Annotated in this window: 47 protein-coding genes (1 of these 47 only partly in view); 22 read left to right on the forward strand and 25 right to left on the reverse strand. The window is 67.4% G+C overall.

The window, feature by feature from the left end:
• The 3 genes in view from AQZ52_RS07620 to purM are tightly spaced (at most 33 nt apart) and all read right to left on the reverse strand, a layout consistent with a single transcriptional unit that may run on beyond the window.
• Positions 1–122: the beginning of a hypothetical protein gene (locus AQZ52_RS07620; RefSeq protein ID WP_067908059.1), read on the reverse strand. The gene continues 1,027 nt to the left of window position 1, outside the view; only the first 122 of its 1,149 coding nucleotides appear in the window; its start codon is at positions 120–122; its stop codon lies beyond the left edge, outside the window.
• A 33-nt stretch (positions 123–155) separates the two neighbouring features.
• A complete protein-coding gene (purN, locus tag AQZ52_RS07625; protein ID WP_082697620.1) occupies positions 156–1,097 on the reverse strand; it encodes a phosphoribosylglycinamide formyltransferase in 942 nt (313 codons plus the stop codon).
• Positions 1,090–2,196 carry a phosphoribosylformylglycinamidine cyclo-ligase gene (gene purM, locus AQZ52_RS07630; protein WP_067908062.1) on the reverse strand — a complete coding sequence of 369 codons (1,107 nt, stop codon included), beginning with the start codon at positions 2,194–2,196 and terminating at the stop codon, positions 1,090–1,092. Before purM ends, purN begins: the two co-directional genes overlap by 8 nt.
• Positions 2,197–2,305: 109 nt before the next feature.
• Between purM and AQZ52_RS07635 the strand changes: the two genes are divergently transcribed.
• Genes AQZ52_RS07635 through AQZ52_RS07655 form a run of 5 tightly spaced genes read left to right on the forward strand, consistent with a single transcriptional unit; the run spans position 2,306 to position 5,669 of the window.
• Positions 2,306–3,589 (forward strand): heavy-metal-associated domain-containing protein, encoded by a 1,284-nt coding sequence (locus AQZ52_RS07635; protein ID WP_169793723.1) that lies wholly within the window; start codon positions 2,306–2,308, stop codon positions 3,587–3,589.
• Positions 3,590–3,602: 13 nt separating this feature from the next.
• A complete protein-coding gene (locus AQZ52_RS07640) occupies positions 3,603–4,229 on the forward strand; it encodes an HdaA/DnaA family protein (protein ID WP_067908064.1) in 627 nt (208 codons plus the stop codon).
• A 41-nt stretch (positions 4,230–4,270) separates the two neighbouring features.
• Positions 4,271–4,993: a serine O-acetyltransferase EpsC gene (gene epsC, locus AQZ52_RS07645; protein WP_067908067.1), complete on the forward strand. Its 723-nt coding sequence runs from the start codon at positions 4,271–4,273 to the stop codon at positions 4,991–4,993.
• Positions 4,994–4,995: 2 nt separating this feature from the next.
• Entirely contained in the window at positions 4,996–5,367 is a 372-nt protein-coding gene (locus AQZ52_RS07650) for a DUF2794 domain-containing protein (protein WP_420806444.1), read from the forward strand.
• On the forward strand, positions 5,364–5,669 hold the full coding sequence (locus AQZ52_RS07655) for a hypothetical protein (protein ID WP_067908069.1): 306 nt from the start codon (positions 5,364–5,366) through the stop codon (positions 5,667–5,669). The genes AQZ52_RS07650 and AQZ52_RS07655 overlap by 4 nt, the downstream gene beginning before the upstream one ends.
• A gap of 7 nt (positions 5,670–5,676) precedes the next feature.
• On the opposite strand, the gene AQZ52_RS07660 is transcribed toward AQZ52_RS07655, so the two are convergent.
• From AQZ52_RS07660 to AQZ52_RS07670, 3 genes are all read right to left on the reverse strand, one after another.
• Entirely contained in the window at positions 5,677–6,585 is a 909-nt protein-coding gene (locus AQZ52_RS07660) for an SDR family NAD(P)-dependent oxidoreductase (protein ID WP_067908072.1), read from the reverse strand.
• 82 nt (positions 6,586–6,667) lie between these two features.
• Entirely contained in the window at positions 6,668–7,771 is a 1,104-nt protein-coding gene (locus AQZ52_RS07665; RefSeq protein ID WP_067908075.1) for a branched-chain amino acid aminotransferase, read from the reverse strand.
• Positions 7,772–8,201: 430 nt separating this feature from the next.
• Positions 8,202–8,597, reverse strand: coding sequence for a hypothetical protein (locus AQZ52_RS07670; RefSeq protein ID WP_067908078.1), 396 nt, complete (start codon positions 8,595–8,597; stop codon positions 8,202–8,204).
• A 232-nt stretch (positions 8,598–8,829) separates the two neighbouring features.
• Here AQZ52_RS07670 and AQZ52_RS07675 point away from each other — a divergent pair, with 232 nt between their 5' ends.
• The 3 genes from AQZ52_RS07675 (at position 8,830) to AQZ52_RS07685 (ending at position 10,661) form a co-directional block, all read left to right on the forward strand.
• Positions 8,830–9,606 carry a TlyA family RNA methyltransferase gene (locus AQZ52_RS07675; protein WP_240481479.1) on the forward strand — a complete coding sequence of 259 codons (777 nt, stop codon included), beginning with the start codon at positions 8,830–8,832 and terminating at the stop codon, positions 9,604–9,606.
• A 160-nt stretch (positions 9,607–9,766) separates the two neighbouring features.
• Positions 9,767–10,315, forward strand: coding sequence for a TspO/MBR family protein (locus tag AQZ52_RS07680; RefSeq protein ID WP_067908081.1), 549 nt, complete (start codon positions 9,767–9,769; stop codon positions 10,313–10,315).
• 97 nt (positions 10,316–10,412) lie between these two features.
• A complete protein-coding gene (locus AQZ52_RS07685) occupies positions 10,413–10,661 on the forward strand; it encodes an accessory factor UbiK family protein (protein WP_067908084.1) in 249 nt (82 codons plus the stop codon).
• A 76-nt stretch (positions 10,662–10,737) separates the two neighbouring features.
• Here AQZ52_RS07685 and AQZ52_RS07690 read toward each other — a convergent pair whose 3' ends face one another.
• Positions 10,738–11,946, reverse strand: a complete 1,209-nt coding sequence (locus tag AQZ52_RS07690; RefSeq protein ID WP_067908087.1) for a trans-sulfuration enzyme family protein — start codon at positions 11,944–11,946, stop codon at positions 10,738–10,740.
• Between the two features lie 85 nt (positions 11,947–12,031).
• Here AQZ52_RS07690 and AQZ52_RS07695 point away from each other — a divergent pair, with 85 nt between their 5' ends.
• A complete protein-coding gene (locus AQZ52_RS07695; protein WP_067909662.1) occupies positions 12,032–13,357 on the forward strand; it encodes a phospholipid carrier-dependent glycosyltransferase in 1,326 nt (441 codons plus the stop codon).
• A 65-nt stretch (positions 13,358–13,422) separates the two neighbouring features.
• Here the strand turns inward: AQZ52_RS07695 and AQZ52_RS07700 are convergent, their stop codons facing one another.
• The 3 genes from AQZ52_RS07700 to recO are packed head-to-tail and all read right to left on the reverse strand — an operon-like array spanning position 13,423 to position 16,248.
• Positions 13,423–14,544, reverse strand: coding sequence for a glycosyltransferase (locus AQZ52_RS07700; RefSeq protein WP_067908090.1), 1,122 nt, complete (start codon positions 14,542–14,544; stop codon positions 13,423–13,425).
• A gap of 11 nt (positions 14,545–14,555) precedes the next feature.
• On the reverse strand, positions 14,556–15,611 hold the full coding sequence (gene leuB / locus AQZ52_RS07705) for a 3-isopropylmalate dehydrogenase (protein WP_067909665.1): 1,056 nt from the start codon (positions 15,609–15,611) through the stop codon (positions 14,556–14,558).
• A 22-nt stretch (positions 15,612–15,633) separates the two neighbouring features.
• Positions 15,634–16,248: a DNA repair protein RecO gene (gene recO / locus AQZ52_RS07710; RefSeq protein WP_067908093.1), complete on the reverse strand. Its 615-nt coding sequence runs from the start codon at positions 16,246–16,248 to the stop codon at positions 15,634–15,636.
• Positions 16,249–16,362: 114 nt separating this feature from the next.
• On the opposite strand from recO, the gene apaG reads away from it, so the two are divergent.
• The 3 genes from apaG (at position 16,363) to AQZ52_RS07725 (ending at position 19,730) form a co-directional block, all read left to right on the forward strand.
• Positions 16,363–16,761: a Co2+/Mg2+ efflux protein ApaG gene (gene apaG, locus AQZ52_RS07715; RefSeq protein ID WP_067908097.1), complete on the forward strand. Its 399-nt coding sequence runs from the start codon at positions 16,363–16,365 to the stop codon at positions 16,759–16,761.
• A 16-nt stretch (positions 16,762–16,777) separates the two neighbouring features.
• Positions 16,778–17,590, forward strand: a complete 813-nt coding sequence (locus AQZ52_RS07720; protein WP_067908100.1) for a LysR family transcriptional regulator — start codon at positions 16,778–16,780, stop codon at positions 17,588–17,590.
• A 127-nt stretch (positions 17,591–17,717) separates the two neighbouring features.
• Entirely contained in the window at positions 17,718–19,730 is a 2,013-nt protein-coding gene (locus AQZ52_RS07725) for a putative bifunctional diguanylate cyclase/phosphodiesterase (RefSeq protein WP_082697621.1), read from the forward strand.
• On the opposite strand, the gene AQZ52_RS07730 is transcribed toward AQZ52_RS07725, so the two are convergent.
• On the reverse strand, positions 19,710–20,993 hold the full coding sequence (locus AQZ52_RS07730) for a multidrug effflux MFS transporter (RefSeq protein WP_067908103.1): 1,284 nt from the start codon (positions 20,991–20,993) through the stop codon (positions 19,710–19,712). The genes AQZ52_RS07725 and AQZ52_RS07730 overlap by 21 nt on opposite strands.
• 78 nt (positions 20,994–21,071) lie before the next feature.
• On the opposite strand from AQZ52_RS07730, the gene dinB reads away from it, so the two are divergent.
• The gene (gene dinB / locus AQZ52_RS07735; protein ID WP_067908106.1) at positions 21,072–22,220 is read left to right on the forward strand and encodes a DNA polymerase IV; all 1,149 of its coding nucleotides are present in this window, start codon (positions 21,072–21,074) and stop codon (positions 22,218–22,220) included.
• Here dinB and AQZ52_RS07740 read toward each other — a convergent pair.
• The 3 genes from AQZ52_RS07740 to nhaA all read right to left on the reverse strand — a co-directional run bounded on the left by AQZ52_RS07740 (position 22,209) and on the right by nhaA (position 24,461).
• The gene (locus AQZ52_RS07740) at positions 22,209–22,706 is read right to left on the reverse strand and encodes an NUDIX hydrolase (RefSeq protein ID WP_082697622.1); all 498 of its coding nucleotides are present in this window, start codon (positions 22,704–22,706) and stop codon (positions 22,209–22,211) included. The two genes, dinB and AQZ52_RS07740, sit on opposite strands and share 12 nt — an antisense overlap.
• A gap of 12 nt (positions 22,707–22,718) precedes the next feature.
• Positions 22,719–23,174, reverse strand: a complete 456-nt coding sequence (locus tag AQZ52_RS07745; RefSeq protein WP_067908109.1) for a Dps family protein — start codon at positions 23,172–23,174, stop codon at positions 22,719–22,721.
• Positions 23,175–23,291: 117 nt separating this feature from the next.
• Positions 23,292–24,461: a Na+/H+ antiporter NhaA gene (gene nhaA, locus AQZ52_RS07750; protein ID WP_067908112.1), complete on the reverse strand. Its 1,170-nt coding sequence runs from the start codon at positions 24,459–24,461 to the stop codon at positions 23,292–23,294.
• A 100-nt stretch (positions 24,462–24,561) separates the two neighbouring features.
• Between nhaA and AQZ52_RS07755 the strand changes: the two genes are divergently transcribed.
• The 5 genes from AQZ52_RS07755 to AQZ52_RS07775 all read left to right on the forward strand — a co-directional run bounded on the left by AQZ52_RS07755 (position 24,562) and on the right by AQZ52_RS07775 (position 30,833).
• Positions 24,562–25,941, forward strand: a complete 1,380-nt coding sequence (locus AQZ52_RS07755; RefSeq protein ID WP_067908114.1) for a glycosyl transferase family protein — start codon at positions 24,562–24,564, stop codon at positions 25,939–25,941.
• 14 nt (positions 25,942–25,955) lie between these two features.
• Positions 25,956–27,233 carry a hypothetical protein gene (locus AQZ52_RS07760; RefSeq protein WP_067908115.1) on the forward strand — a complete coding sequence of 426 codons (1,278 nt, stop codon included), beginning with the start codon at positions 25,956–25,958 and terminating at the stop codon, positions 27,231–27,233.
• A 63-nt stretch (positions 27,234–27,296) separates the two neighbouring features.
• On the forward strand, positions 27,297–28,211 hold the full coding sequence (locus tag AQZ52_RS07765; RefSeq protein WP_067908119.1) for a sulfite exporter TauE/SafE family protein: 915 nt from the start codon (positions 27,297–27,299) through the stop codon (positions 28,209–28,211).
• Positions 28,208–28,969, forward strand: coding sequence for a TIGR02186 family protein (locus tag AQZ52_RS07770; protein ID WP_067908122.1), 762 nt, complete (start codon positions 28,208–28,210; stop codon positions 28,967–28,969). The genes AQZ52_RS07765 and AQZ52_RS07770 overlap by 4 nt, the downstream gene beginning before the upstream one ends.
• A 127-nt stretch (positions 28,970–29,096) precedes the next feature.
• A complete protein-coding gene (locus tag AQZ52_RS07775; protein WP_067908125.1) occupies positions 29,097–30,833 on the forward strand; it encodes an ATP-binding protein in 1,737 nt (578 codons plus the stop codon).
• A gap of 255 nt (positions 30,834–31,088) precedes the next feature.
• Here AQZ52_RS07775 and AQZ52_RS07780 read toward each other — a convergent pair whose 3' ends face one another.
• The 4 genes from AQZ52_RS07780 to AQZ52_RS07795 all read right to left on the reverse strand — a co-directional run bounded on the left by AQZ52_RS07780 (position 31,089) and on the right by AQZ52_RS07795 (position 35,507).
• Positions 31,089–32,657 carry a peroxidase family protein gene (locus AQZ52_RS07780; RefSeq protein ID WP_067908127.1) on the reverse strand — a complete coding sequence of 523 codons (1,569 nt, stop codon included), beginning with the start codon at positions 32,655–32,657 and terminating at the stop codon, positions 31,089–31,091.
• A 336-nt stretch (positions 32,658–32,993) separates the two neighbouring features.
• Positions 32,994–34,469, reverse strand: a complete 1,476-nt coding sequence (locus AQZ52_RS07785) for an MATE family efflux transporter (RefSeq protein ID WP_067908130.1) — start codon at positions 34,467–34,469, stop codon at positions 32,994–32,996.
• 4 nt (positions 34,470–34,473) lie between these two features.
• Positions 34,474–34,995, reverse strand: coding sequence for a YceD family protein (locus tag AQZ52_RS07790; protein ID WP_067908133.1), 522 nt, complete (start codon positions 34,993–34,995; stop codon positions 34,474–34,476).
• Positions 34,992–35,507, reverse strand: coding sequence for a ubiquinol-cytochrome C chaperone family protein (locus AQZ52_RS07795; protein WP_067908136.1), 516 nt, complete (start codon positions 35,505–35,507; stop codon positions 34,992–34,994). The genes AQZ52_RS07790 and AQZ52_RS07795 overlap by 4 nt, the downstream gene beginning before the upstream one ends.
• 219 nt (positions 35,508–35,726) lie before the next feature.
• On the opposite strand from AQZ52_RS07795, the gene AQZ52_RS07800 reads away from it, so the two are divergent.
• The 3 genes from AQZ52_RS07800 to hslU are packed head-to-tail and all read left to right on the forward strand — an operon-like array spanning position 35,727 to position 38,181.
• Entirely contained in the window at positions 35,727–36,215 is a 489-nt protein-coding gene (locus AQZ52_RS07800; RefSeq protein WP_082697728.1) for an outer membrane protein assembly factor BamE, read from the forward strand.
• Between the two features lie 50 nt (positions 36,216–36,265).
• The gene (gene hslV / locus AQZ52_RS07805) at positions 36,266–36,823 is read left to right on the forward strand and encodes an ATP-dependent protease subunit HslV (protein WP_067908142.1); all 558 of its coding nucleotides are present in this window, start codon (positions 36,266–36,268) and stop codon (positions 36,821–36,823) included.
• A gap of 56 nt (positions 36,824–36,879) precedes the next feature.
• A complete protein-coding gene (gene hslU, locus AQZ52_RS07810; protein ID WP_067908145.1) occupies positions 36,880–38,181 on the forward strand; it encodes an ATP-dependent protease ATPase subunit HslU in 1,302 nt (433 codons plus the stop codon).
• 9 nt (positions 38,182–38,190) lie between these two features.
• Here the strand turns inward: hslU and AQZ52_RS07815 are convergent, their stop codons facing one another.
• Complete coding sequence (locus AQZ52_RS07815; protein WP_067908149.1) at positions 38,191–39,561, reverse strand: peptide MFS transporter; 1,371 nt, start codon at positions 39,559–39,561, stop codon at positions 38,191–38,193.
• 179 nt (positions 39,562–39,740) lie between these two features.
• Here AQZ52_RS07815 and AQZ52_RS07820 point away from each other — a divergent pair, with 179 nt between their 5' ends.
• Positions 39,741–39,941: a DUF1737 domain-containing protein gene (locus AQZ52_RS07820; RefSeq protein ID WP_067909672.1), complete on the forward strand. Its 201-nt coding sequence runs from the start codon at positions 39,741–39,743 to the stop codon at positions 39,939–39,941.
• A 44-nt stretch (positions 39,942–39,985) separates the two neighbouring features.
• Here the strand turns inward: AQZ52_RS07820 and AQZ52_RS07825 are convergent, their stop codons facing one another.
• The 6 genes from AQZ52_RS07825 to AQZ52_RS18860 all read right to left on the reverse strand — a co-directional run.
• Positions 39,986–40,660: a hypothetical protein gene (locus AQZ52_RS07825; protein ID WP_067908151.1), complete on the reverse strand. Its 675-nt coding sequence runs from the start codon at positions 40,658–40,660 to the stop codon at positions 39,986–39,988.
• Positions 40,661–40,672: 12 nt separating this feature from the next.
• Positions 40,673–42,511 carry an ABCB family ABC transporter ATP-binding protein/permease gene (locus AQZ52_RS07830; protein WP_067909675.1) on the reverse strand — a complete coding sequence of 613 codons (1,839 nt, stop codon included), beginning with the start codon at positions 42,509–42,511 and terminating at the stop codon, positions 40,673–40,675.
• A 52-nt stretch (positions 42,512–42,563) separates the two neighbouring features.
• Positions 42,564–43,490, reverse strand: a complete 927-nt coding sequence (locus tag AQZ52_RS07835) for an aspartyl protease family protein (protein ID WP_156424810.1) — start codon at positions 43,488–43,490, stop codon at positions 42,564–42,566.
• A 56-nt stretch (positions 43,491–43,546) separates the two neighbouring features.
• Positions 43,547–45,070: an oligosaccharide flippase family protein gene (locus AQZ52_RS07840; protein ID WP_067908155.1), complete on the reverse strand. Its 1,524-nt coding sequence runs from the start codon at positions 45,068–45,070 to the stop codon at positions 43,547–43,549.
• Between the two features lie 2 nt (positions 45,071–45,072).
• Positions 45,073–46,137 (reverse strand): glycosyltransferase family 2 protein, encoded by a 1,065-nt coding sequence (locus tag AQZ52_RS07845; protein WP_067908157.1) that lies wholly within the window; start codon positions 46,135–46,137, stop codon positions 45,073–45,075.
• Positions 46,138–46,176: 39 nt separating this feature from the next.
• Positions 46,177–46,360 (reverse strand): hypothetical protein (locus tag AQZ52_RS18860; protein WP_205626422.1); only part of this gene is annotated, 184 nt, incomplete at its 5' end.

Below are 46,360 nucleotides of genomic sequence, written 5' to 3' on the forward strand. Positions count from 1 at the left end.
AAGGAAAAGCCGCGGCTGACGAGAAAGCCGGCGATGAAGATGCCGCCGCCCGCTTCGACAAACGATTGCAGCGCGGAGTGAAGGTAGAGCCGGTGCAGCGGAGAAAGCGGGGGTCGGGGCATGGGCGGCTCCGGCAGCAGGGGAGGCAGCTGCGATCAGAATTCCATCATTGCCGCAAGTCTGCGCGGCGCCACGGCCAGCCACGAGCGGCGCAGCCATTCGGCAATGTCGTCCCAGTCCACGTCGCCGAGGTCAAGACGAATACCTATCCACCCGTCGCCGAAATAGGCCGGGCGGAAGAAGCGTTCAGGATCCGATTCGATGAGCTGTTCCTGCTCGTCGGCCCCGCTGATCTTGACGAGGAGGGCGTTGCGCCCATCATGGTGGTGGTTGCTGGTGACGTAGGCGAACTTCTTGCCCTTGATGATGCCGAAGCAGGCCATACCGTGGCTCAGGCTTTCCTCCGCTTCGGGGAGTTGCATCGCCCGTTCGCGGACCCGCGCGGTGAGCCATTCGGGATCGGTTTCGCGCGTGACGAGTTCGGCGAGGCAGCGCGCGTAGAGCTGGTGCTCGGCGAAGAGGACGCGCGCGGCAAGCGTATCCGGCGTATCACCGGGCAGGATCGCGACGGGGATCTGGCCGAGGATGGGGCCTTCATCGAGATCGGCGGTGACGAGGTGGACGGTGCAGCCGGCGTGGCTGTCACCCGTCGCAATGGCGCGCTCGTGGGTGTGGAGGCCGGTGTATTTCGGCAGAAGCGAGGGGTGGATGTTGACCATCCGCCCTTCCCAGCGCCCCACGAATTCGCCCGTGAGGATGCGCATATAGCCGGCAAGCGCAATCCACCGCGCGCCGGCGCGGCGGACGGCGGCGTCCATCGCTGTGTCATGCTCGGCGCGGGGCAAGCCCTTGTGGGGGAGAACGAAGGTGGGGACGCCCTCCGCTTCGGCCAGTTTCAGGCCGCCCGCTTCGGGGTTGTTGGAGAGAACGAGGACGATCTCGAACGGGCAGGCGGCAAGGCGGCTGGCATAGAGCAGCGCGGCCATGTTGGTGCCGCTGCCGGAGATGAAGACGGCGACTTTGGCGCGGTCAGCCAATGTGGACGGCCTCCCATGCGGCGCGGGCGGACCACGCCTCCGCGCTGCCGAAGACGGTGCAGCCCTTTTCGCCGGCGACGATCTCGCCCACCGTGAAGGCGGTTTCGCCTGCTGCGGTGAGATCGGCGATCAGGCTTGCGGCTTCGTCTGCCGCCACGGCGAGGATCATGCCGACACCGCAGTTGAAGGTGCGGGCCATTTCCTCGGGCTCGATCTGGCCCTGCGCCTGCAGGAAGGCCATGAGGCGCGGCTGCTCCCAGGTGTCGGCATCGATGCGCGCGTGGAGGCCCCTCGGCAGGACGCGGGGCACGTTTTCAAGGAGGCCGCCGCCGGTGATGTGGGCCAGCGCGTGGATGCGGCCCGATCTGATGAAGGGCAGCAGGCTCTTCACATAGATGCGGGTGGGCTCGATCAGGTGGTCGATCAGCAGGCGCTCGTTGTCGAACAGGGCAGGGCGGTCGAGCTTCCAGCCCTTGTCGGCGGCGAGGCGGCGCACCAGCGAATAGCCGTTGGAGTGGACGCCCGAGGAGGCGAGGCCGATCAGCACATCGCCTTCCGCCACGCGGTCGCCCGTCAGCTGCTCGCCGCGCTCGACCGCGCCGACGCAGAAGCCCGCAAGGTCGTAGTCGCCGGGCGCGTACATGCCGGGCATTTCCGCCGTCTCGCCGCCGATCAGCGCGCAGCCGGCCATGCGGCAGCCTTCGGCGATGCCGGCAACGACCCGCTCGGCAACGCCCGTATCGAGCTTGCCGGTGGCGAAATAATCAAGGAAGAACAGGGGCTCGGCACCCTGAACGATGAGATCGTTGACGCACATGGCGACCAGATCGATGCCGATGGCGTCATGCCGGTCATGGTCGATGGCGAGCTTGACCTTGGTGCCGACGCCGTCGTTGCCGGCGACCAGCAGCGGGTCCTTGTAGCCGGCGGCCTTCAGATCGAAGAACGCGCCGAAACCGCCGAGTTCGGCGTCCGCGCCGGGGCGCGCTGTCATCCGCGCGAGCGGGCCGATCGCCTTGACCAGCGCGTTGCCGGCGGCGATGTCTACCCCCGCCTGGGCGTAGGAATAGGACTGCGAAGTTTCGTCGGTTGAAGTCATGGGCGAGGCGACTAGCGCTTTCCCGCTTGGATTTCCACTTGCCTTTGGGCAAAAGCGCGGCATTCGGAAAAGATGCAGCGCAAGGCCTGCGTTCCCAGATGGAGTTACCTTGGCCGCTCTGCGCCCGACCTTGCCCGACCTGACGTTCCTGCCGGATCTGAGCCGCAAGGCGCGCCTCGCGCTGCTTGCGGGGCTGGGCCTTGTGCTGGCCGGCGGCGGCGCGGCGATCTATGCGCAGATCGAGGGTGACCGCGGCATCCCGCCGATTGCCAGCAACGGCGATTTCGAAGTGAGCGGGATCGAGGTCAACACTACCGGCAAGACCGCCGAGGAAGCCCGCGCCAACGGCTGGAAGCAGGCGCAGCGGCTGGCGTGGGAGAAGCTGTGGAAGTCCAACGGGCTGGGCGGCGGAAATGCCCCGGCGCTGGATGATGGCACCATCGACGGCATGGTCTCGGCCGTGGTGGTGGGACAGGAGCAGATCGGCCCGCACCGTTATATCGCGACACTGGGGGTGATCTTCGACCGCGCGCGGACCAGCGGCTACCTGGGGATGCAGGGCCAGATCGCGCATTCCGCGCCGCTGCTGGTGATCCCGGTGCTGATCGAGGGCGGGGTGACCTCGGTGTTCGAGACGCGCACGCCCTGGCAGAAGGCCTGGGCGGAGTTCCGCACCGGATCGAGCGTGATCGACTATGTGCGCCCCAGCGGTGCGGGCGCGGATTCGCTGCTGCTGACGGCGGGGCAGATCAGCCGTCGCAGCCGCAACTGGTGGCGGCTGGTGCTCGATTCGTTTGGCGCATCGGATGTGATCATGCCGATCGCGAAGCTGGAGCGCAGCTGGCCCGGCGGGCCGGTGCGCGGCGTGTTCACCGCGCGGCGCGGACCGGACAACCTGTTCCTCGGCAGCTTTGAACTCACGGCGCCGAGCGAGGACAAGCTGCCCGCGATGCTGGCCGAGGCGATCCGCAGGCTCGACGGTCTTTATGCGGGCGCGCTGGCGGCGGGACAGCTGGCGCCTGATCCTTCGCTTTCGATGCGGCCCGATCTCGATCCCGCGCTGGTTGAGAGCATTGTCGCCAAGCTGGGGCCGGTGCCGACCGCGACGACCGCGGCGGCGGGGCCCGATGCCGCCGCGACAACGGCCGCGGTGCCGACCACAGTGGTCACCGTGCAGTTTGTGACGCCCGATGCGGCGGCGGTCGATGCGGGCATGGCTGCGGTGCGACGGGTCGATGGCGTGAAGGAAGCGGCCACGACCAGCCTGGCGATCGGTGGCACTTCGGTGATGCGGGTGACCTTTGCCGGCGATATCGACGCGTTGGCGGCGGCCTTGCGCGCGGGGGGCTGGCGCGTGACCCAAGGGGCCGGCGCGCTCAGCATCCGCAAGTAGGCAGCGTGCAGCGGTGAGCCAGATTGCCCTGCCTCTCGTGACGGCAGCCCATGCCGATGTCGTGCTGACGGGCCCGTCGCTGGAGCCCGTGCTGGCGCTCCTTGCGAGGGCGGCGGAGTGGCCTTATCGCGCCGCGGTGCTGACCGGGCCGCCGCGCTGCGGCAAGAGCCTGCTGGCGCGGTGGTTTGCCGCAAGCGGACTGGGCGATGTGCTGGACGATGCCGACAGCCTGCCTGAAGACGCGGTGTTTCACCGCTGGAACCGGGCGCAAGCAGATGGCCGGCCGCTCCTGATCGTTTCGAACAAGGCACCGGGCACATGGAAGGTCGCGCTGCCCGATCTCGCCTCACGGCTCGGTGCGGCGCTGATGATCGAGATCGGCGCGCCCGACGATGCCTTGCTGCGCGGGCTGGTCGAGGCGCATGCGGCGCGGCGCGGCCTTGCGCTGGGCGAACCGGTGCTGGCCTATATCCTGCCCCGGCTGGAGCGCAGCCATGCCGCGGCCGAGGCGCTGGTCGAAACAATCGACCGCTTGTCCCTTGAGCGCAAGGCTGCGATCACCATATCGCTGGCGCGCGATGCGCTGGCCGAACGGGTGCATGGGGTGCCCGAGGCCGAGCGGCAACCTAGGCTTCTCTAGGCGCGCTTGCCTTGGGGGCCCAATCGGGGGTATCTGCGCGCATGTTCGACCGCCTTGTCGCCTATCTGGACTCGATCCGCGCCCGTGACCCTGCGCCGCGCTCGCGTTGGGAAATCCTGCTCTATCCGGGGCTTCACGCGGTTGGTTTTCACCGCGTCGCGCACTGGCTGTTCGCGCGGCGGATGTTTTTCCTCGCGCGGTTCGTCAACCATCTGGCGCGCTTCCTGACCGCGATCGACATCCATCCGGGCGCGAAAATCGGGCGGCACCTGTTCATCGACCACGGCTTTACCGTGATCGGGGAAACAGCCGAGATCGGCGATAACGTGACGATCTACCAGTGCGTGACACTGGGCGGGACGAACCCGGCCAATGGCGTGCCCGGCAAGCGCCACCCGACGCTGAGCGACAATGCGATCATCGGTTCGGGCGCGCAGATTCTGGGCCCGATCACCGTGGGTCCGCGCGCGCGCGTGGGCGCCAATGCCGTGGTGACCGAGGACGTGCCCGAGGGCGCGACCATGGTCGGCCTCAAGGCGCGCTCGACGCTGGTTCCGGTCGAGACCTGGCTCAAGGACTTCATCCCCTATGGCACACCCTGCAAGGAGCCCTGCGAGCCGACAGGCGGCAGTCGGGTGGACGAGCTTGAGGCCGAAGTCGCGCTGCTGAAGGCGCAGGTCGCGGCGCTGCTCGAGCGGCAGGATGCAAGCACTGACGCGCCCGCGCCGGTCGATGGCGGCAACCGGCGCAGGAGCCGCAACTGAGCGTGCAGGGCGGAGCCGATGCGGGCGGTTTCGGCCCGGGTGTGCTGCCATTCCCGCAAGTCCGCACCGAGCCGCAAGTCGGTTTCGAGCGGCCCGAACTCATGCGGATACTCGATCTCTATGGCCGTATGGTCGCCGCCGGCGAATGGCGCGACTATGCGATGAGCTTCGGCAAGGATGCGGCGAGCTTTGCCGCGTTCCGGCGCACGGCAGAGCGCCCGACGGCGCGGATCGAGAAGCGCCCGGCGCTGCGGGCCAAGCAGGGCATGTGGACGCTCTATGGCGAGGCGGGCCAGGTGCTGAAGCGCGGGCACGAGCTGGCGGGGGTGCTTTCCGTGCTCGAGCGCAAGCTGCTGAAGATCGTCGAGGATTGAGGCGGTTTCTCGCGCTGGCTGGTTTGCTGGCGCTGACCGCTTGCGATGCCGCCCCTGCCGGACAGCACAAGGCCGCCGGCGGCACGCCGTTTCTGCGCGTGGTCTATCGCGATGGCGATGCCGAGATGGTGCTGATGGTGCCGGAAAAGGGCGGGCAGATCAGTGCGCGCGGTGATTGCGCGGCGCCGCTGCTGATCGATGCCCGTACGGGCGCGGTGCGCGTGCTGGACGAGGGCGAAGTGCAGGCGCGGCTCAAGACGATGCAGCTGGCGGGGGCAACGCGCGGCGCGTGCCCCCGCTAGCGAGACGTCAGCGCTTCATCGCAGCCTGAAGCTGGACGAGGATCGCCTGGCTCTGCTCGGCGCCCGACTGGGGCACGAAATCGCCGGTGCGGTCCGAAATCTGGTCCCAGTGCGCGGCGAAGTCTTCGACCGAGCGCGCATTGTGCGGGAGCAGGACAGGCTTGTTCATCGTGACCCACGCCGAGTGATAGGCGCCCGCACCCGCGCCGACGATGGCGTTGCTGGGGGCATCGTCCGAGACGAGGAAGAGCGCTGCGGGGACGACGTTTTCCGGGCCGAACAGCTTGAAGGCTTCCTCGGGGAAGATGTCCTCGGTCATGCGCGTGGCGGCGACGGGCGCCAGCGTGTTGACCTTGATGTTGTTCTTCGCGCCTTCGAGATAGAGCGTCTTGGTAAGGCCGGCGAGGCCGAGCTTGGCCGCGCCGTAGTTGGCCTGGCCGAAATTGCCGAACAGGCCGGTCGAGGAGGCGGTCATCAGGATGCGGCCGTAGTTCTGCTCGCGCATCAGATCCCAGCAGGCCTTGGTGGCGAAGGCCGAGCCGATGAGGTGGACCTTCACGACCATCTCGAAATCGGCCGGGTCCATCTTGGTGAAGCTCTTGTCGCGCAGGATGCCGGCATTGTTGATGAGGACGTGGACGCCGCCCCACTTTTCCTTGGCCTTGGCGACCATCTCGGCCATCTGCTCGAATTCCGTGACCGAGCCGCCGTTCGACATGGCTTCGCCGCCCGCGGCCTGGATTTCCTCGACGACCTTGAGCGCGGCGTCCGAATGGCCGGTGCCATCGCGCGCGCCGCCGAGATCGTTGACGACGACCTTCGCGCCGCGGCGGCCGAGTTCAAGCGCATATTCACGGCCGATGCCGCCACCCGCGCCCGTGACGATCGCGACCTTGTCCTTGAATGAAATGCTCATGGCAAAGCTCTCCCTCACGCCCTAACCGGGCGGTTAATTGTGCAGCCGATGCCATGGCGAATTGCCCTTGGCAACACCGGTATCAGGCGATGCGGTGGACCCAGCCGTGGGTATCGGCCGCTTCGCCGCGCTGGATCGCGACGAGGCGCTGGCGCAGTTTTTGCGTAAGCTGGCCGGGGCCACCGCTGCCGATCGTGAAGCTGTCGGCGCTGCTCGTGACCTTGCCGACCGGCGTGACCACCGCAGCGGTGCCGCAGGCGAAGGTTTCGGTGAGCTTGCCCGAGACCGCATCGGCCTGCCACTGGGCGAGCGAATAGCGTTCCTCGCGCACGGTGAGGCCTTCCTCGCGCGCCAGCCGGATCAGGCTTTCGCGGGTAATGCCAGGCAGGATCGTGCCGCCGAGCGGAGGCGTGACCATCGTGCCATCGGCGAACACGAAGAACAGGTTCATGCCGCCCAGTTCCTCGATCCACTGGCGCTCCACCGCATCGAGGAAGAGCACCTGATCATGCCCGCGCGCGAAGGCTTCGGCAGTGGGGACGAGGCTTGCCGCATAGTTGCCGCCGCACTTGGCCGCGCCGGTGCCGCCCGGCGCGGCGCGGCTGTAGTCGCTGACCCAGAGCGACACGGCGGGCGCGCCCGACTTGAAGTAGTTGCCGGCGGGGCTGGCGATGACGAGGAAGCGGTACTGCTTCGACGGGCGCACGCCGAGGAAGGCCTCGCTCGCGAACATGAAGGGGCGCAGATAGAGCGAGCCGCCCTCGACGGTGGGGAACCAGTCCTGGTCGGCCTTCACCAGTTCTTCGACGGCAGCCACGAACAGGCCTTCGGGCAGCGTGGGCATGGCAAGGCGCGTGGCCGAGGCGTTGAAGCGCGCGGCGTTGGCTTCTGGCCGGAACAGGGCGATGCCGCCATCGGCGAGGCGATAGGCCTTCAGCCCTTCGAAGATTTCCTGCGCGTAGTGAAGGACGGCGGCGGCGGGATCGAGCGGGATCGGGCCATAGGGCAGGACTTCGGCGCTGTGCCAGCCCTTGCTCTCGTCATAGCTCACCGAGACCATGTGATCGGAAAAGGCAGTGCCAAAGCCCGGGTTGGCGAGGATTTGCGCGCGCGCTTCGGCCGCCATCGGTGCGGGATGGGCCTGGTGGGCAAAGGCAAGCGGTGCGGCGGTAGCGGGCGTCGCCATCGGGGCGGTCCTTCGGGATTGTTGGTTCTTGCGACGCGCCGTGAACGATTATTGCGCAAATGGCAAGTCAATTGGAACAAATGTGAAGGGCCGCTTCCGGCAATCGGAAGCGGCCCTTCGCATGGTCAGCGGCCGGAAGTGCCGCCCACGGTGCCTTTATCGCTTGAACAAACTAGCGATAATGCTCCGCGATGCGCAATGCCGACCCCTCTGCTGAACCATGAGACATCGGATCACCTCCTTTCGCGCTGTTGAGCCAAGTGCCGCCTCGAAGAACGGCTCGACCGGAGGATTGCAGCCCTGTTCCGGCCTTGCTGCGAATGTGATTCATCCGGCCTCCAAGAACAAGACTTGCATTGATTTTTTTTGCCGTCAGAATTGGGACTTCGCGCCGCCGCCGTGGATAAGTTTTTTCCGCGCTCCGCACCGCTCAGCGGCAATCCTCGATCACCCGCCCCAGCTCGGACCAGACCGGCAGGACGAGCGTTTGCGCGCTGCCCATTTCCAGCATGAACCGGCCGCGGCTGAAGGCGATCGCATCGAGCAGCGGATCGCGGACGTTGAAGGCGATTTCGAAGGGGATCGCCGCGTTCTGAACCAGTCCGGGGGCCCCGACCGCCGCGGCGGTGAGCCGGCGCGAGGTGCTGCTGGTGGTGATTGTGGCCGGGACCGTGCCTGAACCGAACCCGGCGCGCTGGAGCACCACTGCCGGGCGGCTGCGATCGCAGCGCAGAACGGCGAGTGCGCCGGCACCGGCGGTGCCGAAGCGCGCCTCGCTGCCGGCGGCATCGGCGCTATAGGTCCAGCTTCCGGGCGTGGGCGGCAAATCACGCCAATTGGCCCCGGCAATGCGCGGGGCGGGCGGGGGCGGCGGGGCCGGTCGCGGTGCAGGGGCAGACGGCTGGGACGCGGTGGCGGTGGTGCTCCGGTGCGGTGCGGGGGAAGGCTGCGGCGGCGAGCCCGCGCAGCCGGCAAGCGCCCACGCACAGGCAAAGAGCAGAGCGGAAGCGCAGGCTGGGCAGTTGATCTTCATGCACCGGGTATGGAAGAGAGCGGCGGTGACCTCAAGCCGCTCCGCACCGCCATCGGGCAAATCGAAGATCCGCATCGACCAGCTGCTGGTCGAGCGCGGCCTGGCCGAGAGCCGGGCGCGCGCGCAGGCGTTGATTCTGGCCGGCCATGTCTATTCGGGCGAGACCAAGCTGCTGAAGGCGGGCCATGCGCTGGCCGCCGATGCCGCCATCGAGGTGCGCGGGCGCGATCACCCCTGGGTTTCGCGCGGGGGGATCAAGCTGGCCCATGCGCTGGCCCATTTCCGGCTCGATCCGGCGGGCGCGACGGCGATGGACATCGGCAGTTCGACCGGCGGCTTTACCGATGTGCTGCTGACCCATGGCGCGGCGCATGTCTTCGCGGTCGATTCGGGCACGAACCAGCTGGCCTGGAAGCTGCGGCAGGACCCGCGCGTGACGGTGCTGGAGCAGACCAGCGCGCGGATCCTGACGCCCGCGCAGATCGACCGGCCGGCGACATGGGTGGTGTGCGATGCGAGCTTCATCGCCTTGCGCAAGGTGCTGGAAGTGCCACTGGCGCTGGCGGCGCGGCCGACGCGGCTGGTCGCGCTGATCAAGCCGCAGTTCGAGGTGGGGCGCGGCGAAGTGGGCAAGGGCGGCGTGGTGCGCGATCCGGCGCTGCACGAACGCGTCTGCCGCGAGGTACAGGACTGGCTGGAAGGCGAGGGTTGGGCGGTTCAGGGCATCACGACAAGCCCGATCACCGGGCCCGAAGGCAATGTGGAGTTTCTGATTTCGGCGCTCCATGCGGGCGGCGGTTAGAGGCGGTTGATAGCGGCGGCTGGGCGCACCGTTGTCTCGCCCTGGGGCACCATGCGCTTGCAAAGATTGCCTAGCGCGCGCGGCCCCGCCAATATCCCCGCGCCGGCTTGGCAACGAATCGCTTTTTACCGGACGCCCGGCGCGGAGATTTCTCGAGCACATGCGTTATCTTGCCTCTCCTGCCCAGCTGCGCGCCAGCCTGCTGCGCTGGTCCCTGTTTACCGTGCCAGCCGTTCTGGGGCTCGGGTTCGTATCCAGCATCGTGGCGAATGCGGGGCCGCAGAACCCTTGGTTCGCCGCACTCGCAAAGCCTGCGCTTTATCCGCCGCCGGCAACCTTCGGGATTGTCTGGTCGCTGCTCTACGTGCTGATCGGGGTGGCGCTGGCGATGGTGGCTTCGGCCCGCGGCGCGCAGGGGCGGGGCGTGGCGGCGGCGGTCTTCGCGCTGCAGCTCGCGCTCAACCTGGCGTGGAGCCCGGTGTTCTTCGGCCTGCACCAGATGACGATCGCGCTGGGCATCATTGCCGCGATGATCCTGCTGATGCTGGCACTGATCCCGCTGTTCTGGCGGGTTCGGCCGCTGGCGGGGGCGCTGCTCCTGCCCTATATGGCGTGGATCTGCTTCGCCTCGGTGCTCAACTACCAGTTCCTCGCGCTCAACCCGATGGCTGATGGAGCGCAAGGATCGGAAGTGCGCGTGCAGATCTGATCCGCCGTCTTTGTGATTTTGCCCGGGAGCACGCCTTGCGCCGCGCGGCGTGAAGCGCCATTTGCGGGTGAGTGAATTCGTCCAGAAGGCCAGAGCCATGCAGTCCGAGAACCCGATGATCGCCGATTTCGTCAAGCTGCTGAACAGCGCCGCGGGCACGCTGGCGGGCATGGGCCGCGAGGCGGGCGAGACCGCGCGCGAGAAGCTGCGCGAGACCTTTGGCGGCATGGACTTCGTGAGCCGCGAGGAATTCGAGGTGGTCAAGGACATGGCCACCGCCGCGCGCGAGGAAGCCGAGGCGCTGAAGGCCCGGATCGAGGCGCTTGAGGCCAAGCTCGCGGGCTGAGGCCCGCATTCAGCCTATCGTCATTGCTTCGCTACGCTCGCATTGACGTAGGGTTGGTGTTCGCGGCCCGGTTGCCTTAAAGCCCCGCCGCCTTGAGCGCCTGATCGAGATCGTCGATCACGTCGTCAGGATCTTCCAGCCCCACGTTCAGCCGCAGCATCCCTTCACCAACCCCCATGTCGGCGCGGGTTTCGGGCCCCACTCCGTGGTGGGTGGTCGAGGCCGGGTGGCACATCAGCGAGCGCGAATCGCCGATGTTGTTGGAGATATCGACCAGCTCCAGCGCATCGAGCAGGGCGTGCGCCTGCGCGCGGCCACCGGGGACGTCGAGGCTCATGATCGAGCCGCCGGCCTGCATCTGCTTTTGCGCCAGCGCGAATTGCGGGTGGCTGGGGAGGAAGGGGTAGCGCACCGTGGGCAGGCGGCTTTCGATGAACTGCGCGACCTTCAGCGCGTTCTCGCTCTGGCGGCGTATGCGCAGATCGAGTGTTTCGAGGCCCTTGAGGACGACCCAAGCGTTGAACGGGGCGATATTGGGCCCGGTGTTGCGCTGGAAGGGGAGGAGCTTGCCGTCGATGAACTCTGCCGAGCCCGCGACCGCGCCGGCGAGGACGCGGCCCTGGCCGTCCATCATCTTGGTGGCCGAATAGGCGACGACATCCGCGCCGAAATCCATCGGGCGCTGGAGCGCGCTGGTGGCGAAGGCATTGTCGACCACGGTGGTGATGCCGTGCTGGCGGGCGAGCATGCAGACGAACTCGAGATCGACGAGGTCCATCGTCGGGTTCGCCGGGCTTTCGAAGAAGAAGACCTTGGTGTTCGGGCGGATCGCGGCTTCCCATGCGGCGTTGTCGCCCGCGTCGATCGTGGTGCCGCTGATGCCGAAGCGCGGGAGCAGGTTGTCGACCAGCCAGCGGCACGAGCCGAATGCGGCCTTGGCAGCGACGATGTGATCGCCGGCGGAAAGCTGGCAGAGGAGGGCCGTGGTCATCGCGGCCATGCCGCTGGCCTGCGCCCGGCAGGCCTCTGCCCCTTCGAGAAGGGCGATGCGCTCTTCCAGCATCTGCACCGTGGGGTTCTGCAGGCGCGAATAGGTCATGCCGTTGTCTTCGCCGGCAAAGCGCGCGGCGACCGTGGCGGCATCGTCGTAGGAATAGCCCGAGGTGAGGAAGAGGGCTTCGGAGGTCTCGCCCATTTCCGAACGCCAGGTGCCGCCGCGCACGGCCTGCGTTGCGGGGCGCCAGCGGGCGGTGATCGAGCGGTCCTGTCCAGTCGTGCGCTTCATGAGGCGGGCCTTAGATTCGCGAGGGGACGTGCGCAAGCTGGACCATTGCCCTACCGGCGCTTCGTGGCGTATGCGCGCGCCTTCCATGACGCTGCTTTCCCGCATCACCACCCCCTTCACGGGTCCGCGCCGCGCGCATGGCGATCCGCTGGTGTGGTGCGCGGCGATCACGCTCGCGTTTCTGGCGGTTGTGCTCAACCGGCTGGGCACGCCTTCGAAGATCGTGTTCGACGAAGTGCACTACCTGCCCGCAGCGCGGCGGCTGATCGCGCTGACCAGCCGGCTCAATCCCGAGCATCCGCTGCTGGGCAAGGAGTTCATCGCGCTGGGCATGCTGCTGTTTGGCGACGGGCCGTGGGGCTGGCGGCTGCCCAATGCGCTGCTGGGCACGCTGGGCTTCTTTGCCGCGACGCGGGCGATGTGGTGGGCGAGCCTCTCGCGGCCCGCCACACTGCTGTTTGCGCTGCTGCTGGCGACCAACTTCATCTGGTTCGTGCTGAGCCGGATCGCGATGCTCGACATGGCGATGGCGAGCATGATGGCGCTGGCGTTCTGGCAGGCGGCGCTGGCGTTCAGAAAGGGGAGCGAGGGGCGGAATGGCTCGCGGCTGCATCTGGCGCTCTGCGGGGTATTTCTGGGGCTCTCGCTGGGCGGCAAGTGGAACGGCGCGCCGATCCTGGCGCTGCCGGGGCTGCTGTTTGCGTGGGACCGCTGGTGGGCGCTGGCCGGGCGTCGGCGCGGTTTCCTGATCGCGCGGGATGCGGGACCGATCCCCGGCGTTTCGCTGCTGGAGGCGGCGGCATGGCTGGGCGTGGTGCCGCTGCTGGCCTATTTCGCGACCTTTGCGCCGGCGTTCTTCTACAAAGTGCAGCCGCTGACGCTGCGCGGGCTGATCCCGTGGCAGGCCTATATGCTGCAACTGCAGGACAGCGTGGTGAAGCCGCACCTCTACCAGAGCCGGTGGTGGCAGTGGGTGTTCAATCTGCGGCCGATCTGGTTCTTCTACGCACCGTGGGACGGGGCGCAGCGCGGGGTGCTGATGATCGGCAATCCCTTCACGATGCTGGCGGGCCTGCCCGCGCTGCTGCTGTGCCTGTGGGCCGGGCTGCGGCGCGGCGACCGGCTGCGCGGGGCGGTGGTGGTGCTCTATGTCGCCAGCCTGATCTTCTGGGCGATCAATGGCAAGCCGGTGCAGTTCTATTACCACTACGCGCTGGCGAGCGTGTTCCTGATGGCAGCGCTGGCGCTGGTGCTGGCGGGCTGGTGGGAAAAGGGGCGGCGCTGGCCGGGGGCGCTGACGGTGGTGCTATCCGGGATGCTGTTCGTGGGGTTCTACCCGATCCTTTCCGCAGGCGCGCTGCCGGGGAAGAATTCGTATCGGGATTATACGTGGCTGGATAGCTGGCGGTAAACAGCAGGGAAAAATAGGGACAGTCCCCAAGAAATAGGGGGACTGTCGCTATTTTTCCCTGCTGTTCAATACTTGCCCCAGACGAACTTGCTCGAAAGCGCGAAGTTCCACACCGAGCCGAGGATGATCCCGCCGACGACGGCGAGCAGTTCGTGGACGCCAGTCGATTTGAGCACGGCCGCCGACCCCACATTGGTGAGCAGGCCGAGCGAGCAGGTCAGCGCAAACTGCGCCCAGCCCTTGAGCAGCGGGCCGAAGCCGCGCAGGCGCTTGTCGGAATACGTCAATTCGTTGTTGAGCACGAAATTGAAGCTCATCGCGACGGTGGCGGCGAGCGTATTGGCCAGCACGAAATATTCGTTGCCCGAAAGCATCGTGGCGGCCGTGTTGTGGCCGAGCAGGATCTTGATCAGCTTGAGCGCGACCACCTGGACGATGACTCCGAGCGCGCCGACCGTGCCGAACAGGGCAAACCGCGTTGGCAGGATGCGTCCGAGCCATTTGTCGTAGAGCCCGACGAGGAATTCGAAAACCACGGTCTGATCGAGCTTGCTTTCGCCTTCGGTGCGGGCCGCGAAGTTCAGCGGGAATTCCTTGACCCGCAGCGGTGCATCGACCGTGGCGAGAATATCGAGCAGGATCTTGAAGCCCACGCCCGAAAGGCGGTGCGCATCGGCGCGCAGGGTTTCGGCGCGCAGCATGAAGTAGCCGCTCATCGGATCGGAGAGCTGCACGCCGGTGACGCGGCGGGCGATGCGGTTGGCAAGGCCCGAGGCCTTCACGCGGTCGGGCCGGCCCCAGGCATCGGTGCTGGCCCCTTCGGCGAAGCGCGAGGCATAGGCGACATCGAACTCGCCGCTCTCCACCGCTTCGTACATGCCGGGGAGCAGCGCGGGATCGTGCTGGTGATCGGCATCCATCACCGCAACGATCGGCGCGGCGGTGGCGCACATGCCCTCGATCGCGGCAGAGGCCAGGCCGCGGCGGCCAATGCGCTCGATCACGCGGACGCGCGGATCATCGCGGCCGATGCGGCGCGCCTCCTCGGCGGTGCCGTCCGGGCTGTTGTCATCGACGAAGATGGCTTCCCAGGACAGGCCCCGGAGCGCGGCGTCGAGCCGCTCGATCATGGGCGCGATGTTCTTGCGCTCGTTGAATGTGGGCAGGATTACGGCGAGTTGCAACATGGAGCGCGCGCTTACAGCCTTGCGAGGACCGCGTCACCAATTTCCGTCGTCCCCGCGCTTCCGCCGAGATCGCGCCCGAGGACGCCATCGGCAAGGGTGCGTGCAACGGCGGCCTCGATGCGGTCCGCCGCATCGGCGAGACCGAGCGAATGGCGCAGCAGCATGGCGGCCGAGAGGATCGTCGCCATCGGGTTCGCCAGACCCTTGCCGGCGATATCGGGCGCGGAGCCGTGAATCGGTTCATAGAGGCCGAATGTACCGTGCGCGGTCTGGCGCGCGCCGAGCGATGCGGAGGCGAGCAGGCCGATCGAGCCGACGCACATGCTGGCAAGATCGGAGAGGATATCGCCGAAGAGATTGCCGGTGACGACGACATCGAACTGGCCGGGGCTCTTCACCAGCTGCATCGCGGCGTTGTCGACGTACATGTGTTCGAGCGCGACGTCCGGGTATTCCCTGGCGACTTCGATCACCACGTCGCGCCAGAGCTGCGAGGTTTCGAGGACATTGGCCTTGTCGACCGAGCAGAGCCGCTTGCTGCGGCCCTGCGCCGCGCGGAAGCCGGCATGGGCGATGCGGCGGACTTCGCTCTCGTTGTAGGACATCATGTCCCAGCCCTCGCGCTCCCCCGAAGCGGTGGTGCGGAAGCCCTTTTCGCCGAAATAGACATCGCCATTGAGTTCGCGCACGATCAGCAGATCGATCGCGCCGGCGACCTCGGGCCGCAGTGCGGAGTGGCTTTCGAGCCCGGCGAAGACTTTGGCAGGGCGGAGATTGGCAAACAGGGTCAGGGCCTTGCGCAGACCGAGGATCGCCTGTTCGGGGCGCAGGTGGCGCTCCAGCGCATCGCAGGCGGGATCACCGACCGCGCCGAACAGCACGCCGTCCGAGGCTTCGGCCAGCGCCAGCGTTGCGGGCGGCAGCGGGTGGCCGGTGGCGTGATAGGCCGCGCCGCCGACAAGGGCTTCCTCGCGCTCGATACCGAGGTCCAGCGCATCGAGAACCCTGAGCGCTTCGCGCGTGACTTCGGGGCCGATGCCGTCACCCGGCAGAACTGCAATCTTCATCAAGCTCATCCTCGGAAGAAATCTACGCCGCGCCGCCGTCGATCCGCTTGAATCGTTCGATCAGGATGGCGCGCGCCGCCATACCATCGCGGCGCGGATCGGCAAGCAGGTGCTTTGCAAGCGAAAGGCCCTGCCGTTCGAGCCGGGCCAGCAGGCTTTCCCAAGGCTCGTCTGCAGGCGGGGGCTGGGCATGGCCATAGCCGACTTCCTGAATCAGCAGGGCCTCGTAGGCGGCGACGGCGCGGGCCCAGCCGCGCGCGGAGGGGGCATGGCAGATCGCATCGAGCACGGCCTCGAGCGCGCCGTGGATGGCGGGGAAAGGCTGGCCTTCAGGCAGGGCGCGCGCGGTGAGCGTGGTGACCCAGCCAATGCCCGCGCTCGCCAGCGGTTCGCCAAGCCAGGGGCCGCGGCTGGTGACAAGCTCAAGCCTGGCCGAGGGCAGCTGGCTCATGGTGCGCGCGGAAAGTTCGGCGGCGACGCAATTTCCGGGAATGAGCACGGGCCTCAGCGTGCGGCCGCGCGCGCCGGCTACGTAGCCGGCGACAAGGCCGTGGTCCGCGGTCAGCAGGCGCACGACCGCGCCGTGCTCGCCGTGGGCGCGCGCGGCGCAGAGAATGGCAGGGGCCCTTATGAGCATTGGCGGATCAGCATGGCACGGCATCCGTGTGGAGATTGCCACAGGTTGCAGCAAGCCGTTGAACGGATGAATCCCCCGTTGGAACCGGCGGCAATCTGGGCTAGCTTGTATCACATGAAACAGCTCTTCCAGCATGCTGCCGTGACGGAGGGAGTGACAGTGCGCGTCGCTGTCAATTTCCTGCCCGAACAGTCGCGCATCGATGCCGGCAAATGGTTCTGGGTCTATCATATCCGGATCGAAAACGGCTCAGATCAACCGATCCATCTGCTGACGCGGCACTGGCGCATCACGGACGGTCGGGGCATGGTCAACTACGTCGATGGCGATGGGGTGGTGGGCGAACAGCCGCTGCTCGCGCCGGGGGCATCGCACGACTATGTGTCCGGCTGCCCGCTGGGCACGCCGCACGGCAGCATGGAAGGCCACTACACGATGCAGCGGGCCGATGGCTCGCTGATCGAGGTGGCGATCCCGTTCTTCCCGCTCGCCGCGCCCGCGACGGCCAACTGAGCCTGCGGCTTTCGACATGAAGCGGACCCATCTGCCGCTCAACGGCCTGCGCGTGCTCGATGCGGCGGCACGGCACCTGTCCTTCACGCGCGCGGCGGATGAGCTGGCGGTGACGCCGGCCGCTGTTGGCCAGCAGATCCGCGCGCTGGAGGACCTGCTCGGCGTGGTGCTGTTTCGCCGGACGACCAAGGGCCTTGTCCTCACCGACGAGGCGGCGGCGGGGCTTGATGCCATCCGCGAGGGTTTCCTGCGCTTCGAGGAAGGCGTGCAGGCGATGCAGGCCGGGCAATCGAGCCATGTCTACACCGTGGCCTGCCCGCGCGACTTCTTCGCGGCGTGGCTCTCGCCGCGGCTCGCGGCGTTTCGGCTGGCCAATCCCGGCCTCAGGTTTGCGCTGGTCGGCAATGACGGGGATCTTGATTTTACCGAGGCAAATCTCAACCTTGCAGTGCGCTGGGCGGAGGGGCCGGGCGATCTGGAAGGAATCGCGCTGGGCGAGCCGCTGATGCAGGTCGTCGCGGCGCCCGGTGCGGGTGCGGATGCACCGTGGATCGCCTGGCCGGGCGATCCCGCGCCCGAGACCGAGGGCCGCGAGACGCAGTTTTCGGTGGGTGACGGCGGCACCGCGATCAGCGCGGCGGCCGCAGGCCTCGGCAAGGCACGCGTGCCGCTGATGCTGGCACAAGGCGCGATCGCGGCGGGCAAGGTTGCCGCGCTGGGCGAGCCCGATCGCTGCCGCCGTGCCTACTGGCTTGTCGCGCCTCTGCCGCAATGGCGCCAGAAGAAGGTCAAGGCGCTGGTCGCGGCGCTTTCGAAGGCTGCCGAATAACCCCGGCAAGCCAAGGCCATTGCCCGGAAATTTTGGGTTCGATTCGGGTATGAATTTCTGGCGATTTGTCGGTATTTGCCCGTCCGGATTGAGAAGGCGTTAACTCCCGAGGCCGTAAACTGCCGAAATGGCAAGTGGCGGTTCTTCACCGGGTCTGCGCGAAAGCGCAAGGCGCTGGCTGCGCGGCAGTCTCCGCAGCCTGCATTGCTATGGCCGTCACTGGCGGCAGCGCCATGGGGACGCCTTCACGCTGGCCTATGCCCGCAGCGTTTCGCACCGCGCGCCGCTGCTCTACCTCGCGGTGATCTTCAACACCCTGCTGGTGGCGTGGTCTTTCCATACGCGCGCGCCGGTGGCGATGCTCGCAGTGGCCCCGGTGATCATGGTCCTTGCTGCCAGCCGCGCGGTCTACTGGATGCCCAAGCGGGTTGCCGGTCGCCCGGTGGAACAGCTGCGGCTGGACATCGATGCCATGCAGCGCCTTGGCGGCTGGGGGGCGCTGGTGTTCGTGGCGTGGTCGCTGGGGCTCTATCCCTACGGTGATCCGGGGCAGCGCGAACTGCTGCACTTCGTGATCGCGGTAACCATGTTCGCCGCGATCCTGGGCATGGCGCACGCGCCCGAAACGGCGATCCGGCTGGCGCTGGCCTTCACGCTGCCATGGAGCCTGTTTGTCCTTGCCAGCGGGCACGACGATGCGATGGCGATCTCGCTCGCGCAGGTCTTCGTGACGGCGATCCTGCTGACGATGACCCAGGTCCAGCACCGCGATTTCGTGCGGCTGGAGCTTTCGCGCCAGTTACTGGCGCGACGAGAACGGCAGACTGCCGAACTGGCCAGCGCGCATTACCGGCAGGCGACGGTCGACCACCTGACCGGCGGACGCAACCGCCGCGCCATTCTTGCCTGCCTCGAGGAGCATATGACCGGGCCGGACGATCTCGTGCGGCCCTGGCTGGCTTTGTGCGATCTCGACGGCTTCAAGCATGTGAACGATACCTATGGCCATGCCGCAGGCGATCACGTGCTGCGCACCGTGAACGAGCGTATCGGCAGCGCGGAGCAGGTGCTGGCGCATGGCCGGCTTGGCGGGGATGAATTCGCCATCCTGTTCGACGGCGCGCTTGGCACCGATGCGGTCGTCGCCGTCGCGCAGGGGATTTCCGCGGCCATTCGCGAGCCGATCCGGTTCAACGGGGCCACGCTGCGGCTCTATGGTTCGATCGGGCTTTACCGCGCCGAGGGTGGCTCGGCCTCGACCTGCCTCGAACGCGCCGATGCGGCGCTCTACAAGGCCAAGGAACTGGGCGACGGCGCAATCGTCGCGTTCGGGCCGGATGACGAAGTGGCGCTGCAGCGGCGCATCACAGTGATGCGCCAGTTCAACGATTGCGCGCTCGAGGACTCGCTGCGGCTGCTCTACCAGCCGATCTTCGATTGCCGCGACGGGCGCATTGTCGGCCTGGAGGCGCTGGCGCGCTGGTCGCCCGACGGGGTGGAATGGCAGGCGCCGGGCGAGTTCCTCGCGATTGCCGATGCGACGGGACGCACGGGCGAACTGACCCGGCTGGTGCTCGCCCGCACGCTGGCCGAATGCCGGCCATGGGAAACCGGTCTCGAAGTTTCGATCAACCTTGCCGCACGCGATGTGGTGCGCGACGGCCTCGCGGAAACGATGGCGCGGATCGTCAAGGACGCGGGCGGCAACCCGGCGTCGGTCATGCTCGAGGTGACCGAGCGCGCGCTACAGCAGGATCCGAAGCGGGCCGCAGCCCAGCTCATCGCCTTCCGCGAGGCGGGCTTCCGCATCGCGCTCGACGATTTCGGCGCGGGCTGGTCGAGCCTCTCGCAGCTGCGCGATCTGCCGCTCGACCGCATCAAGCTCGACCGCGAACTCGTGGGAGCGCTCGCTACCGATCCCGGCGCACGCGCGGTGACGGGCATGATCGTGGCGCTGGCCTGGCAGCTGGGCATCGGCTGCTCGATCGAGGGCGTGGAAAGCGCGGCGCAGGCCGAGGCGGCGCGGGCACTCGGCATCAACCTCATGCAGGGCTACCACTTCGGCCGGCCCGAACCGGCAGCCGCCGCGCTGCGCGTCTACGCGGGGCTTGCCGTGCCTTTAGCAGTGGGTATCGGGTAGCAACACTTCGCGCAGGGCGCCGCGCGGATTGATGCGGCGGAACAGGTGGCCATGCTCGCTCCATAGCACTAGCACGAGCGCGCTGAGACCGCAGCCGAGGAAGGCCAGCGCGAGGGGCCGCGCCGTACCATCGTAGGCCAGACCGAAGAGCATGCCGAGGCCCGAGCCGATCACCATGCGCAGGAACGCCTGCACCGAGCTGGCCGCGCCCGCCATATGCGCGAAAGGCTGGAGCGCGATTGAGCTGAAGTTCGCGCCGATGAAGCCGACCATGCAGATATTGAGCGCGATCACGGGCATGAATTCGAGCAGCGTCTCGCCCGGGCGCGAGGCGTTCCAGACCTGCAGCGCGCTCAAGGCTATCGAGATGAGCACCGCGGCGTGGCTGACCCGGCGGGCGCCGAAGCGTTCGACGATGCGCGAGTTGAAGAAGCTGGCAAAGGCCATGCACAGTGCGGTTGCGCCGAAGATCAGCGGAAAATAGGCGCCCGCGCCGAAATGCTCGCCCACCAGCTGCTGCGCGCAGTTCACATAGCCGAACAGCGCGCTGAGGATGAGGCCGCCGCCCACGACATAGCCGAACGAGGCGCGGTTGGAGGCGGCGGTGACCATGTTGGTGGCGATGGCGCGCGGCTGGATCGGCTGGCGGTTGGCCGGATCGAGCGTTTCCTCCAGCCGCAGCCAGACCCACAGGCCGACCACGAGGCCCATCACGGCCAGCAGCGCGAAAATCCAGCGCCAGCCCGCGACCATCAGCACGGCAAGCCCGATGCTGGGCGCGACCATCGGCACGAGCATGAAGATCACGGTGATCGTCGACATCTGCCGCGCCATCGCGTCGCCGCCGTGCCGGTCACGGATGATGGCGCTGGGGAGCACCGAAAGCCCCGCGCTGCCGAGCGCCTGGGCGGCGCGCAAGGCGAGCAGTGTGTTGAATTCGGTGACAAGCGCGCAGCCGAGCGAAAACACGATGTAGAGCGCGAGGCTGCACAGCAGCACCGGACGGCGGCCGTAGCGGTCTGCCAGCGAGCCGGGCACGAGCGCGCCGAGCCCCGCGGCGAGCAGGAACACGCCGACGATCAGTTGCCGCCGGTTGGGATCGCTGATCGCAAGTTCCTGCGCTATGCCGGCGAGCGCGGGCAGCATGGCATCGATGGCGAGCGCTTGCAGCGCCATCGACATGGCCATCAGCACGACGAATTCGCGCGGCCCCATGCGGGGCGCGCCGGCCGTGCCGGTGGGTGTGGATGGGAGTGTTGCCATGTGTTCAGCCTATAGGCACGTCGGCGCCTTGTTCCCAGCGCTTTATGCTGCACTGCGAAAAGGGGTAGTGTGACCGCGATGTCTGCAGCAGCGCCCCACGAACCGCCACCTGACAGGGATGACGAGGAGACCGCCAGCGCCTTGCGCAAGGTGATCCATATCGACATGGACGCCTTCTTCGCGAGCGTGGAACAGCGCGACAATCCGGCGCTGCGGGGCAAGCCCGTGGCCGTGGGTGGCTCTTCCGCGCGGGGCGTTGTTGCAGCGGCCAGCTATGAGGCGCGGGTGTTCGGGGTGCGTTCGGCGATGCCTTCCGTGCGCGCGGCGCGGCTGTGCCCCGAACTCATCTTTTGCCCGCCGCGCTTCGAGGTCTACAAGGCGGTCTCGCGGCAGATCCGGCAGATATTCCTGCACTTCACCCCGCACGTCGAGCCGCTCTCGCTCGACGAGGCCTACCTCGACGTGACCGACGACTTGCGCGGCATCGGTTCGGCGACGCGGATTGCCGAGCTGATCCGGGCGCGGATCAAGGCCGAGACGGGGCTGACCGCGAGCGCGGGGGTTTCCTACAACAAGTTCCTCGCCAAGATCGCGAGCGACCAGAACAAGCCCGATGGCCTGTGCGTGATCCGCCCGGGCGAAGGCGCGGCCTTCGTGGCGACGCTGCCGGTGAAGCGCTTTCACGGCGTAGGCCCGCGCGGGGCGGAAAAGATGGCGGCGCTGGGCATCGCGACGGGTGCCGATCTGGCGCAGCGCGACCTTGCCTTCCTGCGCCAGCATTTCGGGAGCCAGGCCGATTACCTCTACCGCGCGGCGCGGGGGATCGACTTGCGCCGGGTGCGCGCGGACCGGCCGCGCAAGTCGGTCGGCGGCGAGCGCACCTTCGAGCGCGACATCGGCAGCGGGCCGGCGCTGCGTGAAGTGCTGGAGCGGATCATTGCGCTGGTGTGGGAGCGCGTCGAGCGCAGCGGCGCGCGGGGACGGACAGTGACGCTCAAGCTCAAGGACACCGGCTTTCGCACGATCACGCGGGCGAAGTCATTACCGGGTCCGGTGGCGGACGAGGCGCAGTTTGCCGAGGCCGCGCGCGCGCTGCTCGAAGGCCTGCTGCCCTTGCCCGAGCCGGTGCGGCTGATGGGCCTCACCCTCTCGGCGTTGGAGGGGGAAGGGAGCGCACCGGTGCCGACGGGCGCCGATCCGGCAGGGCAGGGGACCCTACCGTTCTGACGCGCCGCACTGCGTCTGCTTGCGGTGCCACAGTTCCAGCGCCACGTGGACGACCGCGCCGGTCTGCGGCGGCAGGGCATCTGGCGCGAAGAAGGCGGCTGCCGCGATTTCGCGCCCGTCCGCGCGGGGCTCGCCCCGGGTTTGCCCGGCGACGAGTTCGATCCGGTTGATCCACCCACCCGGCATCCGGCGCAGATCCGCGCTGAACCAGACCCCGGCGGTGAGTGGACAGCCGGTTTCCTCCAGCAATTCGCGCGCGGCGGTATCGACCGGATCTTCGCCCCGCGTCAGACCGCCGCCGGGGAGCAGCCAACGCTCCGGCTGGTGATAGCTGTGGCGCACGAGCAGCACGCGCCCCGCAGGATCGAACGCGAGGACCCCGCAGCCGCGCACCTCGCGCCGCAACAGGCCCCAGACCCGCAGCCGGATCGGTTGGGCGAGCCGCAGCAGGGCCCGGTGCAGCGGAGGCGGCAGCCGCGACAGCACGCGCCAGGCCGATCAGCCGAGGATCGAGCTCAGGAACCACACCCGCTGCTGGGCCTGGTCGGTCCAGTCGTCGGCCATGCCTTCGGTGGCGTTGTCGCCCGCTTCGGTGGCGGCGGCTTTGGCGGCCCGGATGCGCGCGACGAGCGCGGCGTTGTCGTCGCGCAGCGCGGCGACCATGGCCATGGCGTCTACGCCTTCGCGATCATCGTCGGCAATCACGCTGCGGCCGGCAATGGCGCCGATCGAGGTGAGGGTGTTGCCGCCGTTCTTGCGCACACGCTCGGCGATCACGTCGGTGAGCGCGAAGAGTTCGGTGGCCTGCGTATCGAACAGCAGGTGCAGATCGTGGAACTGCGGGCCCTTGACGTGCCAGTGGTAGTTCTTGGTCTTGATATAGAGCGCGAAGTAATCCGCGAGCAGGCCATTGAGCGTATCGATCAGGGCTTTCGTGGCGTTGTCACCGGGCATGGCTGGTTCCTTCGTGGCGGGTGTAACGTGATGCCCTTTCTACACCCGTTGCTCCGCGATGGCTCACGCAAGTTTCGGGTCAGGGTGATCGCCTCGCTTGATCAATCGCCGCCTCGATCATTCCGAGGGGCGCGGGGCAATGCGCAGCACGGCGGCGCCGGCCAGGGCGGAAACCAGCGAGCCTGCAAGCACGCCGAGCTTGGCATCCTCGACCAACTGCGGTGCGGCGGCGAAGGCGAGCGCACCGATAAACAGGCTCATGGTGAAACCGATGCCGCACAGGAGCGCCATGCCCCAGAGGTGGAGCAGGCCGGCCCCGGCCGGGCGCGCAGCAATGCCCAGCCGCTCGCAGCCGAAGATGGCGAGCATGATGCCCGCCTGTTTGCCCAGGATAAGCCCGAGCGCGATCCCGAGCGGCAGGGGGGCAAGCGGATTGCCGGTGCCGAGTTCGACCCCGGCGTTGGCCAGGCCGAAAAGCGGCACGATGACGAAGCCGCTGACCCCGACGAGCGCGTGTTCAAGCCGCAGCAGCGGGCTGTTCCCCTGCGAATCAAGCGCGACCGGGATGGTGAAGGCGGCCAGCACGCCGGCCACCGTGGCGTGGATGCCCGAGTGCAGCACGGCGAACCACAGCGCGGCGGCAAGAACCAGATAGGGCGGCAGCGCGCGAGCACCGAATCGGTTCAATGCGACCATGGCGGCAAACAGGGCGATTGCCAGCACGAGCCAGCCCGGTTCGAGCGATTCGGTGTAGAAAAGCGCGATCACCGCAATGGCACCTATATCATCGACCACCGCAACGGTGAGCAGGAACAGGCGCACCGCTGGCGGCACCCGGCTGCCGAGGAGCGCGAGCACACCGAGGGCAAAGGCGATGTCGGTCGCGGCGGGAATCGCCCAGCCTCCCCGCAATTCGGAGTGGCCGTGAGTAACGGTGATATAGACCAGCGCCGGCATCGCCATGCCGGCCAGCGCGGCGATCATCGGGAGGTGGCGGCGCGCGCTGTCCGAGAGCGCACCCATCACGAATTCGCGTTTTATTTCAAGGCCTACAACGAGGAAGAAGACAGCCATCAGGCCATCGTTGATCCACGCGTGGAGGGTCTCGAGCCGGCCCACCGGCGTCCACGGCAAGGCATGGAGGAAGAGGTCGTGCCAGGCATGGCCGAACGGCGAATTGGCGAGCGCCAGCGCCGCCCCGGCACAGGCCATGAGGACCAGCCCGGGGGCTGCCTCGCTTGCCGCCAGCTTGCTGCGAAGGCCGCCGAACCCAAGGTTTCTCGCCATTCTCGAACCAATCCTTTGGTCTGGTATCGTTGCAACAATAGGTAATCAGGCGTAATTCAATCCGTGGGGATAGTGCCACTTTTGGCGCGAGGGCAAGTAGATGACGCCGTTTCACACGGCATTGGAGTGGCTCGGCCGTGCCGAGCATGAGCTCCTCCTCTTCGCCGCGATATGGTTCGCGGTGGGCTCCCTCGATGAACTTGGCATCGACCTGCTCTGGCTCTGGTTGCGGCTGACTGGCCGGGTGCGCACCGGCGTTGCCCCCGCCGACAGCGATGCGCCCTTGCGCGGCGTTGCAGCCGTGCTGGTGCCGGCCTGGCAGGAAGCCGCGGTGGTGGGCGCGATGCTCACCCACACGCTCAAGGCCTGGCCCCAGTCGGACCTGCGCATCTATGCCGGCTGCTATCGCAACGACACGGCAACTTTGACCGCGATGCTGGCCGCGGCCCACGATCCGCGGCTGCGGATCGTGGTGCACGATTGCGCCGGCCCGACGACCAAGGCCGATTGTCTGAACCGGCTCTACGCGGCGCTGATCGAGGACGAGACGCGCGGCGGTTTTCGTGCCCGCAGCGTGATCCTGCACGATGCGGAGGACATGGTGCATCCGGCCGCGCTCGCGCTGCTCGACCGCGGGCTTGATGAGGCCGATTTCGTGCAGCTGCCGGTGCGGCCCGAACCCCAGGCGGGCTCGCGCTGGATTGCCGGGCACTACTGCGACGAATTCGCCGAATCGCACGGCAAGGCCATGGTGGTGCGCGACTGGCTGAGGGTCGGGCTGCCCTCTGCCGGAGTCGGCTGCGCCTTTTCGCGCGCCTCGCTGGAAGCCATCGCGGCGCAGCGCGGCGCAGCCGCGCCGTTTGCCGCCGAGTGCCTGACCGAGGATTACGAGTGCGGCCTGCTGGTTGGCCAGATCGGCGGTTCGGCCCGGTTCGTGCGTATGCGCGATGCACAAGGGCGGTTGGTCGCGACGCGCGAGTTCTTTCCGGCAGGTCTCGGCTCCTCGGTGCGGCAGAAGACGCGCTGGATGCACGGCATCGCGTTTCAGGGATGGGACCGCCTCGGCTGGGATGCGCGCCCGCTCGAGTTGTGGATGCGGCTGCGCGATCGGCGTGCCCCGCTGACCGCGATCGTGCTGGCCTCCGCCTATCTGCTGCTGATCATTTCCCCGCTGCTGTTCATCGCCAGCGAACTGGGGGCCTATCACCCGCAGCCGATCGATCCGCTGCTGCGGCTGCTGCTGGTGATCAATTTTGCGGCGCTCGGGTGGCGCTGCCTGCTGCGCGCGGCGTTCACGGCGCACGAGTATTCGCTGAGCGAAGGGATCATGGCGGTGCTGCGGATGCCGCTGGCCAACGTGATCGCGATCATGGCTGGCCGCCGCGCGCTCTCGGCCTATCTCGCCTCGCTCCACAGCGGACGGGTGAACTGGGACCACACTGTCCACCTGAGCCACCCCGCGCTCGTCGCAGTCCGCTGATCCCGGTCTCCGCCATGATCCCGCACGCAAGCGCGACCGAGTGCGGCAGGAGGCCTCCGCCCGGCCAACCGGTCATCGCGCTGGTGATGATCCTCGCGGCGTGGATCGCCGTGCGGGCGACGATCATCGGTCTGGAGCCGCAGGGCCGGCCGGCGGCTGCAGTGCTGCCCCGGGTGGTGGCGCAGGTGCCGCCGCAGCGCACGGCTCCCGCGCATGGCGCGCACCCTGCCGTGCGCAAGGAGGCACCGGCAGGGCCGCACGACCACAGCGCCGGGATCGCAACGCTGGCGGTTCCCTATCTGCCGCGCCGCAGCGGGAGCGGCCAGGGACGGACAGGGCCCAGGGTTCTGCTGGCGGACTACCTCGCGCCCGTGGAGAGCCTGCTGGCCTTGCCTCCGGATCGCTGGGGCGGGCAGGCCGCGGCGGCGCATTCGCCCTGGGCTGCGTATTTGCAAGGCGCACCGCATCAGCCGGAAGAGGCTGGGCCCGCTGCTTTCGCGCCGCCGCGCCCGGCCTATCGTGCGGACCCGCCGCCGCGGGAAGCTGTCGCACCGCTTGCCAGCGAAAGCGCGCAGGCACAGGCCCGGCCCCGCCAGGCCGAACAGCCCCGCTGGAGCAATCAGACGCGCTGGTCCGCCGATGGCTGGCTGTTTCTGCGTGGCGGCGATCTTGCGCCCGCGTTGGCGAGCGGCGCGGCGTCCTATGGCGGCAGCCAGGCCGGCGCGGTGCTTCGCTATGCGCTGGCACCGAGCGGCGCGTGGCGCCCGCAAGCCTACCTCAGGGCCTCTGGCGCGGTCGGCGGCCGTGTCCGCGAGAACGAGGCCGCAGTGGGGTTGGCAGTGCGGCCGCTGCGGGCGCTGCCGCTGGCGCTGATGGGCGAGGCGCGGCTGCAGGATCAGGGCGGGCCCGCGCGTCCACGGCCGGTTGTCATGGCGGTGACCGAACTGCCACCGCTGCGCATGCCCTTTTCGGCGCAAGCAGAAGCCTATGGCCAGGCCGGTTGGGCCGGCGGTCGCGATGCGACCGCGTTCTATGATCTCGCGATCACCGTGCAGCGTCGTGTGATCGCGCCGCTACCGGGCCTGCAGCTGAACGCGGGGGGCGGCGCGTGGAGCGGGGGGCAGCGCGGTGCTGCGCGGCTCGACGTGGGGCCGAGGATCGAACTGCGCAGCCAACTGGGGCCGGCCGCGCGCCGGATCGGCGTTCGGGTGGGGGTCGACTGGCGCTTTCGCGTGGCGGGCCGGGCCGAGCCGGGTTCGGGCCCGGCGCTGACGGTGGCTGCGGGATTCTGATGGGCAAAAACCCGCGCGCGAGCGTTCCCAAGTGCGGCGGGAGCGGCTAGCCTCACGGGCAGGATGGATGTCTATCTCCCCATCGCGAATCTTTCGGTCAACGGCCTCGTCATCGTCCTGCTGGGAGGGCTGACGGGGCTGCTTTCTGGCATGTTCGGGGTCGGCGGCGGGTTTCTGACCACGCCGCTGCTCATCTTCTACGGCGTGCCGCCGACCGTGGCGGCGGCGTCGGCGGCCAGCCAGGTTACCGGTGCCAGCGTTTCGGGGGCCTTCGCCCACGCCCGGCGCGGCGGGATCGACTATCAGATGGGCGCAGTGCTGGTGGCGGGCGGCGTTATCGGGACCGGGCTCGGCGCACTGCTGTTCCGCCTGCTGCAGGCGCTTGGCCAGATCGATACGGTGATCAACATCCTCTATGTGCTGATGCTGGGCGGGATCGGCGGGTTGATGGCGCATGAAAGCCTCGGCGCGCTCAGGGCCGAACGCAGCGGCAAGCCGCAGCCGCCCCGCAAGCGCCGGCACCATCCGCTCGTCGCCAGCCTGCCGCTACGCTGGCGGTTCTATCGCTCCGGCCTCTACATCTCCCCGCTCGCGCCGCTGCTGCTGGGCGTGTTCACGGGCGTGCTGACGATGCTGATGGGCATCGGCGGCGGCTTCATCCTCGTGCCGGCGATGCTCTACATCCTCGGCATGGGGGCAGGCGTGGTGGTGGGCACGTCGCTGTTCCAGATCCTGTTCGTGACGATGGCGACGACGATGATGCACGCGCTGACCACGCGGGCGGTCGACATCGTGCTGGCGGTGCTGCTGCTGATAGGATCGGTGACAGGTGCGCAGGTGGGCGCGCAGTTCGCGCAGAAGGCCAAGCCCGAGCATCTCCGGCTGATCCTGGCGGTGATCGTGCTGGGGGTGGCGATCCGCATGGCGCTGGGGCTCGGCTACCGTCCGGACGAGATCTTCACGGTGATCGTGCAATGAGAGCCGGTCGCCTGATTGCCCTGCTGCTGGCGCTGTTCCTTTGCGCGGGCGCGCGCGATCCGATTCTCGTGCCGGAAATCTCGCAGCACGAGATCCAGGTGCGGCAGGGCTTCACGGGGGCCGACCTCCTCCTGTTCGGCGCGATCCTGACCCCGGAGGGTGCGCGCGCGGCGGGCGACTATGACATCGTCGTCCTGCTCGAGGGGCCGGTCCGCTCGATCGTGGTGCGCGAGAAGCGCAAGGTGGCAGGCATCTGGGTCAATGCCGACAGCACCGAATTCCGCTCGGCACCGAGCTTCTACGCGCTCGCCTCGTCGCGCCCGATCGCCAGCCTTGTGGATGCCAAGACGGCCGCGATCTACGAGATGGGCCTCAAGTGGCTTCAGCTATCGCCGGTGGGGGTGATCGATCCGGCTGGCCAGAAGCGCTTTTCCGAAGGGCTCGTCGATCTCATGCGGCGGCAGGGTCTCTATCAGGAGAACGAGAACGCGGTGAAGATCAGCGGGCAGGTGCTCTACCAGGCCCGCATCGCGCTGCCTTCGAGCGTGCAGACCGGGACCTACACCGCCGAAACATTTGCCGTGCGCGACGGGCGGGTGGTCGCCTCCGCCCTCTCGCGCGTGACGGTGCGCAAGGAAGGCTTCGAGCGGGTGGTGGCGGACAACGCCCAGCGCAATGGTTTCTTCTATGGCCTGTTTGCCGTGATTGTCTCGATCTCGATGGGCTGGATCGCGGGCCGGCTGTTTGCTCTGGTATGATCGGGAGCGAAGCGCGGTGCGCAAGCGGCCGGCGAACAATATCCCAGCCGCATGATTAGCCAGTTTTTAACCGTCGAAGGTTAGGTCCTACCTACGCGAAGCCGTTGCAGGCGGGGATCAGGTGTCAATGAGCGATATGAGCATCAATGGCCTCGAGAGTGCCGGCCGGGCGACGTCCGCCGACCTCGCGGCCGACGGTGCGCGACCGGCCGTGCCGACCGACACCCGCGCCGCGCCGCGCGGGGCACCGGCGGACAATTCGCGCCGCCCCATCGGCTATGTCCTCGATGTGTCCGGCTCGGGCAGCTCGATCGCGCTCGATCTCGGCCGGCTCGAGGAATGCATGGCCGATGCCGACCCGTCGATCTCGCTCGCGGGCCAGGTCGGCAGCCAGCTCAAGATCCGCGTCGGCAACGGGTGGCTGCTCGCCAGCGTGCGCACCCAGCGGCAGGACATGACCGCGGGCCACGACGGCGTGATCATCGCGCAGGTCGACTTCCTCGGCGAAGGCGACGAGGAGCGCCTGACCGGCAAGATCTATGGCTTCCGCCGCGGTGTGACGCGCTATCCGGTGCCGGGTTCGCCGATCTATCCCGCGACCAGCACCGATCTTCGCCAGATCTACGCCAGCGACGGGCGCACCAACGTGACCATCGGCACGGTGTTCCCGACCCGCGACATCCGCGCTGGGCTCTATGTCGACGCGCTGCTGGGCAAGCATTTCGCGCTGCTGGGTTCGACCGGTACCGGCAAATCGACCAGCGCAGCGCTTATTCTGCACCGCATCTGCGAGCTGGCGCCCGAGGGTCACATCGTGATGATCGACCCGCACGGCGAATATATGCAGGCCTTCCGCAACACCGGCCAGCTGCTCGACGTCTCGAACCTCAACATGCCCTACTGGCTGATGAACTTCGAGGAACACTGCGAGGTGTTTCTCACCTCGACCGGCACCGACCGCCAGATCGACGCGGACATTCTGGGCAAGTGCCTGCTCCAGGCCCGGCACAAGAACCGGCTGGCCGAACAGATCGGCAAGATCACCGTCGATTCGCCGATCCCCTATCTGCTTTCCGAGCTGCTCAACATCCTCAACAACGAGATGGGCAAGCTCGACAAGGGCCACACCTCGGTGCCCTATCAGCGCATCAAGACCAAGATCGAGGAACTGCGCAGCGATCCGCGCTACCAGTTCATGTTCTCCGGCATGCTGGTGGGCGATACGATGGCCGAATTCATCGGCCGCGTGTTCCGCCTGCCCTCGCACGGCAAGCCGATCTCGATCATCGACGTCTCGGGCGTGCCTTCCGAAATCACCTCGACCGTGGTCGCGGTGCTTTCGCGCCTCGTGTTCGACTATGCGATCTGGTCGCGCGACGAGGAAACGCGACCGATTCTGCTGGTCTGCGAGGAAGCGCACCGCTACGTGCCGGCCGAGCGCAATTCGGATGGCTCGTCGGTCGGCCGCATCCTCTCACGCATCGCCAAGGAAGGCCGCAAGTACGGCGTTTCGCTGGGCCTTATCACGCAGCGTCCCTCCGACCTTGCCGAAGGCGTGCTGAGCCAGTGCGGCACGATCATCGCGATGCGCCTCAACAACGAACGCGACCAGGCCTTCGTGAAGGCGGCGATGCCCGAAGGCGCGCGCGGCTTTCTTGATTCGATTCCCGCCCTGCGCAACCGCGAATGCATCATTTGCGGCGAAGGCGTCTCGATCCCGATCCGCGTTTCGTTCGATGAACTGGCGCAGGGCCTGCGCCCGGCCTCGGCCGACCCGTCGTTCTCCGAACTGTGGGGCCGGACCGGCGGCGAGGAAATGGCCGTGGAGCGCACCGTGCAGCGCTGGCGCGCGCAATCGCGGTAAGGGCGGGGCTGGCGAGTCCCGATCCGGCACAAGTTGACACAGTTGACACGGTCCTGGGCTGAAATGCGCAGGCCCCCAATCCAGGCTTCATTTTCGCCCGACGCGGCAGAGCCTTGCCGGTTTCACCCAGTCCGAAGAGCTGTTGAAACGCATACCGCAGCGCGGCGCTGTAGGACAGCACGGCTCGGCGCACAGCCCTTGCGTGCGAAGCAGCCGGGATGACACGGTTGCCATGGCAACCCGGCTCCGCTTCGATCAAAGAGCGGCCTTGATCAGTTCCCGCACACCAAACACGCCTGCCTCGGTCAAAGCGGGCATCGGTGTCCAGCGCGGATCCTGTGCGAGGAACGAGCTGCTGTCAGCCAGCAGGATGCCGACCATCGTTTCAGCCACGATGCGGCCGCCGACTTCGCCCAGCAGGCGGGCCGTCTGCTGCTTCACACCCTCCGTCGTCTCGATCGTGATCTGCTTCTCGATCGTTTCGGCGAGGACATAGGTCCAGAGCGGACAGTTGCCGACAAAGGCGCCTTTGAAGTCCGCATGATCGATGGGGACGAGCGTGTCGGCGGGATCCCCCGTGAACTTACCGATCAGGATATCGCTGTCGGCAAGCGGCTTGATGCCCATCGCCTTCGCAACGGCCTGCCCGCTCGGCAAACGCATGCGCCAACCCCGTTCAAGATTGCGCAGGGCGAGCGCGCTGGGATCGGCGGCAATGTCGGGAGGCAGGTTGCCAAGCGGGTTCACCAGGGACGTATCGATCTTGTAGGCGCGCTGTGTGCGCTTCTTGGTGTTCGGATTGTTCTGGTCCGCCGCGTCGCCCCAGCCCAGCGGCTCGAGATCGACGAACAGACGCCAATCGATGGCATGATTTTTTGGAAGGGCGCGGAAACCCCGCAAGGTACCGGGTTCCGCGCTGCCGGCAAAGATCGGGAAGGGGGCATCGAGATCGAGGTTGAGCTGATATTCGGGCCTCACCATCGAGTGGCCGAAGCGATAGGCGGCTGCTGCGAACTCGAGCGGCATGTAGGCCTCGTCGCGCGCTTTGTAGAAGCGCAGCCTCGGCGGATCGCGCACCACATCCGTACCCGCCTTGATGTGGGGGAGCACCTCGGCAAGAACATCGGCATCGATGAGCGTTGGCAGGAAATCGTTTAGAATGATCCATTGGTAATGGAAGCGGACCTCGCGCTGGGCGGCGGCGAAGTCACCGCCGAGCGTGTCGACCATCTTGTTGTGAAACTTCAGGAACAAGCCCTGAAGCTGTGACACGATGGTATTTTCGTCATTGCGTGGATCACCGATGATCGCGCGATGCTGGGCACCAGGCGTGTGCGGAACGCTTCGTGGCAGATCATGCGGATCGGTGTTGGTGCCAGTCGGGTTCAGAGGCTTGCCGAGTATGAAGTGCTTCCCATCTTCAAACAGATAGGGCTGATCGTCAGGCCCGCGCCCATAGACATTGTCGAGATCGAACCGGGGTGTGCGATAATCGACGAGAGCATCGGGATCGTTCTGCTTCTGAAGCGAACTCGCCGGGTCGAATGTCAGGTCGTGATCGATGAATTGGCCGAGATATGTATAGACTGCCGATATGCCGCTTTCTTCCGGATCGGGGCCGTTCTTGGAATCCTCATGAATCGCGAGCATTTTGGCGGCAAGCACCTTGAGTGCGGCTTCGCTTTGAATATCGTCCGTACCGAAATCGGCCGGTGGCAGGGCCCGGAACATCCGGCCGAACGGTCCGCCAAACAGAAGTGATCCGCGCGACAATTCAGCGCCGCGCACGCCGCCATGAAAACGACTTGACGAATTTACTGACATGATGGTTCTCCGCTTGTAAAATCGGCGCAACCCCACGTCGCTCAAGCACTATCTACGCCAGCCGAGTCGACACTATATTTTATCCTATGCTCCAGAGGGCGTCGAGTTTTCCCAGATGTATTTTTTGGCCAAATTGGAAATTATCGGAACTAATCTCTATTATATGACAACAATTATCCGAATGTGTTGCGACAAGGTAATTGGATTTGTCATACTTGGCATGATCTCTGCAAAAGATGGTGACCATGGCGTTTTTCCGGATCGGGAACACGCGTGGTGGCGCCTTCGCGGCGAGACCACAGGGCACAAGCCGGGTTCGAGGCTCCGCAGCGCGCCCTAGAGCGCCGGCGCCATCCGCCCGTCGCACTCTCCGTCGGCGTGGGTTTCCTCGCTGCATTCGTCCTGATCGACCACGCGGGCCTTCTGGCGCCAGCCGGGGCGGCGGTAGGCCATGGTTGCCATGAGGACGGCGGCGGCAGAGCCGACGGGGAAGGACAGCCAGATCGCATCGGGGCCAAGGGCGGGGTAGGCCGCTGCATAGAAGCCGAGGCGGACGGGGTACATCGCGATGCCGAGGACGATGATCGGGGCGAGGACGACCCCGCCCGCCCGCATCGTGCCGAAGAGCACGATGGTCATGCCGAAGAGGACGTAGCTCCAGCTCGCGAGGAACTGGATGTGGCGCGCCGCATCGACCGAGGGGCTGGTGGGGCCGAGGAACAGGCTGAGCACCGGGCGGTCGAACGCGAGGAGGAGGAGCGTGAGCGTGCCGGTGATGGTGATGTTGAGGATGAGGCCCGCGCGGGTAATCTTGCCGAGGCGGTCTGCCAGCCCCGCGCCGATGGTCTGCGCGGCCATGGCGCTGAGCGCGGCGGAAATCGCCATCGCGGGCATCTGGAGGTAGGTCCACACTTGCAGCGAGGCGCCATAGGCGGCGCTGATCATCGCGCCTTCCTGGTTGACGAGGCCGATCATGATAAGGCCCGAGGCGGAGATCATGAGCATCTGCGCGCCCATCGGCAGGCCCTTGACGAGGATGTAGCGCAGCTCTGCCGGGTGCGGGATGAGATAGGCAAGCTCGCGCCTGCGCAGCCGCAGCGGCAGATTGCGCGCGTAGACGTAGAGGACGAGGCCGATCATCGAGACATAGGCAGCGATGGCGGTGGCCACTGCGGACCCGGCGATGCCGAGCGGCGGGATCGGGCCCAGCCCCGCGATCAGCAGCGGATTGAGCGCGATATCGAGCACGACCGAGACGACCATGAACCGCAGCGAGGTCTGCGCGTCCCCGGCGCCGCGCAGGCCCATGCCGACGATGACGGTGATCGTGGAAGCCGGCATCGCGACGAAGATCAGGCGCAGGTAGGTGAGCGCGTAGCCGAAGATTTCGGGCGGGGTGCGCATCGCGTGCAGAAGATGCGGGGTCAGCACCCAGCCGAGCGGGGCGAGCACGAGGCTGAGCCCCACGCACAGGCCTATGGCGGTGCCGAAGGTGCGGCGCGCCGCATCGACCTGCCCCGCACCGAAGGCCTGCCCGACCTTGACCGTGGCGGCCATGCCGAAGCCGAACACGGCGGCGAAGACAAGGAACATCACGACGTTGGCATTGGCCGTGGCAGCGAGGGCGGAATCGCCCAGCAGCCGGCCTACCCATACCGAATTGACCGAGCCGTTGAGCGCCTGAAGAATGTTCGAGGCGAGCGTGGGCGCGGAAAAGATCAGCAGGGTGGAAAGGATCGGGCCTTTGGTGAGGTCGCGGTGGCCCTGGCCCTTGCTGCTGTGGGAGCCGCGCTGGGGGCCGCGCTCTGTCATGGGGTCAGTCCTGTTTTTTCAAGGCGGCGAGCGCGGCGAAGGGCCCGGTGAGGGCTTCGCCGTCGAGGCCATGTTCGGCGCGGAAAGCGTCGGCGTTCGGGCCTTCCGCGAAGGGATCGATGGCGAGCGCGAGGGTCTGGGCGAGGGCCTCGCCCAGATCGAAGGCGGTGCCTTCGTATTCGATCTCGTCAAGGTCGTCGGCGGTGAGCTCGAGTTCCTCGTCCGGCGTGATCGCACCGATGGGGGGCACGAAGCGCATGTGGACGGGCTCGTCGATATGCACCGGGAAGTCTTCGGCCGAGACGCGGCAGGCCTGGATCACATCGGCGACGAGGCGGCCGGTGGCGGTCACGCGTTCGCCTTCGCGCACCAGCTGGATGGTGGCCTGCATCGCGGGAATGGCGGTGATCCCGAAGCGGCCCGCAAGGCGGCGGCGCGCAGCCTCATCGGGCACGAGGACAAGCGGGATATCGGTGATCTGGCGCAGGTCGACCGGGTAGGCGTATTCGGGCGCGGGCACGCTCATCGCCCGATTTCTCCCGCCAGCACGCGGAAGCCCGGGACGAGCGCGAGGCCTGCAGCGAAGGCGCGGGCGCGCTGGGCCACCAACAGCGGATCGGCCCCGGATTGCAGCGTGACATTGCGGCGCACCGCCTCGGCCATCGCTGCTTCGCCTTCGGCAAGGCCGGTGCGGTAGGCGCCGAGGCGTCCGCCGAGCGTGCCCATGAGCTTGCCGATATGCTTGCCGACGACGACATCGCCGACGCCCTGTTCGCGCAGCTGGCCGTCCATGTCTTCGACGAATAGCTCGGTCAGGCGGGCGGAGGGGCCGATCAGCGCTTCCTCGTGCTCCATGCGCAGCATGACGAGGCTGAGCACCAGCGTGATCATGTCGAACCGGCCGGCCAGCGTATCCGCCACGCCGCACGTCCGGTACCATTCCGGCTCGCGTGCAATGGCGACCGTGCGGTGCCACAGCTCGCGCACGCTATCGCGATCATCGTGGCGGGCACCGAACAATCGGGCGAGGAACGACATGGGTGTGGTTGTCCTTCTTGGCAGGCCGGGCGGTTCAGGGCGGGGAAAGCGCCCGTGCGCCATTGCAGTAACGCGCCGTGCACCGTAAGGCACGTGGCGATAAGCGGCGATATAGGGTGCGCGGGCCAATTGGCAAACGCCCCGATCGGGCACGGCGCCGGCAAAGCGAAGACTTCGGAGTGACAGATGCGTGAGTATGGCCGGATCAAGGGTCTCCGGATGAAGCAACTGGGAGCGGCATCGGCGCTGACGCTGCTGGCGCTCATGGCCGGCGGCTGCGCCAGCATCAAGGATCACCGCGGCTATCTGATCGATCCGGCGCTGACGGGTTCGGTGCAGCCGGGCATCGACAACCGCACATCGGTGGAGCGCGCGCTGGGCCAGCCGACCTTCAAGAGCGAGTTCGGCAAACAGATCTGGTACTACGTCTCGATCGACACGCGCCAGCGCCCGTTCAAGCGCCCCGAGGCCAAAGCGCAGAACGTGCTGATGGTGAGCTTCGACCAAAAGGGCAATGTTGCCAGCGTGGAGCGGCGCGGCATGGAAAAGGTCGTCGCGCTGAATCCCGACAGCCACAAGACCCCGACGCTGGGCCGCACGCGCAGCTTCTTCGAGGACCTGTTCGGCAATATCGGTTCGGTCGGCGCGGTGCCGGGCGGGCAGGGCCCGGGCGGCGGACCGGCTGGTTCGGGTCCGAACGGGAGCTGAGGGTTCCGGCTGACGCTTGAACCCATCTTCGTGCGCCCCATATCGGGTGCATGAACGACAGACTTTCAGCCCACGGGCTCGTGCAGTGGCACGGCACCACGATCATCGGCGTCAAGAAAAACGGCCGCACCGTCATCGCCGGTGACGGGCAGGTTTCCATGGGCAACACCGTGATGAAACCCAATGCGCGCAAGGTGCGGCGCATTGGCGAGGGCAAGGTGATTGCCGGTTTTGCCGGCGCGACCGCCGATGCCTTTACCCTGTTCGAGCGGCTGGAGCGCAAGCTGGAGCAGCATCGGGGCCAGCTGATGCGCGCTGCGGTGGAGCTCGCCAAGGACTGGCGGACCGACAAGTATCTGCGCAATCTCGAAGCCCTGATGATCGTCGCGGACGCCGAGACGATGCTGATCCTGACGGGCAACGGCGATGTGCTGGAGCCGGAGGGCGGAATCGCCGCGATCGGTTCGGGCGGCAACTATGCGCTGGCGGCGGCGCGGGCGCTCGACCCATACGAGGACGATGCCGAAAAGATCGCCCGCCGCGCGATGCAGGTGGCGGCGGAAGTCTGCGTCTTCACCAATGACCGCGTGACGCTGGAAGAAATCTGAGCGCCGCTGACCCACCCCCGACCCCTCCCGCAAGCGGGAGTGGAGTGAGAGATTCCATGACCGATACCCTTACCCCCAAGGCCATTGTCGCCGCGCTGGACGCGCATATTGTCGGCCAGGCCGATGCCAAGCGTGCGGTGGCCGTGGCCCTGCGCAACCGCTGGCGGCGGCAGCGTCTGCCCGCCGAGCTGCGCGACGAGGTGAGCCCCAAGAACATCCTGATGATCGGGCCGACGGGCTGCGGCAAGACCGAGATCAGCCGGCGGCTGGCGAAGCTGGCGGATGCGCCGTTCGTGAAGGTCGAGGCGACCAAGTTCACCGAGGTCGGCTATGTCGGCCGCGATGTGGAGCAGATCGCGCGCGATCTGGTGGAAGAAGCGGTGCGGCTGGAAAAGGAGCGCCGCCGCGAGGCGGTGCGCGAGGCGGCAAGCAAGGCGGCGATGGACCGGCTGCTGAAGGCGCTGGTGGGCGACGGCGCGAGCGAGGCGACGCGCGAGAGCTTCCGCCAGCGGATCACCGAAGGTTCGATGAACGACGTCGAGGTCGAGATCGAGGTGGAGGACGCGCCCGCCAAGTCCATGGAGATTCCGGGGATGCAGGGCGGGATCGGCATGATCAACCTCTCCGAGATGATGGGCAAGGCCTTCGGTCAGAAGCCGCTGAAGCGGCGCAAGCTGCGCGTGGCCGATGCGTGGGACAAGCTGGTCGATGAAGAGGCCGAGAAGCGCATGGATCAGGACGATGTCGCGCGTGCGGCGCTGATCAGTGCCGAGACCAACGGCATCGTGTTCATCGACGAGATCGACAAGATCGCGGTGAGCGACGTGCGCGGCGGTTCGGTGAGCCGCGAGGGCGTGCAGCGCGATCTGCTGCCCTTGATCGAGGGTACCACGGTGGCCACGAAGTATGGCCCGATGAAGACCGACCACGTGCTGTTCATCGCCTCGGGCGCGTTCCATGTGGCCAAGCCCAGTGACATGCTGCCCGAATTGCAGGGGCGCCTGCCGATCCGGGTGGAGCTGGCGGCGCTTTCGGAGGATGACTTCGTGCACATCCTCAGCTCGACGCGGGCCAATCTGGTGGAGCAGTACCGTGCGCTGCTGGCGACCGAAGAAGTGACGGTGGACTTCACCGAGGATGCGATCCGCGCGGTGGCGAAGACGGCGGCGCAAGTGAACGAGACGGTCGAGAACATCGGCGCGCGGCGGCTGCAGACGGTGATGGAGAAGCTGCTGGAAGAGGTGAGCTTCGAGGCCGAGGACCGGCGCGGTACGACGGTGACCGTGGACGCGGCCTATGTCAGCGAGCGTCTGGCGGGGCTGGCGGGGAACGCGGATCTTTCGAAGTATATTCTCTAGGGCCCAACCCTAGCCCTCATCCTGCGCGAGCAGGCGGTTGAGGACCGGCGCGCCGATCAGGATGCCGAGGCCGGCGCCGGTGCAGATCGCGGCGTTGATCAGCCAGAACGGGGCGGGGCCGAGGCTTTCGTAGAGGCCGCCCATCCAGCCGCTGAGCACGCTGCCGGCGGCGGTGGCGAGCATGCAGATGCCGACGAGCGTGCCGCGCAAGGATTGCGGGGCGCGGGTGCCGTAGAGCCCCATGATGACGGGCGCGTAGTACATCGCGCCGAAATTCGAGGTGACGTGGAAGAGTAGCGGGAGCGCGATGGGCGCGCGTCCCTGTGCGTTGGCGAGCAGCGGTCCTGCGGCGAGCAGGCCCACGCTGAGGCCGAAGATAATGCTGCCGATGGCGAGCTTGGTGAGGACGTCGGGTTCGCGTCCGCGCCTCGCCTGCAGGGCCCAGATCCACAGTACGACCGGGATGAAAAGACCAGGCGCGAGGCCATCGAGCGACTGGAACCACGGAACAGGGACGCTAAAGCCGCCGACATCGAGGTTCACCGTATCGCGCAGCCAGATGTTGTAGACGTTCCAGATCTGCGCCTGCGCGGTCCAGTAGCAGACGACGAGCGGCCAGATCGCGAGGAGGCCGAGCACGCGGCGGCGCTCTGATGCGGTGAGGGGCGGGCGCTTGCCGGAGACGGCAGGCGCGCGCTGCTGTTCGGCCGGGAGCCAGCGTTGGCCGCCGAGATAGACCATGAGGCCGATCAGCATGCCGAAACCGGCGACGGCAAAGCCTGCGTGCCAGCCCCAGATCGCGGCAACGCTGCCGCTGAGGATGGGCGCGGCGGCGGCGCCGAAATTGATGCCGAGGTAGTAGTACTGGAAGGCGTTGACCTCGCGCGGGTCTCCATCGGCGTAGAGCGACTTGACCTGCGCCGAGAGATTGCCGCGCAGCAAGCCCGCACCGCACATGAGGAGCACGAGCGCGATGAGGAAGGTGCGATCGAAGGCGAGCGCGAAGTGGCCCGCGGTCATCATCGCCGCGCCGCCACCCACCGCGAGCTTGCGGCCCGCGACCCGGTCGCCGATCCAGCCGCCGAGCAGGGGCAGGCCGGTGACGCAGGCGTAGTAGTAGCCGAAGGTCTGGAGTGCGAGCGCCTGTGGGCCGAGCGGGCCCGAGGTGGCCTCGAGAAAGGCACGGAAAGCCGGGAAGCCGATGACGGTGGCGACGCGCGCAGGATCGAGCAGCAAGTCGCCGGTCATGTAGAGCACCAGCATCGCGACCATGCCGTGGAACGAGATGCGGTCCCACAGCTCGGTGCCGGCTAGAACCCACAGACCTTTGGGCTGGCCGAACAGTTCATCGCTGCGCTGTGGTAGTGCCTGATCCGTCATGATTTCCCCCGCTGCCCGCGCAGGGTGAACGAACCACCACGCTTTGCAAGGCTTCCCGGGGGGCAAGGCTTCCCGGGGGGCAAGGCTTCCCGGGGGGCAAGGCTTCCCGGGGGGGCAAGGTTTCCCGGTGGGCAAGGAATGGTGATGCAGGGCGGACGGCCTTGCTCTATATGTCAGTCATGTACACGACCCCTGAAGATCGCCCGATCTACCGACTCCTCACCGGCAAGGATGACCGCGCCTTTTGCGAGCGCGTCTCCGAGGCGCTGGAGCAGGGCTGGCGGCTTTATGGATCGCCCACGATCACCTGGGACGAAGAGGCCGGCTGCATGAAGGCCGCGCAGGCGGTGGTGTGGCACGAGGCCGACGTGGTGAAGTAAAGGACCGCTTCGGCTTTTGTCCGCGCGGCGATTGCGGAGCAGGTTCAGGTTTGCGGGGTGTAGACCGTGAGACTTGCCGGATCGAATTCGGGACGATCGCCTGCGGACAGGTAGAACACGCCGATCCCTGAGAAGAGGCGCCAGTAGCTGCCGGGCCACGCGGAGCGGCCGTAGGGGCCGCATGGCAGATCGAGCGCGGCGCTGCGGCGGGATTCGTCGGCGGCGAGATCGTAGACGAAAGCATCCCGCGGATAGCCGGCTGACGGCGGTGTGCGCAGCGCGCAGCGCCGGGCCTGCGGCTGCGGCAGGCCGGCGGAGGCGAGCGTGTAGACGGCGAGATGTTCCGCCGCCGGCCTCCCGATGGCGATGGCGAGCGCCTTGCGGCCGACGAGTTCGGTATTGCGGGCGGCTTCGGCATAGCGCAGCACGAGGGCGCCGCCCTGCTGCGGGGTCACGGCGAGGCGTGCGGCCTTCTCGCCGCAGCGCTGGGCGGCATAGAGCAGCCAGCGCCCGCCGGTCAGTTGCACTTCCTGCGCGGCCACATCGCAGCCCTCAAGCGGTGCCCACGGGCCGCGTGGCAGGCGGGCGAGGGCCTCGGCGCGGCACAGGCCCGAGCCGGGGAGGAGGCCTCCCGCATCGGCGCAGGGAACCGGTGCGGGAGGCGGTGGCGGCGGCGGGTCGGCCTGCGTGGCGGAAAGGAGCAGGGCGAGGGTGAGCATCGCCCCGCCGCCTTACTCCGCCGCTTCGCTGAGGTCGCCCTGTTCGGCGGCCTGGCGGTTCCACATTTCGGCGTAGAGGCCGTCGCGGCGCAGGAGTTCGAGGTGGCCGCCGCTTTCGACGAGGCGGCCCTGATCGAGCACGAAGATGCGGTCCGAATCGGCGATGGTCGAAAGGCGGTGCGCGATCGAGATCGTTGTGCGCTGCTCGGCAAGGCCGCGCATAGTCGAGAGGATGTCCTGCTCGGTGCGGGTGTCGAGCGCGCTGGTGGCCTCATCGAAGAGCACGATGGGCGGGTTCTTGACGAGGGTGCGCGCGATGGCGACGCGCTGCTTCTCGCCGCCCGAGAGCTTGAGGCCGCGTTCGCCGACTTCGGTTTCGAAGCCCTTGGGCAGGCGCTCGATCAGCGGCATGAGCGCGGCGGCGCGGGCGGCGGCCTCGACATCGGAGAGGTCCGCGCCGTCACGTCCGTAGGCGATGTTGTAGCCGATGGTATCGTTGAACAGCACCGAATCCTGCGGGACGATGCCGAGCGCGGCGCGCAAGGAGATCTGCGTGACGAGGCGGATGTCCTGCCCGTCGATCAGGATGCGCCCGCCTTGCGGATCATAGAAGCGGAACAGCAGCCGCGCGATGGTCGACTTGCCCGCGCCCGAGGGGCCGACGATGGCGACCTTGCTGCCGGCGGCGATTTCGAGCGTGAGGCCGTGGAGGATCGTGCGATCCGGATCATAGCCGAAGGTCACGTTGTCGAACACCACGGCGGGCTGGCGGATGACCAGCGCGGGCGCGCCGGGCGCGTCGGCCACTTCCTGCGGTTCGTCCATCAGCTTGAACATGGCGGCCATGTCGATCAGGCCCTGGCGGATGGTGCGGTAGACCATGCCGAGCATGTCGAGCGGGCGGAACAGCTGGGTGAGGTAGGTGTTGACGAAGACGACATCGCCGACGGTGAGGTGGCCCTTGGCCCAGCCCCACACGGTATAGGCCATCGCGCCCGCCATGAGCAGGTTGACGATCAGCGCCTGCGCGATGTTGAGCAGGCCGAGCGAGTTTTCGCTCTTCACCGCGGCATCGGCATAGGCGCGGGTGGCCTGCGCGTAGCGGGCTTCCTCGCGCGCTTCGGCGGCGAAGTACTTCACGGTTTCATAGTTGAGCAGCGAATCGACCGCGCGGGCCATTGCCTGCCCGTCGAGCCGGTTCATGCGTTCGCGCAGGGCGTTGCGCCATTCGGTGATGGTGCGCGTGGTCCAGGCATAGAGTACGACGGCGAGCGCGGTCGCGGCGACCAGCGGCCAGCCGAAGCTCACGTAGAAGATGATCGCGACGGCGACGAGCTCGATGACCGTGGGCGCGATGTTGAACAGCAGAAAATAGAGCATCACGTCGATGCTCTTGGTCCCGCGCTCGATCACCTTGGTGACTTCGCCGGTGCGGCGGGCGAGGTGGAAGCGCAGCGACAGCTTGTGGAGGCGGCTGAACACGTCCTCCGCCAGCGCGCGGGTGGCATCTTGTCCGACGCGTTCGAACACGATGTTGCGCAAGTTGTCGAAGGCGACACCGGAGAATCGGCCGAGCGCGTAGGCCAGCACGAAGGCGAGCGCGACGGCATAGGCGCCGCTGATGGAGCCGGGCGCGGTGCCCGGCAGGCTCATCGCATCGATGGCGCGCTTGTAGGCATAGGGCAGCGCCAGCGTGGTCGCCTTCGCCGCGAGGATGAGCACCGTGGCACCGATGATCCGCGCCCTGAGCGCCGGATTATCGCGCGGCCAGAGATAGGGCAGGAAGCGGCGGAGCGTGCCCCAGCCATCGTGGCGGGCATCGGGATCGTTGGAAGCTGTATCTGGCGGCATTGTTCCCAGATAAGGGCTTTGGCGCGTTTCGCCAGTGCTAACCGGACGCAGGCTAGAACCGGATCGGGATCTCGGCGTTGTCCGGCAGATCGAAGAGGATCCGCTTGGTCGCAAAATCGATAGCGACGCGGTGGAAGAGCTTCAACTGGTTCATGCCCATGAACATGGCGGGGCGCTTCACCATCTCGAGCTTGTCGAAGGCGGGGGTGTCGGCGAAGACGAGCATCGAATTGCTCATCGTCATCGTCCCGAGCTTCAGGGTCTTGGCCATGGCGATATCGGCCGTGATGGTCTGCCCGGTGACGGATTGGAGCTGCGTCGTCTCACCCTTGTGGCGCTTGGCGAGGGCCTTTTGCAGCGCGCGGTTGCCGATCGAGGTGTCGGAGCCGGTGTCGATCACGATATCGGTGCGCACGCCGTCGATCACGGCGTTGGTCATGATGAGCTGGCCGGAGCGGCGGCGGGCCTGGACGACGATTTCGAACCCGCGGCTGCCGCCGAGCTGCGCGGCATCGCCGATGGCCATGCGCTTCCTGTCGAAATCGAGGAGGACGCGCTGGTCCTGCAGGCTGTCGAGCCCGATGATCCCGTCCGCGCCGATGTTGCTGCCCTCAAGCAGCGGGGCGGTGAGGTCGTAGAAGCTGCGGCGGCCGAGGTTGATCTCGTCGATCTCGACCAGATCAACGCTCTGGGTGCCGGCGATGCCGATGAGCAGACCCTGGCCCGAGGTCGGCAGGCGCAGGCGCTGCGCGATATCACGGGCGAGCACGGTGCGTTCGGCGCCAGTATCGACGAGGAAATCGAAGGGCCCCGCCGAACCGCCTGCGTGGCCGATGCGCACCGGCACGGTCATCCGGTCATGCCGGTCGATATCCGCCTTGACGATGTCGACGCCGCCCGGCCCGGTCTCGGCCGGGGGCAGCGGTGCCGGTGCGGCGAGCGCCAGCGCGCCGGTGGATGCGAGTGCGAGCAGACCCATGGCGTCCTTCTCCTGGGAAGGGTCATACGCCTTTGTGCGGAGCCTGCCTATGGATATCAGGGTGTTGCCGGCTGGATCCGGCGCTGGCGCAGGCTGTCGACGATCTCGCCGAGGAGGCCGAGGATTTCCGCGAAAAGCGGGTGTCCGGCAAGGCGCAGGGCGGCGAACCAGAGCAGCGCGCCCATTCCGGCGCTTCCCAGCATCTGCAGCGCGCCTGCCTCGGCAGGGGGCGCGAGGAGCCGGTAGCCGATCAGGGCCGGGGCCACAGCGGCGGCGGTGACGATGAGGCTGCGCAGATAGATCGTCGCCAGATCGCGCCAGCGGAAGCCGAGCATATCCTGCATGAACGGCGCGTAGATCACCATGAACACGAGACCATGGCCAAAGCGCGAGATGGCGACCCAGATGAGGCCGAAGGGCGCTGCGAGCGCCAGCAGCAGGACCGAGGCCGCGGTCTCGATCACGTTGCGGCGGATGAGGCTGCGCATCCGGTCCAGCAGCAGCGGCAGATCGCCGTTGAGCGGCAGCGCCACATAGCACAGCTGCGATAGCGCGACCCACACGAGCAGCGGTGCCGCGGCGATCCAGCGCGTGCCGTAGAGCAGGTGGATGATCGGCTCGGCAAGGACCGCGATGCCGGCCATCGCCGGCCAGGTCACCCCGGTATAGGCCGCCACCACGCGCAGATAAGGCGGCCCGAGTGGCTCGCCGGCGTCGCGCACGCGGCGGAAGGCGGGGTAGAACACGCCGGTTACCGCACCCGCGACCAGCAGGCGCAGCTGGAGCGCGAGGCCCGAGGCACGGGCGAACAGGCCGACCGCGATGGTATCGATCAGGCGGCCGATAACGAGTTCGGGCGCGCGGCTGGTGACGGAGTTGCAGACCGCCTGTGCACTGTTGGTGCCGCCGAGCTTGAACAGCGGTGCCGCGCCCGCGATGCGCAGCGGCCAGGGCAGCATCAGCCCGGCGCGCCACTGGCTGACGAGCAGCCGAGCGCCTTGCTGGGCAAAAGCGCCCCAGGCGAGCGCCAGCGCGCCATAGCCGAGCACGCCGAGGGTGATCGCGGTCGCCGCGTTGGCGAGCGCCGAGCCGACCTCGATCATCGTGTTGGACTTGTAGTCCATGCGCCGCTGGCAGGTCGCCTGCGGCACGATCGCCAAGGGAACGAGGAGATAGGAGCAGGCGATCACCAGCGCGACGGGCCGCATCGCGGGATCGCGATAGAACGCGGCGATGGCGCCGGAGGCGAGGATCGCCAGAAGCGCGATGCTCCAGGCAAAGACGACCGAGATGGTGAAGGCGGTGTGCAGCTTGGCCGCCGTCAGTTCGCGCTCGCCGTTGATATAGCGGGTGACGCCGAAGTCCTGCAGGAACGCGACGAGCGTGACCGCGGCGAAGGCGATCGAGAACAGGCCAAGCTCGGCCGGCGAGATGAACCAGCGTGCGAGCACGATGCTCGTGGCGAACTGGAGCGCGAAGGACGTGTATTGCGAAACGAGGGCCCAGGCGGCGGCGGTGCGAACCGACATGACCGGGGGCTGTTCGGCAAGTTCCCTGACAAGGCGCTGTGTGCGGGTCATCGTCAGCCCTCGGTCTCGAGGAAGCTGGGATAGAGCGCGGAGCCGGCGGCGCCGCGGCTGTGCGCGCGGCGGCGCCAGCGCAGCATCGGCCGGGCGAGCGCGGGGAAGAGCTGCCAGAGCGTGAACGACAGCCGCCAGGTCAGGCCCGCGACCTGGCCGCGGGCCCGGCGCAGTTCGGCAAGGCCGCGGCGCGTATCACCATCGACGATGCAGTCGATCGCATGTTCGAAAGCGAGCGCGTCGCGGCTTTCGACGAGCAGGCGGTCCAGCAGCGGCACCTCCGGTGCGTCTGCGGGAAGCGCGGCGCGGGCCTTTTCGTAAGTGCGGATGTTGCCGAGCAGCATGCGGCCGGCGTTGGCCGAGGCGCTGCCGGGCCGGACGCGGTACTCACCCAGCACGGCATCGACGTAGCGGGCTTTGCCGCCCAGCATCATCAGCCGGACCCAGAGATCGAAATCTTCCGATTGCGCCATGCGGGTATCGAAGCCGCCGATGGCTGCAAAGTCCGCCCGGCGGAAGGTGGTGCCAATATAAACGTTGAAGGAGCGGTCGAGCACATCGGCCAGCGTGCCGATTTCGGCCTGGGTACGCTCCACGCAAGTGCGCAGGCGCGCGACTGCACCGAAGATGAGCGCATTGCAGGTGACGAGGCGGACATCGGGATCCGCCTCGAGGATCGGCACGACCGTCGCTAGGTAGTCGGGACGGAAGAGGTCGTCACCGTCGAGCAGCGCGACCAGCGGCGCAGTGGCTGCCGCGATGGCTGTGTTGCGTGCGGTGGAGACGCCGTGATTGGCTGTCGCGAGAAAGCGGATGCGCGGATCGGCCAGAAAGGGGGCAACGGCACCCGCCACGTCATCGGGTGCGCCGTCATCGATCACGATGCATTCCCAGGCCGCGAGTGTCTGATGCTGGAGCGATGTCAGCGCCTCGGCAAGCAGATGGGCGACACCGTAAGCAGGGACGATGACGCTGACGCACGGGCCGGCATGCGCGCGGGCATCACCGGCGCCTGGCGATCCTTCCGCAGGGGCAGGCGGGCGCACGTGGGGTGAATCGGTGGTCATCTCCGATCCGGACTAGCCTCAAGGCGCTTAAGGCTTTGCTTACGATAGCGAGTCGGAGATGATTTCGTTCGATTCCGGGCGATGGTTCTGCCCGGCAGCGATTTGGGACGCTGGCGCACTATCCGCAAAGCCCCTTGTTTCCGGAGGGTTTGCGACTTGTTTCAGAAAAAATGCAAAATCCCGTTGACGGGCCACAACCCCCTCCATATATGCCGCTCCACCA

Source organism: Novosphingobium fuchskuhlense, assembly GCF_001519075.1.
In the GTDB taxonomy this organism is placed as follows: domain Bacteria; phylum Pseudomonadota; class Alphaproteobacteria; order Sphingomonadales; family Sphingomonadaceae; genus Novosphingobium; species Novosphingobium fuchskuhlense.

Bases quoted from the DNA above. Each gene is read 5' to 3' on its own strand.
- AQZ52_RS07765 (WP_067908119.1), top strand. From the start codon at position 27,297: ATGGATGTCTATCTCCCCATCGCGAATCTTTCGGTCAACGGCCTCGTC.
- AQZ52_RS07830 (WP_067909675.1), bottom strand. From the start codon at position 42,511: ATGCCGCCAGATACAGCTTCCAACGATCCCGATGCCCGCCACGATGGC.
- AQZ52_RS07760 (WP_067908115.1), top strand. From the start codon at position 25,956: ATGATCCCGCACGCAAGCGCGACCGAGTGCGGCAGGAGGCCTCCGCCC.
- dinB (WP_067908106.1), top strand. From the start codon at position 21,072: ATGTCTGCAGCAGCGCCCCACGAACCGCCACCTGACAGGGATGACGAG.
- purM (WP_067908062.1), bottom strand. From the start codon at position 2,196: ATGACTTCAACCGACGAAACTTCGCAGTCCTATTCCTACGCCCAGGCG.
- AQZ52_RS07680 (WP_067908081.1), top strand. From the start codon at position 9,767: ATGCGTTATCTTGCCTCTCCTGCCCAGCTGCGCGCCAGCCTGCTGCGC.
- AQZ52_RS07835 (WP_156424810.1), bottom strand. From the start codon at position 43,490: ATGGGTCTGCTCGCACTCGCATCCACCGGCGCGCTGGCGCTCGCCGCA.
- AQZ52_RS07775 (WP_067908125.1), top strand. From the start codon at position 29,097: ATGAGCGATATGAGCATCAATGGCCTCGAGAGTGCCGGCCGGGCGACG.
- AQZ52_RS07700 (WP_067908090.1), bottom strand. From the start codon at position 14,544: ATGTTGCAACTCGCCGTAATCCTGCCCACATTCAACGAGCGCAAGAAC.
- AQZ52_RS07820 (WP_067909672.1), top strand. From the start codon at position 39,741: ATGTACACGACCCCTGAAGATCGCCCGATCTACCGACTCCTCACCGGC.
- recO (WP_067908093.1), bottom strand. From the start codon at position 16,248: ATGCTCATAAGGGCCCCTGCCATTCTCTGCGCCGCGCGCGCCCACGGC.
- AQZ52_RS07845 (WP_067908157.1), bottom strand. From the start codon at position 46,137: ATGACCACCGATTCACCCCACGTGCGCCCGCCTGCCCCTGCGGAAGGA.
- nhaA (WP_067908112.1), bottom strand. From the start codon at position 24,461: ATGGCGAGAAACCTTGGGTTCGGCGGCCTTCGCAGCAAGCTGGCGGCA.
- AQZ52_RS07780 (WP_067908127.1), bottom strand. From the start codon at position 32,657: ATGTCAGTAAATTCGTCAAGTCGTTTTCATGGCGGCGTGCGCGGCGCT.
- AQZ52_RS07755 (WP_067908114.1), top strand. From the start codon at position 24,562: ATGACGCCGTTTCACACGGCATTGGAGTGGCTCGGCCGTGCCGAGCAT.
- AQZ52_RS07815 (WP_067908149.1), bottom strand. From the start codon at position 39,561: ATGACGGATCAGGCACTACCACAGCGCAGCGATGAACTGTTCGGCCAG.
- AQZ52_RS07795 (WP_067908136.1), bottom strand. From the start codon at position 35,507: ATGTCGTTCCTCGCCCGATTGTTCGGTGCCCGCCACGATGATCGCGAT.
- AQZ52_RS07840 (WP_067908155.1), bottom strand. From the start codon at position 45,070: ATGACCCGCACACAGCGCCTTGTCAGGGAACTTGCCGAACAGCCCCCG.
- AQZ52_RS07720 (WP_067908100.1), top strand. From the start codon at position 16,778: ATGAAGCGGACCCATCTGCCGCTCAACGGCCTGCGCGTGCTCGATGCG.
- AQZ52_RS07660 (WP_067908072.1), bottom strand. From the start codon at position 6,585: ATGAGCATTTCATTCAAGGACAAGGTCGCGATCGTCACGGGCGCGGGT.
- AQZ52_RS07745 (WP_067908109.1), bottom strand. From the start codon at position 23,174: ATGCCCGGTGACAACGCCACGAAAGCCCTGATCGATACGCTCAATGGC.
- AQZ52_RS07790 (WP_067908133.1), bottom strand. From the start codon at position 34,995: ATGAGCGTGCCCGCGCCCGAATACGCCTACCCGGTCGACCTGCGCCAG.
- epsC (WP_067908067.1), top strand. From the start codon at position 4,271: ATGTTCGACCGCCTTGTCGCCTATCTGGACTCGATCCGCGCCCGTGAC.
- AQZ52_RS07665 (WP_067908075.1), bottom strand. From the start codon at position 7,771: ATGGCGACGCCCGCTACCGCCGCACCGCTTGCCTTTGCCCACCAGGCC.
- AQZ52_RS07725 (WP_082697621.1), top strand. From the start codon at position 17,718: ATGGCAAGTGGCGGTTCTTCACCGGGTCTGCGCGAAAGCGCAAGGCGC.
- AQZ52_RS07730 (WP_067908103.1), bottom strand. From the start codon at position 20,993: ATGGCAACACTCCCATCCACACCCACCGGCACGGCCGGCGCGCCCCGC.
- AQZ52_RS07770 (WP_067908122.1), top strand. From the start codon at position 28,208: ATGAGAGCCGGTCGCCTGATTGCCCTGCTGCTGGCGCTGTTCCTTTGC.
- leuB (WP_067909665.1), bottom strand. From the start codon at position 15,611: ATGAAGATTGCAGTTCTGCCGGGTGACGGCATCGGCCCCGAAGTCACG.
- AQZ52_RS07785 (WP_067908130.1), bottom strand. From the start codon at position 34,469: ATGACAGAGCGCGGCCCCCAGCGCGGCTCCCACAGCAGCAAGGGCCAG.
- AQZ52_RS07685 (WP_067908084.1), top strand. From the start codon at position 10,413: ATGCAGTCCGAGAACCCGATGATCGCCGATTTCGTCAAGCTGCTGAAC.
- hslV (WP_067908142.1), top strand. From the start codon at position 36,266: ATGAACGACAGACTTTCAGCCCACGGGCTCGTGCAGTGGCACGGCACC.
- hslU (WP_067908145.1), top strand. From the start codon at position 36,880: ATGACCGATACCCTTACCCCCAAGGCCATTGTCGCCGCGCTGGACGCG.
- AQZ52_RS07695 (WP_067909662.1), top strand. From the start codon at position 12,032: ATGACGCTGCTTTCCCGCATCACCACCCCCTTCACGGGTCCGCGCCGC.
- apaG (WP_067908097.1), top strand. From the start codon at position 16,363: ATGAAACAGCTCTTCCAGCATGCTGCCGTGACGGAGGGAGTGACAGTG.
- AQZ52_RS07800 (WP_082697728.1), top strand. From the start codon at position 35,727: ATGAAGCAACTGGGAGCGGCATCGGCGCTGACGCTGCTGGCGCTCATG.
- AQZ52_RS07690 (WP_067908087.1), bottom strand. From the start codon at position 11,946: ATGAAGCGCACGACTGGACAGGACCGCTCGATCACCGCCCGCTGGCGC.
- AQZ52_RS07825 (WP_067908151.1), bottom strand. From the start codon at position 40,660: ATGCTCACCCTCGCCCTGCTCCTTTCCGCCACGCAGGCCGACCCGCCG.